We start from the raw sequence: 57671 nt of genomic DNA on the forward strand, positions 1-57671 counted from the left end.
TTCAACAACAGGCGTTTCAACAACAGGCGTTTCAACAACAGGCGTTTCAGCAACAGGTGTTTGAACTACTGGTGCTTCAACTACAGGCGTTTCAGGATATCTTGCTTCAACAGGGTCTTCACTAACTTCAGTTGTTACTGCTGCTGCGTTAACATCAACAGCCTGATTTTCAGCAGGTTGACGACGTCGTTGTCCATTAGAGCGTAAATGTCTAGGTGAACGACGGTTTCTAGGACGTTGTTCATCACTAGTTTTAGTCTCACTAAGCTCTGGCTGTGCAGCGTCGGCTTGTGTAGCTACTGTTTCAACGGTTACCGCTTCATCGATAGTCGCGACTACTTGAGCCTTTTCTTCTGCGGCTATTTTGCTTAACGCAGCGTTATTAACAACCGTTGAGTTTTCATCAACAATACGTACTTTTTTACTGTTGTTACGACGTTGACGACGTACTGTAGTTTTTTCTTCTTTAGGCTTAGTATTACGCTCTACTGGCGCTTTACGAGGCTGTTTATTCGGCTTGTTATCTTTATTTTCATTAATGTTGTCTTTATTGTCATTAATGACTGGCTTGATATCAGCACGATCTTCATTTTGAGTATCATTACGTTTGTCGTTACGATTAGCATTTCTGTTATCGTTGCGGTTTTCGTTACGATTATTATTGTTACGACGTTGACCTTGACGACCACGTTGCGGACGACGTTCACTGTTGTTGCTTTCAGGTTTCTTTGCAGGTTCAACAACTTTAGGTGCAACTTCCTCTTCGGCAGCGAAGAGTGATTTACCCCACTTAATTAAACCATCAAATAAGCCCGCAGATTCTTTAACTGGAGCGACAGGCGCTACAGGTTTTACTGCGGTTAACGGTGCTGATTGCTTAGGTGAAGACATGCCTTGTAATGCTGGCTCGTCACGTTTAGCGGCTTGCTTATCGAATTTAGGCATTACAGCTTCTTCAACTGAAGCTTCAGTAATGGTTCTTTCGTAGCTTGCTTCTTCAACACTTTCGTCAGTTCTTACTCTAATGACTTCATATTGTGGTGTGTCCATATGAGGATTAGGAATAATAAGAATATTAACGCCGTGATGTTTTTCGATATGAAATACTGAACGACGCTTTTCATTCAAAAGGTAAGTCGCTACAGGTACAGGCACTTGAGCTTGTACATGTTGCGTATTTTCTTTAATGGCTTCTTCTTCCATTAAACGCAAAATAGACAAGGCCAATGATTCAACACTACGTACGTGTCCAGTACCATTACAACGAGGACAAACGCCTTGGCTAGTTTCACCGATAGAAGGGCGTAAACGTTGACGCGACATTTCTAATAAACCAAAACGAGAAATTCGACCTAATTGAATACGAGCTCTATCTTGTTTTACAGCATCACGCATGCGATTTTCAACTTCACGTTGATGACGCACAGGTGTCATGTCAATAAAATCAATAACGACTAAACCACCCAAATCACGTAAACGTAATTGACGAGCAACTTCTTCAGCAGCTTCTAAGTTAGTGTTAAATGCTGTCTCTTCTATATCACTACCTTTAGTTGCGCGGGCAGAGTTAACATCGATCGATGTCATCGCTTCAGTTGGGTCAATAACAATTGAGCCACCAGAAGGAAGTCTTACTTCACGCTGAAACGCAGATTCGATTTGTGTTTCAATTTGGTAATGAGTAAATAGGGGAACATCGTTCGTGTAGAGTTTTATTTTACTTAAAAAATCAGGACGAACCACTTCTATATGTTTTTTAACACTTTCGAATGTTTTCGGGCGATCAATTAATACTTCACCGATATCGCGGCGTAAATAGTCACGAATAGCACGAAGGATAACGTTAGTTTCTTGGTGGATCAGAAAGGGAGCAGGTTTAGTTTCTGCCGCTTCTGAAATGGCTTTCCAATGGTGTAAAAGAACGTTTAAATCCCAGTCTAATTCTTCATAGTCTTTACCTACACCAGCAGTGCGAACAATTAAGCCCATGCCTTTAGGTAATTCTAATTTGTTTAAAGAGGTTTTTAAATCTGTGCGTTCATCGCCTTCAATGCGACGAGAAATACCACCAGCACGAGGATTATTTGGCATTAATACCAAGTAACTACCGGCTAAACTGATAAAAGTCGTTAGCGCTGCGCCTTTCTGGCCGCGTTCTTCTTTATCAATTTGAACTATAACTTCTTGGCCTTCGCGCAAGACTTCTTTGATATTAGGACGACCCTGAAAGGTATAACCTTTAGGGAAATATTCGCGTGCGATTTCTTTCATCGGTAGGAAACCATGACGTTCGGCGCCATAGTCAACAAATGCAGCTTCTAGAGACGGCTCTATACGCGTAATTTTTGCTTTATAAATATTTGATTTCTTTTGTTGATGACCAGGACTTTCGATATCTAAATCATAAAGTTGTTGACCATCGACAAGTGCTACACGTAACTCTTCCGATTGTGTAGCGTTAATTAACATACGTTTCATAGTTTTAGTGACTCATTTTAGTCACAACACTATAAGCTTCGAACACAAAGCAATTTATCGCTATGGTAACAGCAATTTGTCAGCCTCTCGGGTGTCATATTACAGCGCCATAGTGCGCTGTAAGCTGTTATTTAATCTGATTGTACCCTCAGGTGATATTCACCCAAGAAAAATTGTTTCTTCATGCGCGCAGCAAATTGTGCTGTGCTCGATATTATCAAATTGATATTTGTTGAGCAGTTTGAAATTCGGCGTTTTGGCTTACTATTCGGTTTGTTGCTCGATGGAAATTTATCTAATTTGGTTTATATCATTACAAAATAGCTTTCGTTGCGCGGGACTAAAATGTTTATGCCGTTTTTTGACTTGTTATTCAGGTCAATTCTTGCAATAGGCCGTTCGGTTAATGTGTCGTCGATAATAATTTATCGTGATAACGCACATTAATGTGGCCGCATTTTGCCTCTTACGTTTCGCTAAAAGCTTCTATTTTTTACCTTATTGTCTTAAATAAACAATAACGCCAAGATTATCCCACTTAATTGAGGCAAAAGGCAATTAAATCGCTGAGTTAATTACGCTAAAATGAAAATATATATGTTAAACTCGCTTTTATGAATGAAAATACAAAACCCCAAGTTCGATTTTATACAATCGATAGCGAAGACGCTGGTCAAAGAATAGATAACTTTTTATTAAAAACCTTAAAAGGTGTGCCGAAAAGCATGATTTATCGCCTATTAAGAAAAGGCGAGATAAGGGCTAATAAAAAACGGACTAAACCAGAATACAAAATACAAGATGAGGATCTGATTCGTGTTGCGCCCATTCGTATTTCTGAAAATACTAATGAAGTGTCTACTAAGTTAAATATTGTCGCTAATTTAGAAAAACAAATATTGTTCGAAGATGACCGTTTAATTGTTATTAACAAACCTTCCGGCATGGCAGTTCATGGTGGTAGTGGTTTAAGTTTTGGTTTAATTGAAGCCATGCGAGCTTTACGCCCCGACGCAAGAATGCTTGAACTTGTTCATCGACTCGATAGAGATACTTCAGGCTGTTTAGTTATTGCTAAAAAACGTTCAGCTTTACGTCACTTACATGAGCAGTTGCGTAATAAAACGGTGCAGAAATTTTATCATGCCTTAGTGAAGGGGCAATGGTCGACTAAATTAACCCGTGTAACGGAAGGCTTGAAAAAGAATGATTTAAAATCGGGTGAACGTGTCGTTGTTGTCGATAACATTAATGGTAAAGAATCAGAAACGCGTTTTAAAGTGTTAAAAAACTTTGAAAATGCCACACTCATTCGCGCCTTTCCTGTTACGGGTCGTACTCACCAAATTCGTGTGCATTGTCAAATTAAAGGTCACCCTATCGCTTGTGATTCAAAATATGGCTATGAAAACTTTGATGAAGACATGAGAAAACTAGGACTTAAGCGCTTATTTTTACATGCGGCTAGTATCGAGTTTACCCATCCAAGTACCGATGAAAGAATTAAAATAGAAGCACCGTTAGAGCATTCGTTACAAAATTTACTAACAAAACTAAAGTAATTCCCCCGGCGTGATACTAAAGTAAATTTAGCTTCACGCCGTTATCTTGGTTATACAAGCTAAACACTTATGAGCAAATAAGACCTCAATTATTAAATGACCAAAAGAGAAAATATGCACAACTATAAATTAGTGATTTTTGACTGGGACGGCACCTTAATGGACTCTGTCGATCGTATTGTTTTCTCAATGCAAGCCACGGCTGTTGCATTATCACTTGCACCACCTGCTTATCATCAAGCGAAACAAATTATTGGTTTAAGTTTACCTAAAGCGATTGCAACATTATTTCCTGAGGCTAATGAAGAGCAGGTACAATTATTAACGGCACAATATAAGCATCAATATGTTGAAGTAAATACTACGCCAACCCCTTTATTTGATCATGCGCTTGAATTATTAGTAAATTTAACAAATGAAGATAAAATTTTAGCGGTTGCGACAGGAAAAGCACGAGCAGGTTTACAACGTGTTTGGTTAGCGAGTGATACCGAGCACTTTTTCCATGCCTCTCGATGTGCCGATGAAAGTATTTCTAAACCTGATCCAGATATGATCAATAGTTTGTTAAAAGAATTAAAGATTGAAAAGCATCAAGCGGTGATGATAGGTGATACTTCTTTTGACCTTGAAATGGCGCAAAGAGCAGGGGTTGATAGTATTGGAGTAACTTATGGTGTCCACGATGAAAAAGTGCTGTCAACGTATCAACCAAAGGCGATTGTTGGCTCATTGGCTGAACTACATCAATTATTGTTAAATAGGGCGGTTAAGGGGTAATACCTGTCGCTATTGTCATTAACTGTTTGTTATTTGATTGCTTAGTCAAATAGCAAACGTTGCTGCCGGCAACTAAGCTAAATTAATTCGGCTATTACACACACCGATTAAACGACGGATGCTATTGCTGTTTTTTGCTCTTGTAACACATCTAACCCCTGGGCTTTAAGTAAACTAATCAGTCTAATTAACGGTAAACCTATTAGAGTATTAGGATCATCCCCCTCAAGCTTTTCAAATAAGCAAATACCTAGTCCTTCACTTTTAAAACTCCCTGCGCAGTTATAAGGCACTTCTGCATGTAAATAGGCAGTAATTTCTTGTGCAGAGAGTTCTTTAAAGTGTACGGTGAATAAATCAACCAACGAGAGGCTTCTTCCTGTTGAACTGTCGAACACACATAAACCCGTATGAAACTCTACCGCTTTGCCACTAAAACTGCTCAGTTGTTTAAAGCCATTTTCAAAATTGTGCGGTTTACCTAATATCTTTCCTGCAGACAAAGCCACTTGATCTGAACCAATAATCAGCGCATTCGGAAATTGACTGGCAACTGCCTTTGCTTTTTCTACGGCTAAACGTTCCACAAGTTCAATGGCTGTTTCGTTAATTAATGGTGTTTCATTGACATTAGGTTTTGCACAATCAAAAGCTAAATTTAACTTTTCTAAAATAATTTTTCGAAAAGGTGATGTAGAAGCTAAAACTAAAGTTTTCACAGGAATTACTCAAAATATAAACAGTTATACAATAATATGTGGGCTTTCTTTAATTTTTAAAGAAAAATTGTTATTTTTCTTTTGACAGCAGGGGGCAAGCACATTAATATGCGCGCCTTATGCAAAATCTTAAACTCCCGATAATGATAAACCCCCGAAAGAGCGCCCAACGCAGGTTGGTGTGTGACGGCTTCTTTGAAGTGTCGGGGATGAATAGATTGCTTGAAGTGTGTACTCCATGCAATGAGCAGATGCAGGTTAATGTTAATTTTGATGTGGACGATCTCGGCTTGAATGTCATATCAGGAACAGGATCCGTATCAGTAGCATTAATTTGTCAGCGTTGTACTGAACCATTGATAATAGATTTGGATGTAGAGTTTACTCTAAGTCCTGCTAAAGATGATGAAGCCGCTGAAGCATTGCCGTCATATTATGACGCAATAGAATTAGATGAAAATGGTGAAGTTAACCTGCTAGAATTAGTGGAAGAAGAGTTATTACTCGCAATTCCGTTAATTGCAATGCATGAGCCCAGTCAGTGTCAGGCATCAGTTGACAGTGTATGGGGCGAATTGCCTGAAGAGCTTGAGAAACCAAACCCATTTGATATATTACAGAAATTTAAATAAACAACTTATTTAATTAATAACGATTAACCGATTTTTAGGAGTAGCTAATGGCAGTTCAAAAGAGCAAAAAGTCTCGTTCAAGACGTGGCATGCGCCGTTCACATGACGCAGTAACAACAGAAAACTTATCAGTAGATCCAGTATCTGGTGAAACACACCGTCGTCATCATGTAACAGCTGATGGCTTTTACAAAGGTGTTCAAGTAATCAACAAGTAAGCTGATTGCTTTGAAAAATCTAACCATAGCGTTAGATGTTATGGGGGGCGATAAAGGCCCCCTTATAACAATTCCTGCTGCCATCTTAGCAGTGAAAAACATTCCAGAACTTCATCTTATTCTTTGCGGTGATGTCGATATTATTAACGCTGAATTATCCAAATGCCAGTGTGCTAACCATCCCCAATTGACCATCTTTCCAACCACTGAAATAGTGGCAATGGACGATAAACCTATTGTTGCTTTGCGTAACAAAAAAAATTCTTCAATGCGAAAGTCTCTTGATCTTGTTCATGAAAAAAAAGCACAAGCCTGTGTAAGTGCTGGCAATACCGGTGCACTTTTTTCAATGGCCCATTTCGTTTTGAAAACACTCGTTGGTGTTGAACGTCCAGCATTAATTTCTTCTCTTCCTACCCATGATGAAAACAAACATGTTTTTATGCTCGACTTAGGTGCAAATGTTTTTTGTGACTCTAATGTTTTGTACCAGTTTGCTGTTATGGGCTCTGTTATGGCAGAGCAGGTCGATGGCATTAAGTCGCCACGTATAGCCTTGTTGAATATGGGTGAAGAAGAAATGAAGGGCAGTGACCATATAAAACAAACCGCAGCAAAATTAGCGCAAAACAGTGATATTAATTATATCGGCTTTGTCGAAGGTAATGATATTTTCACGAACAAAGCAGATGTGATTGTTTGTGATGGGTTTGTCGGTAATGTTGCGCTGAAAACCTGTGAAGGTGTTGCTCGTTTAGTCTACCAAAAAATGAATACTGTGTTGTCTCGCAACATTTTTACCCGAATTGTTGGACGTTTATTGTCCTCAACGTTAAAAAAACTCTTTAAACCCCTGAACCCCGACCAGTATAACGGCGCAAGTCTGATAGGATTACGCGGTATTGTGGTCAAGAGTCACGGTGATGCCAGTTCAAAAGCTTTTTATATGGCGATATTAGAGGCGATAAAAGAAATTGAACGTCAAGTGCCAGAAAAAATAAAAGACAAACTTGAAAATGGTTTTGCTTGTGGTCGCAAATAAATTATTAGTATTGAGTTAACATAAAGCGTATTTAAAGCATTATCTTTTTATCAAGAAAATAATCCATTAAGTATCATCAATACACCTTTAATTAAAACACAAATAAACATTAGGTAATAAAATGCAAAATAATTTAGCGTTTGTTTTTCCCGGTCAAGGTTCACAAACTGTCGGTATGTTAGCTGATTTTGCTGACAATGAAGTCGTACAAAATACTTTTTCAGAAGCGTCTGCTGCTTTAGGTTATAACCTTTGGCAATTAGTTGCGCAGGGTCCCGTAGAAAAGCTCAATCAAACAAACTTTACCCAACCGGCACTATTAACCGCCAGTGTTGCATTATGGCGTTTATGGTCATCACAGTCTGATTGTAAACCGGCAATGTTAGCGGGTCACAGTTTAGGGGAATATTCGGCATTAGTTTGTGCGGGTGTTATCTCTTTAACAGAAGGTGTAAAGTTAGTTGAGAAACGTGGCGAATTTATGCAGGCCTCTGTACCTGAGGGCGTTGGCGCTATGGCTGCTATTATTGGTCTAGATGATCAAGCGATTATTGATGCCTGTGAAAAAGCACAAGATAACGAGGTGGTTGCGGCTGTTAATTTTAACTCGCCAGGACAAGTCGTTATTGCCGGTCATAAAGCTGCGGTAGAACGTGCCGGTGTCTTATGTAAAGAAGCGGGCGCAAAACGTGTGCTACCTTTACCGGTAAGCGTGCCATCGCATTGCGCATTGATGAAAGATGCCGCTGACAAGCTCGCGGAAGCATTTAATAATATCACTTTTAATACACCAGAAATTCCCGTGGTAAATAATGTTGATGTTGTTGCAGAAACAGATGTTGAAGCAATAAAATTAGCCTTGATAAAGCAGTTGTACAGTCCTGTACGTTGGACAGAAACGATAGAGCTACTCGCAAAAAACGGTGTTTCATTCGTTGTAGAAGCTGGCCCAGGTAAAGTGTTACTAGGGTTAATTAAACGTATCGACAAAACAATCACCAGTGTTTCAGTTAATGATCAAGCATCATTAACTGAAGCATTAGAAACAATTAGATAGGGTAAATTATGTTTTCTTTTGAAGGAAAAGTCGTCTTAGTTACTGGCGCAAGTCGCGGTATCGGCAAAGCCATTGCAAGCCAATTTAAAGCTTTAGGTGCAACGGTATTAGGTACAGCAACATCTGCACATGGCGCTGATAACATTAGCGAATATCTAGGCGAAGGCCATGGTTTAGTGCTTAACGTTACTGACAATGATTCTATTGCCGCTATGTTTGTAGCGATCAAAGAGAATCATGGTGGCATTGATATATTAGTCAATAATGCGGGTATTACGCGTGACAATTTATTTATGCGAATGAAAGATGATGAATGGCAAGATATTATTGATACTAATCTTTCATCTGTGTTTAAAATCAGTAAAGCGGTTATTCGCGCTATGATGAAAAAACGCAATGGTCGCATTATTAATATTGGCTCAGTAGTAGGCACTATGGGCAATGCAGGGCAAGTAAACTATGCAACCGCAAAAGCTGGATTGATTGGTTTTACAAAATCATTAGCGCGTGAGGTTGCATCTCGTGGCATAACTGTTAATACTGTGTCGCCGGGATTTATCGATACCGATATGACACAAACCTTAACAGATGAGCAAAAAGAAGGTATTTTTTCTCAAGTACCGGCAAATCGCTTAGGTAAGCCAGAAGAAATTGCTAACGCAGTTGTTTTTCTAGCTTCCGATGGTGCAGCATATATTACTGGCGAAACATTGCATGTAAACGGCGGTATGTATATGGTTTAATTAGTTGGCTTAATATTATTGAACCAACAAATTGAACAAATTTAGAGCAGTCAACAGGTTAGACCAGACGAAAATTAAAATTAGAAGCTTGCAAGCTAGGCTGTTGACGAATAAACTACACACAATTACGAAAAATTATATTTTCTAGAAAGGAAAAAAAATGAGTACTATTGAAGAACGCGTAAGAAAAATTACAGTTGAACAATTAGGTGTAAGTGAAGAAGAAGTTAAAATCAGCTCTTCTTTTGTTGACGACCTAGGTGCTGACTCTTTAGACACTGTTGAATTAGTCATGGCGTTAGAAGAAGAATTTGATACTGAAATTCCAGATGAAGAAGCTGAAAAAATCACAACTGTGCAAGCAGCTGTTGATTACGTTACTGCTAACCAATAATTACAACGTTAATTATTAGTTTTTAGTTACTGGTTTCCAAGCCAGGCTTTTAAATGAGAATTTAAAGTACACATTCAGGCGGTTTTTACCGCCTGTTTTTTTATCTCCGATTCATACTCGTACCACTTCAAGATGTAGGTCTCAGCAGTCGATAAAGAGTAAGCAGCACAGGTTATACATTCCGTACATAACCCAAGTACTTATATCTGTATGGGCAAAACATTGATTGAAGAGAATAGTTATTCTATTGTTGAAATCAATAACGTTGCAGATAAGCTATAAAGCGAGCTCAGCGTTGCAATACTTGGTAAGGGAATAACGATTATCCTCGTATCGCGCCTTGAACTGATTTCCTAGCTTAATTCTGAAACTGCATCTTGAAGTGGATCGGGTATATATTGTTACTTTCTCAATATGAGAATATAACGATTTCTTTTTCCTTATAAACTCTTAGCGGAGGCACATAGTCATGAGACGCGTTGTTGTTACCGGTCTTGGTATGTTGAGCCCTTTGGGCAACTGTCCTGAATCTACTTGGCAAAATTTATTGCTGGGTAAAAGTGGCATTAGTAATATTGAACATTTTGATACCTCTGTATACACCACTAAGTTTGCAGGTTTAATTAAAAACTTTAATGCAGAAGATTATATTGCACGAAAAGAAGCCAAGAAAATGGATCTTTTTATTCAATATGGTGTTGCCGCGGGTATGCAGGCTTTTAAAGACTCAGGTCTTGAAGTTGATGATGTAAACACCCATAGAATTGGTGTTGCTGTTGGTGCTGGTATTGGTGGCCTAGGATTAATTGAAGAAAATGTTGAGAAAATGCTTAATGCAGGTCCTCGCAAATTATCACCATTTTTTGTGCCTTCTACTATTATAAATATGATTTCTGGTCACTTGTCGATGATGCACGGCTTAAGAGGTCCTAACATTTCTATTGCAACGGCTTGTACAAGTGGTGTGCATAATATTGGTCATGCGGCTCGTATGATATCCTATGGCGATGCTGACGCTATGTTAGCCGGTGGAGCTGAGAAAGCTTCAACACGAACGGGTATTGGCGGTTTTGGTGCTGCACGAGCGTTATCAACGCGCAATGATTCACCAGAGCAAGCTTCACGTCCTTGGGACAAAGACCGCGACGGTTTTGTACTAGGTGATGGCGCAGGTGTTTTAGTGCTTGAAGAATTTGAACATGCAAAAGCGCGTGGTGCAAAAATTTATGCTGAGCTGGTTGGTTTTGGTATGAGTGCTGATGCTTACCATATGACCTCGCCACCGGCCAATGGCGAAGGTGGTGCGCGCGCGATGATTAATGCGATTAATGATGCAAAAGTTGACCAAAGTAAAATTGGTTATATTAACGCTCATGGTACATCAACACCCGCAGGCGATATTGCCGAAACCAACGCAGTAAAATCGGTATTTGGTGACAATGCTTATAAACTTATGATGGGCTCTACAAAGTCAATGACCGGTCATTTGTTGGGCGCAGCAGGTGCGATTGAAACTATTTTTACGGTGCAAGCCTTAATGAATAATGTGGTACCACCAACAATAAATTTAGATAATCCCAGCGAAGGTTGTGATTTAGATTATATTGCTCATACAGCACGTGATGCCAATTTAGAATATGCTTTATGTAATTCTTTTGGCTTTGGTGGCACGAACGGTTCATTAATCTTTAAAAAAGTTTAAGCGCAATAACCGAGAAATATCATCAACTAAACCTTGCAGTTAATTGTTTAAGCCTGAATACTAGTCATCAGTATTCAGGCTTTTCTATTTCTAATGAAACCCAATATGTATTATCAAAGTGTTAATGGTCAAGTAGAGCAACACCCTTCAATCAATAACCGTGGCTTAGCTTATGGTGACGGCGTTTTTACTACTGCGAAAGTGCTTGATGGTAAAGTTGAACGATTAGCGTCTCACATTGAACGATTAACCATGAGCTGTAAAACGCTCAATATTCCCTTGCCAGATATGAACAAAGTCATTATTGAATTAATGGCTGTAGCAGAGCGTTATACTTTGTCTGTAACAAAAGTGATTATAACGGCAGGTGATGGTGGGCGAGGATATTCTCGACAAGGCTGCCAAACAAGTAACGTTATTATTACTTTTCACCCTTTTCCAGAGCATTATGCAAACATGCAACAACAAGGTCTTCACTTGGGCGTATCTTCATTAAAGTTAGGTATTAGCCCTTTACTCTCAGGGATAAAACACCTTAATCGTCTTGAGCAGGTGCTTGTTCGCCAGGAAGTTGATAACCGAGCAGAAGATGATTTATTAGTACTAAATTATTTTGATGATATTGTTGAAGCAAGTGCGGCGAATGTCTTTTGGCTGAAAAATAATGTTTGGTACACACCAAAATTAAAAGAGTCAGGTGTCGAAGGGTTAATGCGTAATCATATCTTACAGACTACGGGTAATTATTGTAAAATTGAGGTCGTTAACGTAAAACTTGCCGCGCTTATTAATATCCAAGCGATGTTTATTTGCAACAGTGTTATGGGTATTATGCCGGTTAGACAATTTCAACATCAAAAATTAGCATTAATGCCTTGTCGTGATATGGCTAATTTTATTGAGGATATTAGCTAAAAATGAAAAAAATTAAGATAATATTTGCTGTGTCGTTTTTCACCGTGGTGATGTTAAGCGCCTCTTTAGTTGCCTATGCCTTTTATCAAATGAAACAGCCGCTCAATATTTCATCCACCCAACTATTAACCATTAAAGACGGTACCTCGTTTAGTCGCTTTTCAGAACAACTGATCAAAAAGGGCTGGCTCAATACGCGTTTTTGGATACGTAATTATGTTCGGCTTAAGCCCGAGTATGCGAATATAAAAGCGGGCACTTATCAAATTAATAAAGACGTTTCTGTCGAGGATTTGTTGGCGCAATTAGTTGCCGGTAAAGAGCATCAATTTACTGTGACTTTTATTGAAGGAACAACCTTTAAGGAATGGTTAGTGCAGTTGAGTGAAACAGATAACCTAGTGCACACGCTTCAGCAAACTTCGGTGGCTGACATCGCGAGTAAACTCAATATTGAACACGTTAATCCCGAAGGGCTGTTCTACCCAGAAACTTACGCGTTTACTGCCGGTACTACCGATATAGAATTGTTAAAACGTGCTCAACAACAAATGTCCGTTGAATTAAATCTAGCGTGGCAAAATCGCGCCGAACCTTTACCTTATAAAAATAAGTATCAAGCGTTGATCATGGCATCAATAATTGAGAAAGAAAGTGGCAAAAATGCCGAGCATGGCATTATTTCATCGGTATTTTTTAACCGTTTAAACAAAAAGATGCGCCTACAAACTGACCCAACCGTTATTTACGGTTTAGGTGAACGTTACCAAGGAGACATCAAATATCGTCACTTGCGCGAGAAAACACCGTATAATACTTACCGAATTAATGGTTTGCCACCTACACCTATCGCTATGCCTGGTAAAAGTGCCATACATGCCGCGTTAAACCCATTAACAACAGATTATTTATATTTTGTCAGTAATGGCAAAGGTCAGCATATCTTTTCAACTAATTTAAAAGATCATAATGCGGCAGTAAAAAAATATCAGTTGAACTAAAAATTGCATAAGAAGTAAAAAATGAATAAAGGTCAATTTATTGTCATTGAAGGTATTGAAGGAGCAGGAAAATCTTCAGCTATTTCAGTGGTTAAAAAAATACTCACCGAGCATGGTATTGATTTTATTAATACTCGAGAGCCAGGAGGCACTCCTTTAGCGGAGTCATTGCGCGATATCGTGAAATCTGCCGATCACCAAGAAATATTGACACAAGAAACTGAATTATTATTGATGTACGCTAGCCGCAGTCAGCTAATGGCGAATCGAATTCTTCCGGCATTAGAAAAAGGTCAATGGGTCATCGGTGACCGCCATGATTTAAGCTCAAGGGCTTATCAAGGGGGTGGCAGGCAATTTAACGATGAACTTATGGACACAATTGCCCAAGTGACCTTAAAAGGCTTTAAGCCGCAGTTAACACTCTATTTAGATATATCTCCTGAGCTAGGTTTAGCAAGAGCGCAAGCTCGAGGGGCATTGGATCGTATCGAATTAGAAAAAATAGAATTCTTTCATCGTGTCCGTAATAAGTATCTTGAAATTGCGTTAGCCGATGAAACGATTAAAATTATTGATGCCAGTGCGCCTATGCCTGTTGTACATAATAATATTCGATTAGCGGTAAACGAATTTTTAAAAAGCTATTAATGACTATCACCGTTAGCAGGAAACACTAATGCACAGTTGGTTAGAGCAACAGCAACTTTTGTTATCAAAGCAAATAACGCAAATAAAATTACCGCATGCCATCTTGATCAATGGTGTCGAAGGCGCGGGTAAAAGTGATCTTTCGCTGTGGCTTATTCAGGTTTTGTCTTGTACTAAACCCCAAAACTCGCAGGGTATTATCTTACCGTGTAACGTCTGTAAGGCGTGCTTACTGCATAAAAGTCATACTTACCCAGACCATTTGCTTATTGAAAGTGGCGGAAAAAGTATTGGTGTTGATCAAGTGAGACAAGCGAGTCGTTTTTTCGAAAAAACAGCGCAAATAGGTCATTGTAAAACGACATTAATAACCGCAGCACATCATATGACAATCTCTGCGGCCAATGCCTTATTGAAAACTCTTGAAGAACCTAATGCTAATAACTATATTGTTTTATTAACCTCTGAAGTTGAAACGTTATTACCGACCATTATTAGTCGTTGTTATGTGATTGATATTCGGCCGCCGGTTGGTGAAAAATTATTAGCTGAGCTTAAGCAATCTGGTAGCGACCCTTTTGTTAACTTGAGTCACTTAAAAGAACTCTCTGACAGTTTTGTTAATGACCAATACCAACATTTTGAGAGCTGTTTCTTTACTTTTTTGCAAAATAAAACTATTAAACGTAGTGAAATATTAAGTTTACTGGTTGATAACACCAATAGCGTTCGTTGGTTAGAAAAAGTCATGGTTAAGTTGATGCGCCAACAATATAATTGGTTAAAAGGCGACATTATCTTGAATGAGCAGGTAATTTGGTCAATATATCAATTAGTTTTATCTGCTATTAAACAACTTAAATTGTTAATACAAGCAAACAAACAATTCATCTTTGAAAAGCTACTGGTTGACATAACAGCCGTTATAGAAGAAAAATAGAAAAATAAGTGCATGCGAATAGCAAGCAATACTAGCTCAATTCATCTTTGAAAAGCTACTCGTTGACATAACAGCAGTTACCGAAGAAAAATAAGATTATAATAACTAACTCATAAGATAAATTTGAGGAATAACGATGAAACAATTTAGCTTAGAATTTTTATCTGACAGAGAATTATATCAATACTATATGCCCTTTGTTAAAAATGGAGGGCTATTTGTCCGCAGTCAGGAACAGGTTAATCTGGGCGATGAAGTAACACTTGAAGTCACCTTGCCTGACGCCTTAGAGCCATCAAGTGTTGTAGGTAAAGTATGCTGGTTAACGCCAATAGGCGCTCAAAATGGTACACCAGCGGGTATTGGTGTGAGTTTTGAAGAAGATAATGACAATGTGCGTAATCAAATTGAAAAGTTGATAGGGCGCCTATTGAGCTCTTCAGAGCCAACATTGTCAATGTAGAATTTTGTTTTAATTAAAAAATTATTGGAGAAAGTTGTTTGTTTATAGATTCACATTGCCACTTAGATAGGCTGGATTTAACCGAGTTTGATGGCGAGTTAGACAATGTTTTAAAAGCCGCCGCCGCCGCTCAAGTAGACGAGATTTTGTGTGTTAGCGTAACCTTAGCAGAATTTCCTAGCATGGTAGAAAAAACGGCTAAATATGATAATGTTTGGTTGTCGTGTGGCGCTCACCCACTAAATCAAGATGATTTAATCGACCAAGAAGAGCTTGCCCGTTTATCACAAACCGACAAAGTTATTGCGATTGGTGAAACTGGCTTAGACTATTTTTATGCACCTGAAACTAAAGCGGTGCAACTCGATTCTTTTCGCAAACATGTCCGTGTTGCGAATCAATTAAATAAACCGCTAATTATTCATACTCGTGATGCTCAGCAAGATACCTTAGATATTCTTCGTGAAGAAAATGCCGCAAATGTTGGTGGTATTTTACATTGCTTTACCGAAACTTGGGATATGGCAAAGCAAGCGATTGACCTTGGTTTTTATATTTCATTTTCTGGTATCGTTACCTTTAAAAATGCCAGTGAATTACGTGAAGTTGCTAAACTTGTCCCCGATGATCGATTTTTAATTGAAACAGATGCACCTTACTTAGCGCCAGTTCCTCACAGAGGAAAGCAAAATCAACCCGCTTATGTAGTCGATGTTGCTAAATTTTTAGCCAGCGTTCGTGGTCAGTCAGTTGAAACGATAGCCGAGCTTTCAACGGCAAATTTCAAACGACTTTTTAAGCTAAAATAAAGGCAAAAAAGTGCCCGAAACTATTGCTAGCTCGGGCCCAAGGGAATGGCTCGTAAAGCATGAGCCGTGCGCTAATAAACACTATTTACATCGATAAAAATCAGTAAAATAAAAATTAAAAATCGCGAGCAATTGATTGATATTTACACTGTGTGATTAATTGTAGTGTAAACTTTTTTAAAAGCTAATTTAAATTTAATTTATTATAAGTTACTGATAAATAGTATTTGTTTTGTTGTCTTGTATTTTATGGCTAATACCCACACCGCTAGTGTGCCGTTATTTCTCTCCACCTGTCTACAAGCCTATTTGACTGTAATTACTGCGGCTAATATGTCATGATAATTTCATTATCTATGACTAATAAGATTATCTTTGTGTTAAATCGTTTGTGGATCAGTTTCTTTTTTATTGCTTTTGGCTCGGCGCTTTATCAATGGTTTTTTCTTGATAATCTTTTAATCTTTGAAGAACTCGTGCAAGCGATTTTTTCAATGTCAAAAGTAACCGTTGATATTGCGATTGGCTTAATTGGTATTTTAAGCTTTTGGTTGGGCATGATGAAAATTGCTGAAAACGCCGGTTTAATGGATAAGCTTGCGCGCGCTATTTCGCCGTTATTCACCCGTTTAATGCCAGGCGTCCCTAAAGGTCATCCGGCTATTGCTTCAATGACGATGAATTTATCGGCTAACTTTTTGGGTTTAGACAATGCAGCAACGCCGCTTGGTTTAAAGGCCATGCAAGATCTTCAGCAATTAAATCCCCAAAAAGATACCGCGACCAATGCACAAATATTATTCCTGGTTTTAAATACCTCAAGCGTTACACTTTTTCCCGTTGCTGTGTTTGTTTATCGCGCTCAGCAGGGAGCTGCTAGCCCTACCGATGTTTTTGTCCCTATTATACTGGCAACGTTTGCTTCAACTTTCGCTGGTTTATTAGCGGTAGCCACAGTGCAAAAAATTAAGCTGTATAACTCAATTATTTTACTCTATTTATCTGCAGCGATTGCTTTAGTAGGAGGTTTAGTGGTGTATTTCTCGATGCTGACCTCACAAGCACTTGCCGAACAGTCGTCATTTTTAGGCAATTTTTTAATTTTTTCGACCTTAATTATTTTTATCTTGGCAGCAGTTCGAAAAAAGGTCGATGTCTACGACAGCTTTATAGAAGGGGCTAAAGAAGGTTTCGATACCAGTATTAAACTTATTCCTTATTTATTGGCGATGTTGGTCGCTATTGGCGTCTTTCGTGCCAGTGGCGCATTAACACTAATTGTCGACAGTTTTAGGGAGTTAGTGATGATTTTAGGGTTTGACACCCGCTTTGTTGATGCGATGCCTACCGCGTTAATGCAACCGTTAAGTGGCTCTGGTGCCAGAGCTATGATGATTGAAACGATGAAAACCCATGGTGCCGATTCTTTTGCCGGTCGATTAGCATCAATTTTTCAAGGATCAACAGAAACAACTTTTTATGTACTAGCCGTTTATTTTGGCTCTGTGGGTATTCGATATAGTCGACATGCCATTGCCTGTGGCTTACTTGCTGATTTAGCTGGGATTACTGCAGCAATAGCGGTTTGCTATTGGTTTTTTGGTTAATTCCCTCAGCGCCTACACCTAATTCAATAACTAAATTGTCGACAATTATACTTTGGTCTACTTGACTTTTAAGCTGTGTGCTTTAGTATGATTTTTAAAATCGGTAAATGTCGACAATTACCTCGTTAAGACAATTATGGCGCTAGCATACTTATGGCATTAGACAATCCAACCTTACAAGAACCAGTGACCACTGCAGACAAAGTTTTTTATGCCATACTTCATGCGATTGTTGATGGAAAAATAGCAGCAGGCAGCAAAATTAGTGAGCCCGGGTTAGCTAAGCAATATGAAATCAGTCGCTCTACTTTGCGAGAAGCCCTCAATCGTTTAGAAAAATGTCATTTAATTGAGCGTAAAGCCAATGTTGGCTCAAGAGTTGTTGATTGCACCATCGAAGGCTTATTAGAAATATACGTGGTTCGTGAAGCGCTTGAAGGCATGGCTTGTCGAGAAGCGGCAATTAATATGAGCGATGATGAAATAGCCGAAATGCAAGATATGCTCGCTCAACACGCCAACTCACAAGACCTTATCGATGGTGTTGCTTATTATCAAGAAGAGGGCGACTTAGACTTTCACTATAAAGTGATTTTAGGTAGCCATAATCAACAATTAATCAATATTCTTTGCGGGCAGCTTTACCACTTAGTGCGTATGTACCGTATTCAATTTGGCATGCATAGCCCACGCGCAACCCGTGCCTTTGAAGAACATTCACATATTATCCAAGCGATTTGTGACCGAGATGGCGAACTTGCTGAAATTTTGATGAGACGTCATATTGCCGCATCAAGAAAAAATATCGAAAAGAAAATAGCGCTACAAAATAGCGCAACACAATAAATAAAAGTAAAGCTGACAAGTGGCTTTAACAAATAGCACAACAATTATTTAACAAAACTAAGAGGAAACCCTATGTCTACGCAACTTTCACCTGGCGCTAAATTCCGTCAAGCACTAGTAAACAATAAACCTTTACAAGTAGTGGGTACTATCAACGCTTATTGCGCGATGATGGCTGAGCAATTAGGTCACCAAGCGATTTACCTTTCAGGTGGTGGTGTTGCCAATGCTTCATATGGTTTACCAGATTTAGGTATGACCTCTTTAAATGATGTTATTGCTGACGTTCAACGTATTACTGCTGCTTCAAGTTTACCTTTGTTGGTTGATATAGATACCGGTTGGGGTGGTGCATTTAACATCGCTAAAACTATTCGCGATATGGAAAAAGCAGGGGCAGCCGCGGTTCATCTTGAAGACCAAGTGGCGCAGAAACGTTGTGGACATCGTCCAAATAAAGAAATTGTTTCAACTCAAGAAATGGTTGACCGTATTAAAGCCGCTGTAGATGCGCGTATTGATAAAGACTTCTTTATCATGGCTCGTACTGATGCTTTTGCTCAAGAAGGCTTAGCAGCAGCACTTGAAAGAGCTAAAGCTTATGTTGCCGCGGGGGCTGATGGTATTTTTGCCGAAGCAGTTAAAACAGAAGAACATTATCGCGCTTTTACCGAAGCGTTAGATGTGCCAGTGCTCGCTAATATTACCGAATTTGGCCAAACTGAATTATGGAACAAAGCGCAACTAGGTGAGTGGGGTTGTGCGATGGTACTTTACCCATTATCAGCATTTCGTGCGATGAATAAAGCGGCTGAGTCGGTTTACAAAACCTTACTTGATGATGGTGACCAAAAAGCTGAAATAGACAATATGCAAACGCGTATGGATTTATACGATTACTTGGGGTACCACGACTACGAGCAAAAGCTTGATGCTTTGTTCACAGAAGGCAAAAATAAGTAACAGATATTATAATAAAATAAAACTAAGTTAGCAGCGATACAAGCGACTAACCCAACAAAAGAATATGAGGAAAATAGTATGTCAGATGTAAAAGTAGCAGATAAAAAAATTGGTGGTGCAGGCTTACGTGGTCAAAGTGCGGGTGAAACTTCGCTTTGTACCGTTGGTGAGTCAGGCTCAGGTTTAACCTATTGTGGTTATGATATTGCTGATTTAGCTGAAAACAGTACCTTTGAAGAAGTTGCTTATTTACTCTTCCATGGCGAACTCCCTAATGAAAAAGAACTCGCCACTTATAAAGCTGAGTTGTTTGCCATGCGCGACTTACCGCAAGCATTAAAAGCGGTATTAAAACTTATTCCAAAAGAAACTCATCCAATGGATGTTATGCGCACCGGTTGTTCATTCTTAGGTAATTTAGAGCCAGAAAATGATTTTAGCGAGCAAAACCAAGCCGCCAATCGCTTATTAGCCGCATTTCCTGCCATTATGTGTTACTGGTATAAATTCTCTCATGACGGTGTAGAAATTGACTGTACCTCAACCGAAGACTCTTTAGGCGGACATTTCTTGCGCTTACTCAATGGTGAAAGCCCATCAGCACAGCATCAACGTGTTATGGACGTATCATTAATTTTATATGCAGAACATGAGTTTAATGCTTCAACCTTCACGGCGCGTGTATGTGCTTCAACTTTGTCTGATATGTTTTCATGTGTTACCGGCGCTATTGGCACATTACGTGGTCCACTTCATGGTGGTGCTAACGAAGCCGCAATGGATATGATTGAATCATTCTCATCGCCAAGCGACGCTAAAGAAAAAATGGCGGGTATGCTTGAACGTAAAGAAAAAATTATGGGCTTTGGTCACGCAATTTACCGTACTTCAGACCCACGTAATGTCATTATTAAAGCATGGTCTGAAAAGTTAGCGGCTGAAAATGGTGATACCTCACTTTACGATATTTCAGTGGCCTGTGAAGAATTCATGTGGGATACCAAAAAATTATTCTGTAACGCTGATTTTTTCCATGCTTCAACGTACAGCTACATGGGTATTCCCACTAAATTGTTTACCCCTATTTTTGTCTGTTCACGCGTAACAGGTTGGTCTGCTCACATTATGGAGCAACGTTCAAATAACCGTATTATTCGTCCAAGTGCTGACTACAAAGGCGCTAAGCCGAGAACGGTTCCACCTATCAGCGAAAGGTAATGACTATGAATTATGAACATCGCAAACCGTTGCCCGGTTATAAAATTGGCGGCATCAATATAGATTATTTTGATACTCGAGGGGCGGTTGAAGCAATAAGCGCCGGTAGTTACGCAAAACTACCTTATACCTCACGCGTATTAGCGGAACAATTGGTACGCCGTTGTTCACCTGAAACTTTAATAGATTCACTTAAGCAATTAATTGAGCGTAAGCAAGATCTTGATTTTCCATGGTATCCGGCACGTGTTGTTTGTCATGATATTTTAGGTCAAACGGCTTTGGTTGATTTAGCGGGACTGCGTGATGCGATTGCTGAGCAAGGTGGTGATCCTTCAAAAGTAAACCCGGTTGTGCCAACGCAATTAATTGTTGATCATTCTGTTGCTGTTGAACATGCTGGTTTTGAAAGTGATGCGTTTGAGAAAAATCGTGCCATTGAAGACCGCCGCAACGAAGACCGTTTCCATTTTATTGAATGGACCAAAACAGCGTTTAAAAATGTTGATGTTATTCCTGCGGGTAATGGCATTATGCACCAAATCAATTTGGAAAAAATGTCACCGGTTATTCAACTACGTGACGGTGTTGCTTTTCCTGATACTTGTGTTGGCACCGACAGCCATACCCCGCATATCGATTGCTTGGGTGTTATAGCTATTGGTGTCGGTGGTTTAGAAGCAGAAACCGTCATGTTAGGTCGCCCGTCGATGATGCGCTTACCTGATATTATTGGCGTAAAACTGGTAGGTAAACGCCAACCGGGTATTACGGCTACTGATTTGGTTTTAGCCATTACTGAATTTTTGCGTAATCAAAAAGTGGTATCAAGTTACTTAGAATTCTTTGGTGAAGGCACCAAAGGCTTAACTATAGGCGACCGCGCTACTATTTCGAACATGACACCTGAATATGGCGCTTCAGCAGGAATGTTTTATATTGATCAACAAACCATTGATTATTTAAAACTGACCGGCCGTGAGCCAGAGCAAGTTGAACTGGTAGAAACCTATGCTAAACATACCGGTTTATGGGCTGATGACTTAGCTGACGTTGAATATGACCGCGTTATCGAGTTTGATTTATCATCAGTTGGTCGTAATATGGCTGGCCCGTCTAATCCGCACAGTCGTTTACCGACCAGCGAATTGTCGTCAAAAGGCATAGCGAAAGACCTTGATGCCTGTAAAGCACAAGAAAAAGCCGGAGAGATGCCAGATGGTGCGGTTATTATTGCCGCTATAACCAGTTGTACTAATACCTCGAACCCTCGCAACGTTGTGGCGGCAGGCTTAGTGGCTAAACGCGCTAACGAGCTTGGCTTATTGCGCAAACCTTGGGTTAAATCATCTTTTGCACCAGGTTCAAAAGTCGCGAAACTTTATTTAGAAGAAGCCGGTTTATTATCTGAAATGGAAAAAATGGGTTTTGGTATTGTCGGTTACGCTTGTACAACTTGTAACGGCATGTCGGGCGCGTTAGATCCAAAAATTCAACAAGAAATTATCGACCGTGATCTTTATTCAACGGCGGTTTTATCGGGTAATCGTAACTTTGACGGACGTATTCATCCGTATGCTAAACAAGCCTTTTTAGCTTCACCACCGTTAGTCGTTGCTTATGCTATTGCCGGTACGATGCGTTTCGATATTGAAAAAGATGTACTCGGACAAGATCAACAAGGTAATGATATTACCTTAAAAGATATTTGGCCAACTGACGAAGCCATAGATGCTATAGTTGCCAGCTGTGTTAAGCCAGAGCAGTTCAAGAAAATTTATACGCCGATGTTTGATTTAGGCGCTTTTGAGCCGGCTGAATCTCCGCTTTATGATTGGCGAGAAATGAGCACTTACATTCGTCGTCCACCTTATTGGGAAGGCGCCTTAGCGGGTGAACGTACCATGAAAGGTATGCGTCCGTTAGCGGTTTTAGGTGACAACATCACCACAGATCATTTATCACCCTCAAATGCTATTCAACTCGATAGTGCTGCAGGTGCTTATTTAGATAAAATGGGCTTACCCGAAGTCGACTTTAACTCTTATGCAACGCATCGCGGCGATCATTTAACCGCGCAACGAGCAACTTTTGCTAACCCTAAATTGTTAAATGAAATGTGTCGTGATGACAAGGGTGACATTAAACAAGGTTCACTGGCGCGTATAGAGCCAGAGGGCACTGAGTCGCGTATGTGGGAAGCGATTGAAACCTACATGGAGCGCAAACAACCGTTAATTATCATTGCTGGCGCTGACTATGGTCAAGGTTCATCACGTGATTGGGCGGCTAAAGGTGTTCGTTTAGCTGGGGTTGAGGTGATCGTTGCCGAAGGTTTTGAGCGTATTCATCGTACTAACTTAGTAGGCATGGGCGTTTTACCTTTGCAATTTGTTAATAACGAAACACGTCATACCTACAATATTGATGGTACCGAAACGTTTGATGTTGCAGGTAACGGTGAAATGTCACCGGGCGCTGAAATGAACGTGTTAATGACCCGTACCAACGGCGAATTATTAACGATACCAGTTAAGTGTCGTTTAGATACCGCCGAAGAAGTGTCAGTTTACAATGCGGGTGGCGTATTGCAAAAGTTTGCGAATGACTTCTTGGCGTCTAATAAATAATTGATTTTTAATGTTTTATCTTGGTTTGAAATGCTCATTGACCTTAGTCAACTGCGCGTTGGCCTTGATAAAACACGTCTTATAAAAATCAACTCGGTGTAATTTTAATTAAAGCAGCAATTTAGGTAACTAATTTGCTGCTTTTTATTAGTAAAAAAATCGCAAAGCAAAAAGCTTTTTAGTAAGGATAATGGCAGCAGCATAGTCTGCTATGTGAGACCATTCAACCTAGCTAAAGCGTCTTGTGAGAAGCGAAAAATATTGAAGGAAAACTGATGATTCATACTCCCCAAATACACATACCTCAAGTAAAAATTCCTGCTACTTATATGCGTGGCGGTACTTCAAAAGGTGTGTTTTTTAATTTAACTGATTTACCAGAACGTTGTCAGGTTGCCGGCGAAGCACGCGATAATATGCTGCTACGCGTTATTGGTAGTCCAGATCCTTACGGCAAACAGACCGATGGTATGGGCGGCGCAACCTCAAGCACCAGCAAAACCGTTATCTTAGCAAAATCAAACCAAGCCGATCACGATGTAGATTATTTATTTGGCCAAGTGGCTATCGATAAAGCGTTTGTTGATTGGAGTGGTAACTGCGGTAACTTAACCGCTGCAGTTGGCTCATTTGCGATTAATTCTGGCCTTGTTGATGCAACCCGTATTCCTGAAAACGGAATTTGTACCGTACGTATTTGGCAAAAAAACATCTCAAAAACGATTATTGCTCAAGTACCTATCACCAACGGTGAAGTACAAGAAACCGGTGATTTCGAGCTCGACGGAGTTACTTTCCCTGCGGCAGAAGTACCAGTTGAATTTATCGCGCCGGTTGATCCATCAGAGGCGATGTTTCCAACGGGGAATATTGTTGATGACTTAGAGGTACCTGGTGTTGGCGTTTTTAAAGCAACGATGATCACCGCAGGTATTCCAACCATCTTTTTAAATGCAGATGAAATTGGTTATACCGGCACCGAGTTACAAGAAGCCATTAATGGCGAAACTGCAGCATTAGAACGCTTTGAAACGATTCGTGCTTATGGCGCGATTAAAATGGGCTTAATTACTGAAATTTCAGAAGCAGAGGCTCGCCAACATACCCCCAAAGTTGCTTTTGTTACACCAGCTAAAGATTATGTTACCTCAAGTGGTAAAGCTGTTTTAGCAAGCGATATTGACTTACACGTGCGCGCATTGTCTATGGGTAAATTACACCATGCGATGATGGGCACAGCGGCAGTTGCTATTGGCGCAGCAGCCGCTATTCCGGGCACATTAGTTGCTCTTGCTACGGGTAATGCTGCAGGTGAAGGCTCAGAATCTGTGACTTTTGGTCATCCATCAGGCACGCTTAAAGTGGGCGCACAAGCCAGTGAAGTTAATGGTGCCTGGATTGTTGATAAAGCCGTAATGAGCCGAAGTGCTCGGGTATTAATGGAAGGTTGGGTACGTATTCCTGGCGATTCATTTTAGCTAAGCGCCTTTCATGCTATCAATAAAAATGGAGCGATTAGGCTCCATTTTTATTAAGTAATTACCTCATATGAAATACAACATAAATAACAAGGTAACCTTAAGACTGTAAGTATTGATAAAGTGCTTTAAGCACCTTCATTTTCCCTGCATCGCTCTCATGCTCATGCGCTAAATTCTCTAACGTGATCATAAACTCATCAGCACTTAATAAGCCTTTACCACCAAACTGAATTTTGTCTTGGCAACGTTGCTGCCACTTTTGTTGTTCAGCACTGCTTAAGGTTAATGGATAATTTCTGGCTCGATATAAAAATAATAAAGGCATTAATCGTTCATCTTGAAAAATAAACGGGTGAGTCGCTAATTGTTCAGGTGAAAGCTCACGTAGAATATCCATTTGTGCTTTGTCACCGTGCGAAAAGAAGTTACCACCATACAGAGAGTGCTCAGCGTCTGGCTTTGCTTGGTCGCTATAGTCTTCGGCAGCAAATACTTCCGCTAATTTATCTCTAACTTCTAAATGTTGTTTTAACTTAGCCAAATTTGCTAAACAAAGCTCGCGAGGGATCTTCAAACGTTCGGCATTTTCAGGTAATAATGTTTTTGCTGGCGCAACAATAGGGCACTTGTTGAGATGAATAAGTTTTATGGGAATGGGTAATTCGTCATCGGCTAATTCATCGTGTCGAGTATACAATCGCGCTTTGATTTCATCGCTACTTAACTCAAATAATGGTTGTGGGTCTAACGCTAAGTCTACGGCGATAATGGCATTTTTATTAACCGGATGATAAGCAAAAGGGGCGAACCAACTGGTACAACCGTGCTCCGATGAAATTTTACTTGAGGTATGCACAATCGGCGTCATATTATAAACGTCAATTAATTCAGCAACCTGCTTTTTATTTCTCAAATTAAAAATAAAGTCATAAAGCTTAGGTTGTTTTTCCTTGATCAACTTTGCCATCGCAATAGTGGCATAAACATCACTCATCGCATCATGCGCGGCTTCATGAGCAATGTCATTGGCTTTAGTTAATAACTCAAGACGAAAACTAACCACTTGTTCACCATCTCGCTCAACAGTTGGCCAGTTGATACCTTCAGGGCGAAGGGCATAACAAGCTCGTACCATATCAATAATATCCCAACGAGAATTACCATTTTGCCATTCCCGTGCATAAGGGTCGTAAAAATTACGATAAAGCAGGTAACGGGTAAATTCATCATCAAAACGAATACTGTTATAGCCAGCAACGCAGGTATCAGGTTGGGTAAATAAGGTATGAATACGTTCAGCGAACTCAACCTCAGATAAACCTTCTTGCTGAGCTTTCTGCGGAGTAATACCCGTAACTAAACAAGCTTCCGGCTGCGGAAGATAATCTTGTGGCGGCCGACAATAAAACATTTCTGGTTTGCCAATAATGTTTAAATCATGATCGGTTCGTATACCGGCGAACTGAGACGGTTTATCAAACTTCGGCGATATGCCGAAAGTTTCATAATCGTGCCAGAGAATCGTTGCCTGTTCTTTAGGGTAACTTGCTATTTTGTTTTGTGTCATAATTTCTTTATTATATAATGATATAGCTCTATTTTTGTTCTTTTATGTAACATTAAAAAACATCTCGTATTGCCTTTAACCGCAACCCATAAGTACCCTTAATGGTACCCTCTATTATTGTCACTCAGTATTTGCTATATTTTATGTACCCCTAATAAATATGGATGCTTAAAATGCCTAAATTAAAGAGTGAAGAGTTGTATGATACAACGTTAAAGAGTTATCAAAAAGGGGGACATGCAAAACGATTCGATAAGTGTGATGGTAAAGGGCTATGGATTCGAGTTTATGAATCTGGTGCTATTAGTTTCTATTTCCGATTTAAATCTAATTTAGAAAAGCATACTAAAGGAAAGCAAGAGGGGCAATTAAAAATAAAAAGACTGATTATGGGGCAATATCCAGCTCTTTCATTAAAGGATGCCAGAAAACAGATTTTACCCTTCAAAGAGATGCTTCAAAACGGTTTGGATCCCGATATTGAATTAAAAAAAGACAATAATAAATCAAAGTTAACTTTCGATGACTGTATTGAGCTTTTTATGAGAAAGCATGTAAGTGAGCTAAGAGATAGCTCTGAAAAAAATTATAAGTCTACTCTAGTAAAATATTGTGTAGGGGTCTTTAGCCAACCTGTAGAAGAAATAACAAAGCAAGAATGGTATGCATTGTTAGATAAAGTAAAATCTGAACAGTCACCTATAACAGCTAACACCCTCGTAAAAAAAATAAAAACGTGCTTAAGATGTATAGTTGAGTGGGGGGATATTCCTTATATTGAAAAGATAGATGCATTTTCAGTTTTTTCAATAACAACTAAAAAAGTAGGAAAGGAAAGTAAGCCAGTAGATAGATATCCTGAATTGCATGAATTAAAAATAATTCTAAATGGGATCGATAAATCGGGTTGTTATCCTTCTACTCGGAATACAATTAAAGTAGCAATGTTGACGGCTGCTAGATGTCAGGAAGTAAGACATATGGAAGTTAATGATTTAGATTTAGAAAATAATATTTGGTATATTTCGGAGAGTAAAAGTAAAACTGGTGAGGCGTTTAAACGGCCACTAGTAGGTAAAGTATTAGAAATTATAAAATGGCAAATTGAAACATTTGGTCATTTAACATCATTTGTATTTCCAAGTGGATCTTATAAACAGGCAATATCCTCTCAGACAGTAAATAAACTATGCAGAGGAATTAGAGACAAAGAAAACATGAGGGTTTGGACTTTACACGATTTTAGGCGTTCTTTATCAACAATTCTGTCCTCTAAAGGTACCCAACTCCACGTAACTGAAAGCATGTTAGGTCATAAGTTAGGTGGGATTTTATCTATATATAACAAATACGATTGGTTAGAAGATCAAAAAATTGCATATGAAAAATGGGAGAATATGATTTTATCAAGAGATGATTTACAGCTAAAAGAGATATAATTAATTCATGGAATGAAAATGATTTTAAAAACTAAAACTAAAACTAAAAAATGGATAATTCCAATAGTTCTTTTACTACTTTCAATATTATTTTATTTATTTGTTATTGATGATGGACTTAATCCCGATATTCAGCCCATATTAGATCAATATAATACCCAACATACCACTGATGAAAACGGCAGTGTTTATCAGTTAGGCATGTGGTCAGCATTAGATACTTCGCCCTATGACGTTGGTCTGTGGCGACTTAAGCAGTATAACGAATCTCTATCAAATAATGGTTATACTGTGGTGGATGTTGAGTTTGAGGATTATCCCGAAGATGATTGGATTGAATCACTTTACACTGAAGATAAAATGCCTGAATTATTATGCGATTTTAATAAATTAGAGTGCTTAGAACTTATCTATGAAGACCCTTCAAATATTTCAAATCTAATTGCAGAAAATTCCGAGTATATAAGGCGTTATGATGGTCTCATGAAGTTCGATAAATTCGCCCTTTATGAAGCACCATCCTATATGTTACCAATGATGAAGTTCGGTCCAAGTCTGGATATATTAAAACTTAAACTTATAGATATCATTAAAGATGCAAAGCAACGAAAGGTAGGTTTGGCTAGTACTAAGTTGATTGGACTTATTGAGCATAATAGAAAGGTTTTAGAGCAAACACCTTATGTTATTCCCAAGGTAATCAGTATTGTTGAATCAGAGATTATTATAGACGTTTTTGCATTTATCTTATCTAAAAATGATGATATCCCCTCATCGCTTTGGAATGATGTTATTTCATCCTTAAAACCGCTAACGAATAACCAACTAAAGCTAAATAATGTTTTTTTAAATGAATTCGTAGCGCAAGCTAAAATGTTTGAAGTTTTAAAGCCTGAAGACTACAGACGAGACTTACCAAGTATAGTTAAATATATTCCTCTGAGCTTAATGTTTAAAAAAAATCGAAGTATGAATATGTTGTACGAAGCAACAACTAGGTATTTTGACAGGTTAGAATTTGTTGGTGAAAAAATTAAAGTTACTGAAGGTAAAGAGCTAAAAGACGTAGTTTATTTTGATTACAGGAATGCGTTAGGTTCACTTTTATTAATGACAGCATTACCCAAGTTTATTGAATTAGAAAACCAAGTTTATAATATAGAAATTAAACAACGTATGCTAAAACACTTATTTGAACTAAAAATACAAAATAGTGATACCAATAATCAAAGGTCATATAAAAGCCCTTACACAGGGCAAACAGCGCACGTTATAGGTAATAATTTTTGTATTGTTGTTGATGATGATAGTAAAAACGATATTTGTATATCGAATTTTTAAAATGATATTAAACAAGGATGTTATGAAACATTTAAAACTTTTATTTTGTATTTTTATTATTAGCACAAATTTGGGGGCTGAGGAGATTCCAGAAGTTACGACATTAACCTTGGATATGCCAATATGGGCTGTTGGCTTTAATGATGCAAAATGGTTAATAAACTCTTCAAAAAGCAACACTAATAAAATTGGTTTTTTTAATTTATCAGCAAAAAAATCGAATATGCCAAAGGAGCCTATCACTCAAAAAGAAGATGATTTAGGGAGGACATCACGTTCATTACCATTGTATCTTGCAGAAAGGATTAATATTGAAACGCAATGTGCAGCTATAAATTATGTGTTTGTTGCTCAAGGAAAAGGCCCTATAGTTTCTGGCGAAAGGTGGAACTTTGAGTCTTTTAAAAAATTGGCAAACGATGAACAATTAGATTTTATTGTTTTCGGACATTATGAAAAGGACTATTTGGATCTAAGATCTTCTTTGAAATTAGAGGTATGGGACGTTAAAAAAGAAATTGAGGTGTTTTCTATAGTAGAGAAAAGTCTATTTAAAGAAGCTTCAAGCGTAGCTGCCAAATTACCATCTTCTTTTCAAAATAAGATAGAAACCAAAAATATTTGTCACTATGTCGATTCAAAAATATATCCAAGACCAAGACCAGATATTTTAGCACCATACCTAGATGGGTTAGGCCAAATGCTTGCACAAACTTTGGCTGATAACGAAGTTATTTCTGGAAGTAGTATTTGGGGCGAAGTTCAAATGATTGAATGGTACAGAAGCCTTTGGCAATATATGCCTGAGTCAGATGCTAATAAGCTAATGTTTACTAAAGGTATCATGACAAGCAAAAGGTATGGCGGTGTTGCTCATAAAGATTATTCAAAAAACTTTCGTGATTTTTTAAAATCAAATTTTAATAAAAATGATACGTTAAGTAAGATGTCTCCATTATTTTATTCTGAGTTTGGTTTTGTGAAAGACTGTATAGCTGCTAAAAATGATTTGTCTGGTAGTTCTACTGAATATAAAAATTGGTTATCAAAAATTGATTGCCAAAAAATTGATAATATAAATAAATTATAATAAAAAAAGGATTTAAATAAATAAATGGATAATCAAATACCTAAGCCTTTAATTATCACCATATCCCTGATACAAGGGATCTTATTAACGCTGTTATACCAAAGTGTCGAACATAAAGTGTGGCCTGGCACAGAGCCATTGTGGTTAATACCGTTAGTTACTTTTTCAATTACCTTACCATTACTTACTTTATTATCAATCACAAAAACTAATGGTAAAGCAACACTAAAATACTTATTACCTTTTACTTTATTATTATCTGTTTTAGGTGCCTATGTTGGATACCAACAAGAACCAATAGAGTTTGTGAACAATGGTAGTGTTATCGCTATATTTTGTTTTACTGCACTTATCGCGGCTTTTAAAGTGTTAATGTATATTCAACAATATCTAAGTAATGAAGAAATTAGTTACAGTTCACTTTTTAAATTATCGTGGCGAAATTTTATTATATTCGGTGAATGTTGGTTATTCGTTTTAATTTTTTGGGGAATCTTACATTTAGGAGCTGGATTATTTTCTGTTTTAGAAATTGAATTTTTTACTGAGTTATTAAGAAAAGATTGGTTTGTTATACCCGTATTAAATCTTGCTTTTGGCTTTGCTATTATCGTTTTTAGAAATATTATTTTCACAGTCGATAATATTTCTACAATACTTCAAACATTAATTAAATTTCTTTTACCTGCATTAACGGTTATTTCTTTGGGATTTCTAGCTACATTGCCTTTTACTGGATTAGATACACTTTGGAAAACAGGTACTGGCAGTTTATTAGTCATGTGGTTACAAGCATTAACATTGTTCTTTGTGAATGCCGTTTATCAAGATGCGTCACATGAACGTCCCTATCATAGTATTTTACATAGATTAATTTTTATTGGAGTCGCTGTATTACCCATTTATAGCCTTATTTCTTTTTATGGGCTTTGGCTACGCATTGATCAATATGGCTTAACTGTTGATCGTTGTTGGGCTGTTCTTATTTGTATTTTACTTTCATGTTTTTCTTTTGGATATTTAATTGGAATTATTAAAAAACGGGACGCATGGTTAGAAACTCTCAGCAAAGTTAATATATCTATGGGAATTGTTGTGCTCGTATTTATGTTACTTGTTAATTCACCACTGTTAAACTTTCAGAGTATTTCCGCTTCAAGTCAGTTATCACGATTACATGATGGTGAAATAACATATGAAGAATTTGATTATCAATATTTTGATAGATCCTTAGGACGACAAGGTTATCTAGAGTTGCAAGCACTTAAGACCGAATTAAAAGGTTCTGCTCCTGAAAAGGTAGCTATTATTGATAGAATGTATGTAAATCATCAGAATATTGAAAAAGAACAGTTAAGTATTGACGACTTCAATCAATTTGTTAATTACTGGCCTAATAAAAATGAATTTCCAGCAAGTTTAATTAAAGCAGTTTACAGTGAAGAAACTAAGAATGAGTGGACTACATATCGTGACAATAACTATTATTTCATTGCTAAAGATTTAAATGGTGATAGTGAATTAGATTATATTGTTATTGAAGAAAATAATAATTCTACTTCCGCTGACCTCTGGTTTTTGAAAGATGAACAGTGGAAATCTAAATATATGCAAACGAGTAATCCTAACGAAAACAGATTTATAAAAGATTATCTTTTAAATAATAAAGTTGAAGTTGTCCAACCAAAATGGAAAAACTTAAAAGTTGGCGACTTAACGTTTAGAGCATCATTAGATTGAAAATGAATAGCCGTCTTTTGACGGCTTTTTATTATGCTGCATTTAAACTTTCCCACGTTTCTATATCTGATATACGCCAGAAAGGCCGTGCATGACTAGGACTTATTGGATTTGGGAAGTTTCTATTTTTTCTCCATCTCCAAAGTGATTGTCTGCCAATTTGATAACGTTCCAATACTTCAGGAATAGTGATAACTATTTTCATATTTTATCCCCCTTTACGAAATACTTATAGCTATATATTGAAAACAAACTATCGAGGATCTCTCGGTTCTTTGATATATCTGAATGATAAATAAGGGGAGTTGCTCCTGTGCATTCATGATAAAGAGTAATACTTAATTCACTATAATGAATTAGTTTGATAAGAATTATTGAACAAGAATCAAATACTAGGCATATAGTAAGTTCATCAGTTGTACTATCGTAAGTTTTCTTTGCAAGGTTAGCCTGTATTATTTTTTCAATTTTTTGTGCTCTATTTTCTTCAAAAAGACTATAGAAGGAATGGAATTCTTTAGTGATTTTTTCATTTATATTTGTCATAAAATCTCCTGGTTTTTATATTTTTGGTCATAGGAGTGCCTGACCATCTAAGTCATAGAAACCCTCCTACGTGTTTTTCTATGTGAAATATTTTCACGTTACACCTTTCAACTGTTATAAAAAATTCATCAAAATAAGTTTGGTGTGTTCTTATTGGTATGTTGTAAGAACGATACGAATATTACCGATTCACACTTTAAAAGTCAAGTCAAGAATAAAATAAGTTTAAAATAAACAGTGAGTTACGTATTTTAAACTTTTTTTATTCTTGTTTTTTTTACTTAAGTATATGATTTTTTGTTGTGTTTTTTGTTTTGTAGTTTGTATTATGTTAAATGTTTTAATTCTCTTTTCAGTCTCCTGAAAACCCACACCTATGCATTTTCTTTGGCATAGGTTTTAGTGGGTTAAAACTTTCTATAAAAAAGTCATTATCTATTGGCTATATTCTGGTGGTTTAAAATATCTTATTTATTTTCTTTATTGTTGTGTTAAAAATTAGATATAACTAATCAAATATATAATGATAAAAAATTTCGTAGCTGTTCGAACAGCTTATTACAAAAATAATTCCTTAAAAAAGAGAATTAAGACCAGCCATCAATATCAATCTAAGAAAAGTAGTGGTGATGTAAAAACTACTGTTAATAGTGAATTTACTGAAAAAACTTACAAAAGTGCGCTTGCTGAGTTTGATCATGTATTAAGGTTAGGTAAAACAAACTCTGTAAACGTTCATGACGAATTTTCTCACCATAACGTGACGGTTGCACCTGCCAACTGCGACTCCCCTCTGGATGCTTATTACAAGTGTAGAGACAAGTATAAAGAGATTAATGGTCGTAGTTGCCGCAAAGACATGAATAGCCTCTTCGAGCACGTTGTCATTTTTTCGGAGGAAAGAGTCTTAGAATTAGAAAAAACATTAGGGCGTGATAAAGCAACGAAAGCTATCGTTACATGCTTAAAGAATTACTCTAAACAATATGCTGAGAAGTATGGGTTCACTTCGCTAGGCTTTAGTTATCATGGTTTTGATGAAGGTCATTATGATGATGACGGCAAGTTTGTTCGAAACGTTCATGCTCATATCATGTTTTTTAATTATGACTTTAAAAATAAAAAATCGAATTTAAAGTTTTTAATGAACAAAGGAAAAGATCCAAAAACAGGTAAAACCAATGAGTTAAACGAAAACTTTGTTGCTATCCAAGATTTAGCATATGAGTCCTTTAAAGTGCTTAAATTTAATAGGGGTAAGTCGAAATTATTAACGTTGGCTAAATATCTTCCCAAGCACCAATTTCTTAAAAATAAAATTTCTAATAAAAAATCAGAATTAAAAAAATTATTAAAAGATATTAATCAACATCGAACTAAATTTGAAAATCAATTTTCTCTTTGGCTACAAAATATCAGGCATAAGTTTTTACGAGAAGAGCATGAGCAAGCTCTCAATGAATCTATTACTAATGTATCGGATCAAAAAGTTAAAAGCGTAATGAAAAAATCTGTCGAAGAAACAAAAGAAAAATTAAATAATAAAAATAATAAATTAAGGAATTAACATGAGTGAAATGTCATATGCACAGCTAAAAGAAGAAAAATTTAGAGAAATTTTCAAAGAAAAGTACCCAACGTTGTCTTCATTTTCATATCCCAATCAGTTTATGATTGAACAGATAGAATCGATATTAGAATCGTTTCCGTTATTGAAAACCCTTAATTTTAATGAATTGAGCATTAAGAGTTTACTCAGTTTAATTGAAACACTTATTGATGATGTGAAAGTATTTACTAACGAAGATAATACGGTACTAATTGTAGAAGCTAATGTCACAAAGCCTTTCATTACAATGAAAGAGTTTATTGTAATGTTTTTGTTTAGTGCGCTAACTGGATTTTCACTTTTTCATTTCATTTTTACTAAAAAGAAATTGGAAACGATTGATTTCAAAGATGTTGAAGCATTTCCATATATTTATAATAATAGTGTGGTGCTAACAAATCACAAAAAACAGCAATATCACTTCTTTATGTCTCTGTCGTCTTTCATAACTGATATTTACACCTCAATAGAAGCTTTTTTAAATACAAAAGAATTAACAGTAAAATCAACTCAGAAATGTGGTGATACTAGTATCGCAAATTATATTGATAGTGGAGAAGCAAATAAAGATATAGATGATTCGGTATTGACAGATTATTTACAGAATAATCCTCAAGATTTTGATACATCTAGTCTTTACGCAAACAGAAACGTTATAAAAAACAAAAATCTGTAATTATATTATTAACGATCAAGTTAGTTTCATAGTTGACCAAATCATAAGTAAAGCTTAATGTCTTAGAGCGAAAAAGCTCAATTGATTCAAAAGTAAATATATGAATATATACCCAAAAGTAGGCATAGATAATATCCAATTAGGAATGAATAGACGACAGGTGACTGATATCTTGGGTGAACCTTTAGAAATAAATACAGAAAAAGGTGATGTAGAATGGGTCTATACCCAAAATTTAGAGCTTTCATTTCAAAGAGAAGATTTATATTTGTTAGGTGTAATAACTATTGGTTGTAAGTCTGCAAGACTTTATTCTAAAAGAATCATTGGTTGTAACGAAGGTGAACTTACTAATATATTTCCATTCTTATCCCTTGAGGATGACTTTGAAGAGTTTGGAAAAGACTACGTATCCCAAGAAAAAGAACTTTCAGTATGGGTAACTGATGGTAACGTTACTAATGTGAGTATATTTCCTGAATATGACAGTACTGGCGAAATTCCTATATGGCCTAAACTTTCAACAGTACAAATATAATAATTTTTAAATAAAAACATACTGTTTGCACATGATTTACGTAACACTTTGAAAATATTAAGGTCAGTTAAGAACGAACAGCGGAAATGAAATAAATTTATATTTCTTAAAACTCTAATCAACTAATTAACGAATGGACTCCTGTTTTGAATTACTGGAATAAAGACAACTTTGACGGCTTAAGGGATATTGGAAGTAAATATTCTGCAATTGAAAATTACGAGTTATTTGGTGATTATTGCCTCAAAAAAGAACAAGGGTTAAAAAAACTCGCTGTTAAGTCATTAAATGAATTCATTGTCGAAGCCAAAAAACTTTCAATATCTAATCAGAGAGATATTGCTTTAGACCTTTCTACTCTCGCTTTTTGGAATGGACAGGTTCATCAATTACTTTCTTTTCCTCTAGTTAAATATTTAAAGGAAGTGTTGCAGGATTGGTCAGAAGAAGACTCTGATAATTATCTACCGTTCAAATGGTTAGGCTATATTGATGGTGATATTTCTTGGTACGAGAGGGCATTAAAGCTTAAACCTGATGATCAAGTATGTATATATCGCATAGCAACTCGGCATATTCAAAACATTGATTTTCAAACTCACCATCTAGATGAATCTCATTTAATTGGAGAAGATAAAGAGGCGATAAGCACTCTTATAAAAATTAAGGAATTAAGTGACATCTTAGTCGATTCGAAAATGAAGGCCGCTGTTATCGAAGAGTATAGCTATTATAAAAAGCTTCTAGAATGTTGGCTTGAATACTCTAGTTCTAACTCAGAATTTAGCTTTCCAGAATGGGCTGAAAGCAAAGGAGAAGAGTTCAGTTTTTCTATTAAAGTTTATTACAATAAATAATATTGCACCTCTGCAAATAGCACTGACTTGACCTTAATTCACTGAAAAGGTTAAGGCCTTTATAGATCGAGCAGCAGACATTTCCAAAGGAATGAATACTTGAACACAATAGATAAAATTAAAAATGCCTTCCACCCTGACATCTACACAAAAGTCATTCCAACTACTGATGAGCTAAAGCTTTGTTTATTACAAAAGAAAGGGCTTGCTCGCTACTGTTTAGTTGTTGTTGATTTTGATTCAGACAAGGCCATAACCGAGCAGGTTAATAACACCAGAAAACTAATTCGGAAACATACATCTGCACTGTGGATGTTTCGTGAAGTAGGTATATATATTGTTTTCCTATGCGAGGAAATGCCAACTTTAACCCAACAAGATTTAGAGATAGATAAAACGGGTTTTCATGCAGTAATAGTACAAGGGATTCACCTTTTATCTGGTGGTAGTGAGCACTTGTATAACCATTCAAAATGGTTGAATCATTACTTTGGAGGAACAGTTTCAATAGCAAATCAATTAAAAGCTATCACGATATAATGTTTTAGGACGCAGTTTTAAAACATACCAACTTGACCTTAAACTATTGAAAAGGTTAATGTCAGGTTAGAGCGAACAGCAGACTTTGCTAATGGGCATAAGGATGAAATAACCTTGAAAGAAGAGCAATATTTAGTAGCACTATATTACATTGGAGTATGTGCATGGCTTGTCGGATTTATTTACTTATCTCACTCGGCATTTAATTTTTGTTACGACCAGATAAAGTTATCTAAAAGTAATAATTTAAATCAAGTAAAGATTGGTGATTTCCCATTAAGAAAGTCATTAAGTTACCTAGTATCAATAATATTAATGCTAACAGTAATTCCCTCGTATTTGCTTAGTATCAACATATAACAGTGATAGATTTTCAGACAGTAAGGCTAATGGTTATTTTTGATTTCTTAGGTGAGTTAGGTAGTTCCACCCCATATATATCGAGTGCAATATTAGGTAGTTATGTTTCTTATTAGGTATTCAGTGGTTATGCTGTATTGTATTTGTGTATATAACTTTTCAAGAAGTAATAGAAGCTTTAATAATTGGTTATTCGATTATATTTCCTCTAGGCAACAAGCCAGCATAATTAAAAACTGTGGAATACAATGGTTGCTACTGGACTTCGAAGATTCCAAAAATACAGAATCTTTAAAAACTTGTCTGGAAGAGTTTAACCAAGAAATTTTTAATAGCCGTAGACTTTCCAAAATATGCCTACGTATACGTAATAGTATGAAAGAATAAAAAGGATTTGAGCAGTTTAAAATCACAACAGTGACCGTCTCCTGATAGTACTGACTTGAACTTAACTCACTGAAAAAGTTAAGGTCTGTTAGAGATAACAGCCGTTACTCAGCTATTTAATCATTGAGACTACTTAATCTGTAAATAATGAAAGTGATACCTGAGGGATAAGTTGAAAAATTTTTATCAAAAATACAAAGAATTAGTTTTCTGCATTCTTTTACCACTGTTAATTATTACCATCAGATATGATGACATTAAAGGCAGTTTCTTCCTAAATGCAATTGAACTCATTCAAACTGCAGGGATTATCACGCACTCAGATATAACCCAAGGTTCTAAGCCTAGGCACAGGTTTGATATAAGGTATCAATATGAAGTTAAAGGTAAACTATACGAATCGGATAGGGTTGGTTTTGGTTTTAAAGGTAGTGATAATAGAAAAAGTGTCGAATCAATAGTCACTAAATATACTAAAGAAAAAAAGATAACTGTTTACTTCGATAGGTTAAACCCTGAATTCTCTGTTTTAGAGCCAGAGCGAAATGACAGATTTGGTTTTATTTTAGTGGTTATCATTATTTTTTGTTGTTTTATTTCTTCAATATACTTAATTAAAAAGAAAAATAAATGACTGATTTTGTTGCTGTTTTGACAATCTGATATTGTTATGGTCAACTTGAGCAAAAGCAGATGGTCACAAGTATATTTTAAAAAAGGGAAGAAATGAGTACGTATAGATGGAGTTGTGGTGCATGTGGGTTAGGTAATGAAGCACAAAGCTCTGTGTGTAGTGCGTGTGGTTGCCCTTCAAATGCAAGTACCGAAGGAATAGAAAGACACAATGACCCTAAAGGTTTTGAAAAAAAGAAAGCTAAAGAGGGGTATTCTCAAAAATTATTTTATTTGTTTGTTATTCCTATCTATATAGTGTTATTTGCTTTTAATGGTAAACAAGAGTCTTTGATTTTCTTGATTATATTTGTATCGATCTTGGTGTATAAAAACTTGAGCTTATTTAAGTTTATCTGGAGTAATAAATGGGCTAGAAATACAACAATCGGTATTTGTTTTTCAAATGCTGCCGTATTTTTGGTTAGACTTTTTTTAATTCCAAATAACAGTGATTATGTTTGGTGGTTCACTTTATTCTTTATGACCTTTTTAGCTACTCAGTATTTTTATTTTTTCAAAAGTAAAAAAGGAATTAACTTTTTTAGTCGTTTCTATAATAATACAACCAACAAATGTTAACTTCCGCTTCTGGCACTGACTTGACCATAAGCTACTGATAAGGATATGGTCAGTTACGAGAAAAAGCGGAATTGGAATTAACTTAACGGAGAAGATAATTCAAATGGGTTTGGTGTTGCATTTGATATTAATTTTTCACCCTTCTTAATTTCCTACTTATCATGAATTAATATTAAGCACTTGCTTAACGGACTTAGGTTTAAATACCTCAAAAATTATGGACAATAATAAATTAGCAAAACCACCAATGGAGCAATTCCTTGAGTGGAGAACACCTCGATATGGTACACAAAATCCAACCAAAATAAATTCTGAACTATTACCATGGATAGTTGAAAATAAACTATCTGCGTATACAGTTAATCAAGAATTTGGTTATAGCAACAATCCTGAAGATGATCCTACTTGGTCATTTGGACGAAATGGACAAACTACTACGCTATTGGAAGATGGTAGAACTATATATATTGGTGGCGAGTATGAAGACTCATATGATCCAGATTTCAAAATATACAATGATATAATTGTGAAGCATCCTAGTGGAGATATATCCATATATAACTACCCTAGAGAAATATTTCCTCCTACCGATTTTCACACCGCCACATTAGTTAATGGAAGTATCATTATTATAGGTAGCCTTGGGTATCATGAACTGAGGAGAATAGGACATACTCAGGTTTTTTCTTTAAATATAAATACTTATGAAATAACGAAACTTGATATATCTGGAACTTGCCCTGGTTGGATTCATGAGCATTGTGCAGAGCTATCTGATGATAAAACATTTATAACCATTATTGGTGGGGAAGTTGCTTGTGACGGTGAAAGGGTTTTTATAAAAGAGAATATTGAGGACTGGCGTTTAAACTTAAACAATTTAAATTGGGAAAAGCTAACTAATCGAAACTGGAAGCGTATTCAAATTAAGCGTAAGGATTGCGGTTGGAACCATCTGTGGGAATACAGGCAATTAAAGTTTAGTAGAAGTAATGACTGGAAAAACGATCATGACAAAGAATATAAAGAGCTAGGTTGTGAACTAGGAATGGAGCCAAATTTAGATTTACTTGAAAAACTATATCGCCCACCAATAAAGTTTGAAGTCCTACCTGAAAGAGAAGATGAACATAAAGTGCATCGAATAATAGTTGAAAATGTAGTGGTGCGTTTTGTTGAAGATGATGAGTTTATTCAAGTCACAATTGAAGGGGACATCTCTGTTAACTCCCAAAATACTATTGAAAATTATATTCTAAAAACGCTGTCAGTCTTGGAAAATTGTGAATCAATACTTGAGAGGTATTAACAATAGTATTAAATTAATTTTCTATTTAATAAATGGGAACGGTGACATGAGAGTATTATTATGTGTCATTAACCTAACCCGTACAGCGTAAAGTTGACGTAAGACACTGAAAACATTAAAGTCAGTTAATAGCGAGCAACGGACGGTCAAAGGTAATTAAGAGGTAAGGAATTAATGACAGAATTTATCATTGTAGCTTTAGTTTTAACTTACCTTGTATGGTCTATTTATCTGGAAGATACCCTTCCTAAAAGATACCGCCAACGTAATTGTATGGGTAAAAATTGGAAAGCCGTATTCCCCAAAAATTCTAAAAATGAGATTCGTACATTTTTAATATTTTTTATTGATGCTTTTGCTTTCGATGAAAAAGATAAATTGAAGTTTGAACCAAGTGATAAGTTACTGACTATTTATCGGGAGTTATACCCCAAAAAATGGCAAGCGGATAACATGGAATTTGAAACTTTAGCTGAGGATTTACAAAAGCACCATGATATTGACTTTGAGAGCCTGTGGCATGATGATTTAACTTTAGGTGAGTTATATCATGCTTTTAATAAAGCTCAATAACCGCTCAGAGCGAAGTAGAATACGTTCAATTAAAGTTACCTTTTCTTATAGTTAAAAACATACCAATTTAAGGATTCTGGTTTATCAACAACGGAACTGTCATGAATATGCAAACTCATAATGTTGAGAAAAAATTCAAGTATTTAACTTATGGAGCATTTGCTTTCTTTTTAGCTGTTTTCATTCTTACTGTTTATATTCTTATGTTTCCTGATTCTGAGAAGAACAGTGTACAAATTATTGCAACAATAATAATTTCCTCAACATTTGGTCTTCTGACTTATTTTTCTTTGAAAACTATTTTATCATTTAAAAAGTATGATATCAGTCTTGATGGTGTTGGAATTTGGCGTAGCTATCAAAGTAAAGGTATTGGCTTAATTAAATGGTCTGAAATAAAAATATTCAGAGAATATCAATACCTTCAAAAAATTCAGTTGTTAAATATCAAGAATGAAAAGTTGATAGATATTCATTATCAGTTAAGTAACTTTTCTGATTTAAGAGATAAATTGGTTGAGAATATTGAGCCTAACTTCAATCATACAGAGCCATTCACACTTTATGCACCATTAACTTTTCATCTGTTTTGGTTAGGTGGGAGTATTGCGTGGCCTTATCTTTTTTACCAAACTTTTGTTTTAGAAATGAATGTACTGTATGCAATACCTCCATTTTTTTGTACTTTAGTTTTCATTTTTGTTTATACAAGATCAATAATAAAAATCACCTTTGATGAAAGTAAGGCTAGATCATTTACATTCTTCAAAAAAGAATATTACCCTTACGACAAAATCCAAGAAGTAAAAATTCAAGATGATTCAGAAGATGGTAGTCGATTCTTGATGCTTTTAGTTATTATGAATAATGGAGATGCTTTTAAATTACCAAAGCTTAGTTCTAATGTATTAGAAACTTACTTTAAGCTAACTGCACTAATCAATAAAAATAAAGCATATACCAATACAATAGAAGATGATTGACTGCAATCGGCACATTTGAGTCCACTAATCATTTTACGCAATGTTATTAATAGGTCACAGCCACTGTAGAGCGACAAGTGGACGTTAATTTTTATTTTTAATTAATAAAAATTACAAGCCTGTCACCTCATACAAAATCATAAAAAGTATAAATAAAAACTTACTATGTCATCAAAACTAAAAGCATTAATTAAACAGCTTGAAAAAGACCCTCGAAATTTAGATCTTATCAATGAAGTAGCTATGGGGTATTACCAAACCCCTGATATGATTACCAATGACGAAGATCTAAAGTTATTTAGGAAAGCTTACTTAATTAAAAAAACAGTAAAAACGACTAATAACTTAGCTTGGCTGCTTTATATCGAATATGGCAACACAGACCAAGCCATAACAATAATTGAAGAGTGTATTGCATTAAAACCCAATTCATACTTTCCTTACAACTTACTTGGTTATATTTTGTTAGATGAAGAAAGGTTTGATGAGGCACTTTATTATCTATCGATCGCAGAAAATAAGTCTGAAGCAAGAGATGTCGTCAATAATATAGGTGTCGCATACTTTAAGCTTGGTAACTATGAACAAGCCCATAAGTATTTTAAGAAAGGCTCACTTCTACAAGATGTTGAAAATAGATCTTTATACAATTTAGCAGTTACGGCACTTGCGCTTCAAAATATTGAGGAGACAGAAGAACTGCTAGTGACCCTTAAGGGCAACCTACAAAACGAATTTATAGATCCTGTTTGTAATTATGAAATCGCCTCTATTTATGTAGCTTTAAATCAATATGAAGAAGCAAGCAACTTAACAATTGAATTAGGTCTTAATGGCATAGACTTAGCTGATTGGCCTGAGTTAGCTTATTCACTGTTTAGATCTCACCAGTCACTATTTGATAAAACAATTTCTGAATCAATTGCTGAAAGAGAAGAGTGGATCGTAGAGCTAGAATCTGAACATGATGATTGGGAGGATTATTCTTCTTCTGAGAAGCTAGAAAGAATTGAAGAATTTCGTACAGAGATATTGATTAGGCGAAACTTAAAGTCTAGTTTTGATAAAATAAAACCAGATAGCAAATTGGAAATTATAAACGAATATTGTGGTTGTTTGTTATTCGATTGCAAACAACACAACAATCCTTTAAACGATCTTTAAGTGAATAATAATTAGTTGTCGAACGGCTGTTAATGGCAAAATGAGTAAATCAAAAGGAGGGAGGTTTGTTAGAGTTCATGCCTATTGAAAATTGGATAATAATGTTGGTCGTGATATTAATCTCGCTTTATCCAACGATCTTTAAAGGGAAAGTAGAAGTTGGAAAACTAAAGCCTAGAAAGCTCTTAGCTTTATTTGGAGTTCTGACTGCTGGCTTTGCTTTTCTCATTTTGTATGGTTATTTTACAGGAGGCTTTGATGGTGAAGAAAGTGTTGCTTGGCTAATCATATTAGAAGTCTGCTTAGTTGGAGGAGCTATTGCTCTTTTCGGAGAGGGGTATTTGGTCAAAGGTAAGTATAATGACCAATACATCGAGTTCTATACACCTTGGTCTGGTCTCAAAAAAGAAAAATGGAGCAACTTAACCAAAGTAAATCACCGTGTATTAAATGCTTACTACGCACTGCGTTTTGATAATGGAACAACGATAAGAGTGAGTGATACCTTAGTAGGTGCTCCAGAATTAGTAGAGCACATAGATGCTCTAAGAATTAACATTGATTAAAATGAAATTTAGTCCGATTTTGGCACATTAGTTGACGTAATCTCTTGAAAAAATTAAGATTAGTTAAGAGAGAACAGCAGCCGTTAGCAAATTAAACTTTCCCACTTAATGAAGCCTGTAGAATCTTGGAGGTACTATGAACATTGACGTTATTGAAAATTGCTTTCCAAGTTATCTGAAAGATGATATCAACATAGTATTTAGAGCTTTAGATTTCTGTTCAAAACACGAACCATACATGCCCTTCGAAGTGCAAATAGACCAAGAAAAGTTGGTAATTCCACAACGAATATATTGCGATGAACATCAGCTTAAGAAATTAATTGAATTAACACCCATTCAACAAACTATCGGGTTTTGTTTCTTTTCTAGGCATCATGATGGTTATGTACGTGAGCGTTGTATAAGGCAAGTATTTAACGTTAATGAAAAATTTGTTATTCCGTTTATTGTTCAATTATTGGGTGAATACGTAATCGAAATTATTGAGAGTATCTACCAAGCAAAAGATAATATCGATAAGTCACATATACAAAGTTTTATTGAAGAAAATCCTGAACATTATTACCGCATACACCAAAGGGTATACAGCTATTGGGATTGCTTTTATCGTCATGCATACCCTAAATATAGAAAGCATGTAAAACCTAGTGGCGACACTGTTTTAGATTATCCTGCTATTAAATTTTTAAAGTTTATCAATAGTAATGTCGCGTAAAAGCGATTCTTAAAGCTAATTTTTAGGGTCTTAGCGACAGTATCTGATTGGCCTTAGTTGACGAACCTTTGAAAATATTAAGGTTAATTACGAGCGATAAGCGGAAGTAAAATTTCGAATCAAATCAGTACAAATCAAAAAACAATTGAAGTAAATCAATTCAAGGAAGGTTTAAAATAAACATGTTTCTTAAATATCTAACAACTGTAATTCTACTGCTTATTACAAGCTTTCATCTTAGTGCGGCAGAGCGCATAAAAGGAACATCAATTAGTATTGATGCTCCGTCCTTTTTACAACCCGCGATTCAGTTTCCTGGCTATTTAGACGAGGAGTATGGAACTTCATTAATGGTAACTGAAATGCCAGAAGCTCCACTTGCTGAAGTTTTAGACGGGATGACAAAAGATGAGTTTTCAAAAAAGGGAATTAAATTAATTAGCTCTGAAGATATTATGTTAGGGGATAACCAAGGAAAGTTATTACATTTAGAGCAAAGGGCATATGAAATTGATTTTTTAAAATGGATGGTTATTTTAGGAGACGAATCTAAAACAATTTTAATTGTGGCTTCTTACCAAAAAGCAATAGATGAAGTTTATGCGAGTGAACTAAAAGCATCAGTTTTATCAGCAAGATGGAATAAAAAATCAACTGTAGACTTCTTTGAAGGTATAACTTTTAGAGTTAATGAAACAAATAGTCTGAAAATTGCAAATAAGATGGGAAATAACCTAATACTCACTTTGAATGGTGTATTCCCTTCACTTGATAAAGAGGCACCTTCTTCTATTGTCGCAGCAAGTTACTTTACGACTGATGACATTAGTGATTTCACAAAATTTACAAAAGAAAGGCTTTTTAAAAGTGGCCACTTGAAAGGGGTTAGGATCATTGACCAGAAAAAACTAGAAATTAATGGTATTGCTTCTGTGAATTTAATCGCTTCTGCTACTGATATTAAATCGAAGGAAGGTCGCTTCTTACATTTTACGATGATTTATACTGAAGATAGCTACTATATAATTCAATCCGAGTGTTCTTTGAGTGACCGAAAGCTATATCAAATTGAATTCGAGCAGCTAATGAATAGCTTCAGGATACACCCCACAATTTAGGTCATTAAAGGTGGTAGTTTCTTTCAAACAATAATTATAAAATAGTAATAAATAAAATCTGCATGAACCAATGAAATTTAAGTATAAACAAAGTCGTCCCTTTAGCAGCTTATTCTGTATAGGTGTGAGTATGTGGTTATTTTACATAGTCGTAATACCTTTTATTTATCTTGATAAGGCCTACTTTCTGTCCCTATTAGTTTCCCCTATATTAGTCATTATTTTATGGGTTTCGTATTATCATTTAAAAACTTATTTCAAATTACGAGGTGTTGATAGGTTTATAATACTTAACGATAAATCTATTGTTTTCCCTGAACTAGGTGATTCCTTAAAAATAATAGAAGTTTATTATAATCAAATAACTGATATTTATTATGGTACTGGCCGTCATAATGCAGTTATCAGTTTGATAATCAAATACGACACTGTTGGTCATGCTTATATTGATAATACGCAATTAAGATATGAAGATTTTGAATCCATTTGTGATATTTTAAAAACCAAGCTGTCTAAACAAAAAATATTAATTAAATAATAAAGCAAAGTCATCAAGGCACATAACTATTGGCATAAAGTTAACATAAACTACTTACAACCTTCATGTCCGTTAAGAGCCTTGTGTTCAAATGGTCTATGCATAGCATTTCCAATCATCCAAATATAGTTCTGAGAGCCATAAATGATTATTCGTATATTTGTTCAATTATCGTTTTATGTTCGTAATTCATGTGTGGGGGGCTGTCGCACTCTCTCGTCAATGATCAAAAATGTTTGTATGCAGCATAAGCCAGTTGCTACTGCTGAAGTCATTACGCATGAACAGTATCTTAGGTAGTCGAAGTTAACGATTGCAGATAGGTTTATTTTTAATCATACAAAATAAGTTTAGTGATAAATAATTTATTAGCTGCTCATATAAATCTGAATATCGTTGTTTGAAAATGAATTCTTTACTTCCAAAACTAAAGCCTACGACCTTATCTTTTTGATAACTATTTTTATTAATGATTTTAGATAGATTATCTTTTAATGGTGTTGATAAAAATTTATGAAATTCATTTTTTCTGGCAAAATTGAGCAACGTTTTTAGATGTTTTGGAGTTCGAATATTAACTTTTGAGTTTACAAACTGTTTTAATAATCGCCAATTGCCAAGGCTATTCTGTAAGCCAATAAAACCAAACCTTCTGTAGTTATATTTATTAGCGTGAGCTGCTATTTTTTCAGCTTCTTTAGAAGTTATTTTCGTGCTTTTCGAATTAAAAGTTTTAAATAAATAATTAGTTTCTTTTGATAATTCAGTACTGTTGGTACTGGAGCTGTTTTTTATCTTAATAGAGTTTTTATTGAAACTCGCTTTCAATTTTTTAAAAGCAGATTTCGTATAATGAGTTAACCATTTATTAGTTATTTCAAGTTCTTCTTCTGATGCATAAATTAGTAAATGCCTATGAATTGCTCCACTTTTGTTCGCTTCTTTAACCCAAAAACCATATGGAGCGATATTTAATTTAGACAGCTTTCTCAACGTATTTTCCCAAACTGTATTTTGAAAGTCGTTTGCATCTAATGGCGTAGACTTTTTATCCCACGAATTAGCTTTATTAATAGGATTGATATGGAAGATGGAAGGGCATGTAATTGTTGCTGATAACCAATGTTTTCCTGTCTTTCTGGATAATATTTCAAGCTCTTTAATTGTATTTTTAAACTCTAAATGTTGAGCTTTTTTTGAATGAACATGGTTTTTAAGTGACGATAGAGAACCTGAACTTGAGAGTAATACATTGTTTTTAATTGCATTATCATATAACTTATTTTTTATCTGGAACTTACTTAAAGTAATATCTGTAACATACTCAGAATTTGATCTTACGAAGAAATAGACTTCTTTATATACATCTCTTAATGCATTTAATTTTTTGCATAAATGATTCTTATTTAAAAGTGTTTTTAATTTTGCTGTGATTTTACGACCAGAAATCCTACTCAGTTGTAAGCCAAATGCTACTGGAAGATTAAGTGTTATTTTTAGGTTATCGTCAGTAGGGGATAATAGAAGTAATTCATCGTCTTCTGATTTACTAATGTTCTCATTGAAATATTGAATAATCGTTTCACTAATAGGCATTAGATCATTGAAATGCACTAGTTCTATCGGTGAAAGCTTTGATATAGCTTCATATGATAAGTATGAGTCGTAATATTTCGTTTTATTTAATATTCTAGACATCTCTACATCCTTGCCAATCAATTTTAAGGCAATGAAAATTTATCCAATAACTGAACGCATAATATAGGTAAATTGCTTCAATGTCTTTATTTATTAAGGGGGGAGTTATACTTATAACTACCAAGTGTCCATTAACCTCTAATCAATGACACTTATTTCTGAAGGTAATTATGTGTCTCTTTAGTCTTGTTAAATCAAAAATATATGTATTAATGAAATAAACATAACTTAAGGAACACAGATGATAAAAATAGGCTACGTTAGAGTATCTAGTGATCAACAATCATTAGAATCACAAATTGAATTTTTAAATAAAATCGGTTGTGAAAAAATTTATATGGATAAGGTGAGTGGAAAGTCTTCGTCAAACAGAATTCAATTAAACGAAATGATCAATTATGTAAGAGAGGGCGATGTTGTTCATGTTACTAAAGTTGATCGGATAGCTAGAAATACAGTAGATGCATTAAAAATAGCCGATCAGCTTCAAGCTAAAGGTGTAGGCATCATTTTTCATGATCTAGGTGAGATCGATATTAACTCAGATGTTGGACGTGTAATTTACACAACGATTAGTGCTTTTGCCGAGATGGAACGGAAACGAATATTAGATCGTTGTAATGAAGGGCGCGCGCGCGCAAAAGCTGCTGGCAAAAATTTAGGTAGAGTCAAAGACGTAATACTACACAAAAAAATTAATGAACTATTTAATGAGGGAATGAATAAAAATTTGATAGCCAAATCCCTTAAATGCTCAAGAAGTACTGTGTACAGAGCATTAGCAAATTAAATGTATATTATTGATCTCATATAGTTTTAATAACTGATAGGATTAATTAATATTTCATTACTCTCATCACCTTTTTAATGTATTTATGGAAGAGAATCCTTTTATTCAAGGATAATTTCATTATGGAGCTTCTTGTTTATGATAAAAATAGAATTAAATAGCATCGGAATTAAAGGGGAAAGTAAGCAAGACTCTTTTGAAGATCTTTGCATGCACCTATGCTGTCGAAAACTAAAAATCACATCTATTGACTCATACAAAAACCAGCCTGGTATAGAAGCAGAACCATTTGATATTAATGGAGTGAAACATGGTTTTCAGGTTAAGTATTTTGAAAATAAGTTTGACTGGTCTCAGATATCACATTCAATTCTTGGAAATAAAAACACAATAACAACAAGTAAAAATATTAAATTAATTTATCCTGAAAATGTGTTTAAAACGTATTCACTGAATAAGCTCTATATTTATTCAAATAAAGAAAAAACACTAAGTGGAAGGAATAAAACTAAACCTGAAAAATTACTAATTGATTTAGCCAATAAGTATAAGTGCGAAATTCAATTTATATGCGAAAAACCATTATCTTTTGAATTATCTAAGCCTGAAAATCTAGATTTAGCCCATTTATACTTTGGAGTTAGTGATCAGTTAGGGTTTGTGAAAAACTCATTAGACTCAGAAAAAATTACCTTTTTGAATTCAGATCAATATTTAAGTTTACCTTTTTATGACAAAAAAATGAGGATGTTCAATGACCTCGATAAAGTTTTATTGAATACAAGTAACCCCGTTAGATTGATAGTAGGAAACCCTGGTTCAGGAAAGAGTATTTTTATACAAAAGTTACTTCTTAAATTAGGTGGTTTAGATAAGACTAATGAAAAAGATATGCTTCAAGTTATAGATGTTCAGGGAGCTATTCCTGTATTAATTAACTTAAGAGATTGTGTTTTTGAAGGTCTAGAATCAATTATTCGAAATAGAAAGTCAGATTATAAACTTCATGGTAAACCAATAAAGTATACATACCTATTTGATGGTCTTGATGAAATTGATGAAATTAATTCTGATCAAATACTTTCTTTCATGTTTTCTTTAAGTAGAAAAAAATCAACAAAAGAAATAATTGTTACATGTAGAAAGGGAAACATTAACAAATTAAAGTTCAATAGTTATTTTGATAAAGTTGATGAATATTTAATTGCTGATTTAGACTCAAATTACATATTAAAGTTTTTTCAAAGTAAAGGTGATAAGGAAAAGGTATCAAAACTTCAGTTACTAACTAAGTCAAACATTAGCTTAATTGATGAAATTAAAGATGTTTTGTTGGCAGATATTTTATGGCAAATAATTGAAAGTGTAGATGGTAGTACTGGTGTTCTAGATTTATTTAGTCAGAAAATAGATTTCTTGTTAGATAGCCCTATACATCAAAATCATTTGGGAAGGTTAAATTTACTTGAACCAAAAAAAACTAATATATTAGAAATAGCTCAAGATATTTCATTTGAATTTCAAGACAAACGTAAAGGTAAATTTCAATTTAGGTTTTCTTTACAAGATTTACAAAAAATTGTTCTAGAAAAATACCAAAGGTTAGATTATAACTCGGTCAACTTAATCATTAGTTACATATCAGACTTGTTTTTTGATTTTTCATCAACAGCACATTCTAATTCTTATATGTTCAAACATAGAAGATATCAGGAATTTTTTTTTACGAAGCGTTTAAAGCGTGAATTTGAGGTTGATCCGTCAATTATTAGAGACTTAAATTTATTATCTAATAGGGAGTATTTTGAAAATATATTCTTGAAATATCTACGTAAAGAATACAAATTATCTTTAAACCTAGTTGGCTTTGTAGAGCTAAATTTAATTGATGTTTATTTAGGAAAGCATTCAGGTTTCGGTGTTGATGAAGCATATTATATGAACTCTAATGAATTCATCCCTTCATTATTATCTCAAGATATAGCTATATATAATGAAATTATGGAAGATGAAGCTTTGCATGTTGAAGAAAAATTAACCATTAATATTCCTAAAGTGGACTATCATTTTGAAGTATGGGCTAAGGACCCTAGTTCATTCCAAAGCAGTGACTACCTTAGATCTATTTATGAACAAGGTATACCTAAATTAATCAGATCTACAGTGGAGTTTTGGAAGGCAGATAAAAAAGAGATAGCATTATCAAATTTAATTAAGTTAAATAATCTGCAAGAGCAATTTAATAAATTTCAATTTATAGAGAAGTTTGATCAGGATATGAACGATCCATACTGGTCTTGTATTGAAGATTGGATATTCATAAGAATAGTCATTAAGGAAGATGAAATATCATCGGTATTAAATATCCTCCGAAAAAATTATGAAGATGATTCAGAAGGTAATAATTATTCATATAAAGAAACTGACAATCAAAGATTATTCAGAGCTTTTGTCAATGTTTGTATATTAGGAAATACGAGTGAATTATTTGATTTAATTGATGACTTTAGTGACTTCGAAAAGTACGAGGTAGCAGCAGTATTTATCAAACTTGAACACTTACCTATTTTATTTAAAACACATTCAATTCAAGAAAAAATTAAATCTATCGTTACAAACTTTACAAGTGATATTGATAAAAATAATTTATTTATATTATTTTATAAAAAAATATTTGATATTGAAATTACCGCAGTAGAGCGTGAATTTGCATATTTAAAGCTCAAAGAGTTTTTAAATGAAAGGCCTGTTGATAGAAGATTTTCTAACTCACACTATGCATATGCAATGTTAGCGTATGCATTAAATGAAATAACGTTTGAGAAGTATTTAATTGCCCAGAGTGGGCATCGTTTCAGATACTTTAACGAGTTAGGTGTGTTTTCTGCCGTTTTTGATGGCTATTTAAATTTGCTACAAGGTAATACATCATTAGAAAAGGTAGGTGAACAATATATTCGATATGTAGATTTTTATTACGAAGGAAGAGAAAGAAATCAATATTTATCTTGGGATATGGCTTCTTTGTGGGCAATTATGTTTTCTTTCTCTAAAGATAAAACTAATTCTAAGAAACTAGTGATAGACAGAATAAAGCTGAAAGACGATTCGTTTAAAATGTTTAAATTTTATTCTGATTTAAACTCGCTTGATCCTAGTTTATTCAATCTTTTAGTAAAAGAAGACGATATTCGTGATTTTGAGAATGAATTGAAAGAGTGGGATGATGATTATCAAAGTTACGTAGATAGGTGTTTTAGTTTAAGTAAGTTTTATGTTCACATAAATAAATATAAAGCTAAATTATATTTTCAAAAAGGTATCGATGAGGGAATACTTAGGCATGGCTGGAGGAAAGATACGATTATAAGTGTCTTATTAGTTGAGGCACTTGAAATACTATGGATAAATAATTACGCGAACAAAGACGTTTTGAACCAATACTCTCAAAAGGTTTTTGATATGACATTACGTGTGACAGCTATAACTGATGGTAAAGGCACATGGCATGGACCATACAATTTAATAGAGTGTATAGCTAAATTTGATATTGAATTAGCAGAAAACTTTAAAAATAGCTTAATTGAAAATGTAGGACGTAGAAATGCATCAAATTCAGCTCTAGAGACAGTTATATTAGGTAAAATAAAAAGTGGATATCCACTAGAGGAAATTCATAACGATATCTCCGAACTATATAAAGAATATACCTATGAAGGAAATGTTCATACCCCTTATTATGAGCAAAAGTTTGGTATGTACGTTGAGATAGCTGATAGTTGCTTATACACACCTGAAGAAAACAGAGAGTCATTTCAAAATGCTTGCGGTATTATTGAGTTAGTTAAAGATCAAAAAGTAAAAAGCTTTTTACAGGATAAATACGACTATCAAATTAAATTAATATTTCAGAAACTTTGTAGCAAGTATTCATTTCCGTTTGATTTAGAATTAAATGTAGATCCTGCTCCAGAAGTTAACGATAATGAAAGAGCATTTATTACAAAGTTAGAATCTATAAAAGAAAAGAATGGATTAGAAGAATTATTTAATAATTTAAATAATTATGAATCTAAAGTCACTTTAACCAAGCTCGAATCTTGGACTCTTCTCATAGAAAAAACTTTAACAATATTTGGTGATATAGGTCTATTCACTAAACTACTTAAAGATAATAGTTATCCGCATACCAATTGGTATAGTAATAATTCAAAGTATTTCCATATGGGGCTGTCAGTTGCGATATCAAATATTGAAAGTAAGAACGAGATATTTGAATATTTGGCTACCGAAACAGGCCATGGTGGATTTTATAACTTAATAGAAACTTATTCTGTTTTAAACGACAAAGAAATGTGCATTCAACTTTTTAAACGTTATGTGAAATTTTGTGAGTTTCTAATTAAGTAAAATAACCAACTTTATTTAACTAATAAGAAAAAATATACATCGTTGAGAGGAAGAACCATGGATAAGTTAGTCGAAGTCGAGTCTTTGAATAAATAAGATGCTGAAGAGCTTGTTTAAGTTATGACATAACTACAAATACAGAATGTTATTTTAAAAACAAATGGATATTTTAAAATGAATACAGATGAAGTAATAAGAAAATATTTAAAGAGATACTCAGCAGTTGAAGCTGCCGCTGTATTTTCCGCATTATCCTTGAAACCAGCATACCAATCAAATTTATGCCGATTAGAAAAAGCGGTTCATTATTGTTTATCTTATTGCAAAGGAAAGCTTAGACCAGATCCTAAGTTTATAAATAAACTGTTCTTACTTATGGAGGAGCAGGGTATAGCTTCAATGGAAGATCCTGCGGAGAACGTATTTACTTCAAATTTATGGCTAAACGATAAACCATATCAAGTACCATTAGGGCTTTGGGAAGGAGGAATATATCAAACACAGCTATTTTTAAATGTACTAGATAATATGCCAAAAGTTGATGCGTTTTTAACTTTATATGAAACCATCAGTCAAATATTGAAAGCCAGTGATAATATTCTAAAACGTAATAGAGTGCCATTGAATAAGGTTGGTGGCGACACACCGTTAGATACTCTTAAAAAAAGCGACACTTCAAATATTACAAATTTAATTTTGTCAGCATTGGTAAAAATTGAAAATAAGGATTTACTACCAACTTTACAGCCAAATGAATGGACTGAATTATACAAGCAAGACTTTGGAAATACAGGCCTTGAAGAAAAGCCATTTATTAATTTCAAGAATCAAGTTTATCTTATTCTCCCTTCCGCAATAACAACATCAATAAGAAGGTTGATCTATGTATTTTGTAAGGACAATAATGTTTTCAGCCAATTTATTGATTCTTTGGCTGTTGAGCTTGAAAAGAAGCAGTTTGAAACAAGATTACTAGGGAAGTATGATCACGCCCCCATCAGATATCGCGAAGTCCCTAACGTTAAAGGCTGGTCATCTAGTGAAGTTCTTTTAAATTTTGATGAAGGGTATTATTTTCATTTTGTTTTTCTAATGGATAAATTAGATAGCTTTGATGAAGATTGGTTTAGTGGTTTTACTTCTGATGATGAACAACTATATGACTATATTGATAATAGAATTAATCAAACAAAAAGTGTGATAATTCAAAAAGATAAAAAAGCGAAAGGCTGCTCGATAGTTGTTCCTTGCTCATTCGGTAGAGGAGTAATGATAAAATCTGACTTTAAAAATGATGAGTCTTGGATTTCTCAAATGATACCACCAGATGATCTGGATGTTTTAAGCCATGATAAAGACTGCTCTCCACATAAAATTTGGAGAATTTTAGAGTCTGAATACAAGATTAAGAAAATGGGAGCTAAACTTTTTAACTTTAATGGTTTTTTAAATCTTTATGCTTATTCAAAAGAGCAGAATTATAACCTTATTCCTCATGAACAATTTCAAGAAGCTGGTCAATCACCAGAATCCATATTTATTGCCATCCCTACAAACAGTCAAGTTGGCCTTAGAGAACAAGTTTTAAATGATTGCGATATTAAAAATGCATTTCATAAAGAGCATGGGTTCATAAAGGTTAGAAGGGGGTTTGTAGATAGTATTTTCATTGAAAACGATAGGTATGATTTATATTGTCCAATAGTAGTTGATCGAAATACACTTCAAGTTTTATATCAAAAAGACGGTATATCGTTATGGATTGAGATGGAAATTGTTGAAGGTGTAGAATTTTCTCTACAGTTTCAAATTTTTGAGGCGACAGTAAGTTGGGTTCCTCAATTAGTAAAAGCTTTGAATGCTGAAAAAATATCTATTTCAGAGATTAAAATTTGGAAAATTAATTTTTCATTTCCTAATAATATTCGATTAAAGAAAGATATAAATATTGAAAAAGTTGTCCAATCGGAATCATCACTCTTTAAAGATAATGTCCTAACTTCCTACTTTAATGAAGATCTGATTAATGGTCTTAATCTACCGATAAATACAGCAGAAAAAGCAATAATATTTTCTTTTTTAAAACACATAAAAGCGAATGAAAATATAATAAATGATATTTTCTTAGATGATTTTGCAAGACATACCCATTCTTTTCAAGCAAATGGGTATCGTGAACATTTAGACATTCAAATTGATAGGAAAGAACCTATAGTTGTTGAGGGCACGGATGATAAAAATATAAAGTTAGGTATGGGCTGGAAGGATAACAAACCAAATGAAAATAACCTTATTAAAGGAAAAGAGTCCTGTAAAAAGTATCTTAGTGAAATTGTTGGTTCTACTTGGGAAAAAATCAAAAGTAGATTGAAAAATCTTGATAGAAAATCGTTGATTAGAAAGCTATTAAATAATTTAGAATTAAGTGAGCATCAGAAAAATAGATGGCATAGAACCTATAAAGCTAATTTATCCTTACATGTAAATAAAGAAGATCTTTCTAGGGTTGCCTCAGAAAAAATAAGTCAATTTAATGGTTCATCATTAGGCTCAAGATTGTTAATAGAAATGGCTGTTTGCGAAGCTGCTTTAGATGGAGGAAAAAAAGCTGGTATTTTAGATATTCAGGAACTTTTATGTTTAACGATGACAATGCATGTTCTAGGTGGTGTTTCTGAAGCTATAAATTGTGATGTGATTGAACCAAGATTGGTAATCTCAACTTTTGGAGATATTTTATATGATCATAATTTTTACGATACCATTGTCTCGCGATACCACAGTTCAAATCAGCAGAGTGACTTTCAACACTCAGTTGAAAGCTATATAACTCATTTTGACGAGAATAAACCAATTGCTAGTGTCAAAGATCATTTTGAGGATGAATTTCTTGATGCATGGTTTAATGAATTTCAATTTGATATTGATGAGGCTAGAAAGTTTATTGATTTTATTGAAGATTATGGGCTTAAGTTAAATAAACTTGTTTTTGAAGTGTCTTATTCCACTTTAACTAAAGCTTTCCCTACAAGCGAATTGGAAGCATATATTAAAGTCTTATCTGTTTTGACTATTTATCCTAGAAAAAACTGGACTGATATTCCAAAGCCGTTCAAAAAAACTGATTGGCAACCTTGGAAGTTTAGAAGACGATTTTCTAATGCATTCAAGCCTATTGTAGAAATAAATGAGCAAAAAGACTTATTTATTTCCCCTGAGCATATAAGGAGAGGTTTTTTTCATCTATTGAAAAGTACCTATCAAGCTCATTTGGATGAAGATCATTTTACATCAAAAGAAATGCGTAAGTGGATTGGTAAGGCTAGATCAAAAGCAGGGTTGGCTTTCAACACTAAAGTAGCAAAAAAATTAAATTCTCTTGGTTGGAATGTAAGAGAAGAAATTAAAATAACTGAAATATTAAATAAGAAGTTGATCGACCTAGGTGACATTGATGTTTTAGCTTGGAATGATAATCTTAATGTAGTTTTAGTTATTGAATGTAAAGATCTTGAGTTTGCAAAAACTCAGGGAGAAATAGCACGACAGCTTAGTGAGTTTAAAGGGGTAATTAATCATAAAGGAAAGAATGACAGACTATATAAACATATATTAAGAATGCGTGAGCTTGGATCTGATCTTGATAGGGTTTCAAAGTTTACTAACTCTAAGGAATTAGTCGTATTAAAACCTTGTGTTTTGTTTTCTAGAATTGCACCAATGAACTTTACAAACTCATCGGAGTTTAATAAGGATATTAATTTTTTATGTTTTGAAGAAATAGAAGTATTTTTACAGAAGTATGAGATTAATGATGAGCCTCTTTTGCATAATAAAAATAACACTTATGTTTGATTATGTATTTTCATAAAATGTATAGGCTTTTATAGCGGTATTAAAATGTTTTGGATCGGTATTGGGTCTTTTTAGTACCTAATATATTAGCTGAAATTAAATGGATATTGTTTTCTAGTTCACTTTTAAGACAATATGTTTATCAAACACGATACATAATATATTTAAAAAAATAAGGATATTTTGATGGAACAATATGGTGCAGGGAATACAACAACTTTAATAATTACTCTTATAATATTTATTACTCCTCTTTTATTTGCATGGTTATCAAAACGAAAGCGTAAAAAAATCGAAGCTGAATTTGAAATAACTAAAGAAAGGCTAAGTGTTGCTCAGAATCAAGTGGAAGAATTAACTGAAAAATATAGTTCAATCATTGATATAGAATTACATACTCAACAGCTACTTGGTGAAGCAGAAGAAGCTTCCGCATCTAATATCTCGCAATCAGAAATTATTCTCGCTAAAGCAGAGGCTAAAGCGAAAGACCTTTCAATTACAAGTCATTCGAAAGCAGAAGCACTGGTAACTGATGCCGAACTAGAAGTAGTTAACATTAAAGCAGAATCTAAAGAATTAAATGCTATTGCGAATCAAAAATTAAAGGATACGAAGGAAAAAGTAGTAGTTCTAACTAACGAAGCTTATGAAGAAGCAAATCGAATTGTTGAGTTAGCTAAAGTTCAGGCACAAGAAATTGCTGGCGATGCATATGATGCGAAGCTAAAGGCAGACTCATATGAGACTGCAATTAGAGCGATGAGAAATACTATTGAAGGATATAAAGATGATTACATCATCCCAAATCACTCTGTATTAGATGATTTAGCGGAAGAGTTCAGCTTTAAAGATGCAGGTGAACAATTAAAGCAAGCCCGTAAGCGGGTGAAGGATATGGTTAAGCAAGGTCATGCTGGTGATTGTGATTATGTTGAAGCTCATAGGAAGACTTACGCAATTCACTTTGCTGTAGATGCATTTAATGGAAAAGTAGACTCGGCATTAGCAAAAGTTAAACATGATAACTTTGGAAAAATTAAACAAGAGATTATTGATGCTTTCGCATTGGTTAATCACAACGGAGCACCTTTTAGAAGTGCGAGAATTAATCAAACATTTTTAGATGCTCGCCAAGACGAGTTAAAATGGGC

50 protein-coding genes (1 of these 50 running past the window's edge) are annotated in these 57671 nt (G+C 35.0%); 44 read left to right on the forward strand and 6 right to left on the reverse strand.

What is annotated here, in order from left to right; all coding sequences use genetic code 11:
* On the reverse strand, positions 1-2478 hold a 2478-nt coding region (gene rne / locus H4J66_RS01955; protein ID WP_182169886.1), incomplete at its 3' end, for a ribonuclease E.
* A gap of 614 nt (positions 2479-3092) precedes the next feature.
* Between rne and rluC the strand changes: the two genes are divergently transcribed.
* Entirely contained in the window at positions 3093-4040 is a 948-nt protein-coding gene (gene rluC, locus H4J66_RS01960; protein ID WP_070376494.1) for a 23S rRNA pseudouridine(955/2504/2580) synthase RluC, read from the forward strand.
* A gap of 114 nt (positions 4041-4154) precedes the next feature.
* Positions 4155-4820, forward strand: a complete 666-nt coding sequence (locus tag H4J66_RS01965; protein ID WP_182169888.1) for an HAD-IA family hydrolase — start codon at positions 4155-4157, stop codon at positions 4818-4820.
* A 107-nt stretch (positions 4821-4927) separates the two neighbouring features.
* Here H4J66_RS01965 and H4J66_RS01970 read toward each other — a convergent pair whose 3' ends face one another.
* Positions 4928-5539: a nucleoside triphosphate pyrophosphatase gene (locus tag H4J66_RS01970; protein WP_182169890.1), complete on the reverse strand. Its 612-nt coding sequence runs from the start codon at positions 5537-5539 to the stop codon at positions 4928-4930.
* A 119-nt stretch (positions 5540-5658) separates the two neighbouring features.
* On the opposite strand from H4J66_RS01970, the gene yceD reads away from it, so the two are divergent.
* The 19 genes from yceD (at position 5659) to prpF (ending at position 24848) form a co-directional block, all read left to right on the forward strand.
* A complete protein-coding gene (yceD, locus tag H4J66_RS01975) occupies positions 5659-6171 on the forward strand; it encodes a 23S rRNA accumulation protein YceD (protein ID WP_182169892.1) in 513 nt (170 codons plus the stop codon).
* A 47-nt stretch (positions 6172-6218) separates the two neighbouring features.
* Complete coding sequence (gene rpmF, locus H4J66_RS01980; protein WP_070376498.1) at positions 6219-6389, forward strand: 50S ribosomal protein L32; 171 nt, start codon at positions 6219-6221, stop codon at positions 6387-6389.
* A gap of 40 nt (positions 6390-6429) precedes the next feature.
* A complete protein-coding gene (gene plsX / locus H4J66_RS01985; RefSeq protein ID WP_404842806.1) occupies positions 6430-7431 on the forward strand; it encodes a phosphate acyltransferase PlsX in 1002 nt (333 codons plus the stop codon).
* Between the two features lie 121 nt (positions 7432-7552).
* Positions 7553-8488 (forward strand): ACP S-malonyltransferase, encoded by a 936-nt coding sequence (gene fabD / locus H4J66_RS01990; protein WP_182169894.1) that lies wholly within the window; start codon positions 7553-7555, stop codon positions 8486-8488.
* A gap of 8 nt (positions 8489-8496) precedes the next feature.
* A complete protein-coding gene (fabG, locus tag H4J66_RS01995) occupies positions 8497-9231 on the forward strand; it encodes a 3-oxoacyl-ACP reductase FabG (RefSeq protein ID WP_070376500.1) in 735 nt (244 codons plus the stop codon).
* 160 nt (positions 9232-9391) lie between these two features.
* On the forward strand, positions 9392-9625 hold the full coding sequence (gene acpP, locus H4J66_RS02000) for an acyl carrier protein (RefSeq protein ID WP_070376501.1): 234 nt from the start codon (positions 9392-9394) through the stop codon (positions 9623-9625).
* 463 nt (positions 9626-10088) lie between these two features.
* Positions 10089-11327, forward strand: a complete 1239-nt coding sequence (gene fabF, locus H4J66_RS02005; protein ID WP_182170302.1) for a beta-ketoacyl-ACP synthase II — start codon at positions 10089-10091, stop codon at positions 11325-11327.
* 93 nt (positions 11328-11420) lie between these two features.
* On the forward strand, positions 11421-12242 hold the full coding sequence (gene pabC, locus H4J66_RS02010) for an aminodeoxychorismate lyase (protein WP_182169895.1): 822 nt from the start codon (positions 11421-11423) through the stop codon (positions 12240-12242).
* Positions 12243-12244: 2 nt separating this feature from the next.
* Positions 12245-13243: an endolytic transglycosylase MltG gene (gene mltG / locus H4J66_RS02015; RefSeq protein ID WP_182169896.1), complete on the forward strand. Its 999-nt coding sequence runs from the start codon at positions 12245-12247 to the stop codon at positions 13241-13243.
* A gap of 21 nt (positions 13244-13264) precedes the next feature.
* A complete protein-coding gene (gene tmk / locus H4J66_RS02020; protein ID WP_182169898.1) occupies positions 13265-13894 on the forward strand; it encodes a dTMP kinase in 630 nt (209 codons plus the stop codon).
* Between the two features lie 28 nt (positions 13895-13922).
* A complete protein-coding gene (locus tag H4J66_RS02025; RefSeq protein WP_182169900.1) occupies positions 13923-14834 on the forward strand; it encodes a DNA polymerase III subunit delta' in 912 nt (303 codons plus the stop codon).
* Positions 14835-14970: 136 nt separating this feature from the next.
* Positions 14971-15297 carry a PilZ domain-containing protein gene (locus tag H4J66_RS02030; RefSeq protein WP_182169902.1) on the forward strand — a complete coding sequence of 109 codons (327 nt, stop codon included), beginning with the start codon at positions 14971-14973 and terminating at the stop codon, positions 15295-15297.
* A 38-nt stretch (positions 15298-15335) separates the two neighbouring features.
* A complete protein-coding gene (locus H4J66_RS02035; protein ID WP_182169905.1) occupies positions 15336-16106 on the forward strand; it encodes a TatD family hydrolase in 771 nt (256 codons plus the stop codon).
* 377 nt (positions 16107-16483) lie between these two features.
* On the forward strand, positions 16484-17713 hold the full coding sequence (locus tag H4J66_RS02040) for a nucleoside recognition domain-containing protein (RefSeq protein WP_182170305.1): 1230 nt from the start codon (positions 16484-16486) through the stop codon (positions 17711-17713).
* Positions 17714-17866: 153 nt separating this feature from the next.
* Positions 17867-18559 carry a GntR family transcriptional regulator gene (locus H4J66_RS02045; protein ID WP_182169907.1) on the forward strand — a complete coding sequence of 231 codons (693 nt, stop codon included), beginning with the start codon at positions 17867-17869 and terminating at the stop codon, positions 18557-18559.
* 72 nt (positions 18560-18631) lie between these two features.
* Positions 18632-19522 carry a methylisocitrate lyase gene (gene prpB, locus H4J66_RS02050; protein ID WP_182169910.1) on the forward strand — a complete coding sequence of 297 codons (891 nt, stop codon included), beginning with the start codon at positions 18632-18634 and terminating at the stop codon, positions 19520-19522.
* Positions 19523-19600: 78 nt separating this feature from the next.
* Entirely contained in the window at positions 19601-20740 is a 1140-nt protein-coding gene (gene prpC, locus H4J66_RS02055) for a 2-methylcitrate synthase (protein ID WP_182169913.1), read from the forward strand.
* A gap of 5 nt (positions 20741-20745) precedes the next feature.
* Complete coding sequence (gene acnD / locus H4J66_RS02060) at positions 20746-23370, forward strand: Fe/S-dependent 2-methylisocitrate dehydratase AcnD (RefSeq protein ID WP_182169916.1); 2625 nt, start codon at positions 20746-20748, stop codon at positions 23368-23370.
* 275 nt (positions 23371-23645) lie between these two features.
* The gene (gene prpF, locus H4J66_RS02065) at positions 23646-24848 is read left to right on the forward strand and encodes a 2-methylaconitate cis-trans isomerase PrpF (protein ID WP_182169919.1); all 1203 of its coding nucleotides are present in this window, start codon (positions 23646-23648) and stop codon (positions 24846-24848) included.
* Positions 24849-24948: 100 nt separating this feature from the next.
* Here prpF and sbcB read toward each other — a convergent pair whose 3' ends face one another.
* Positions 24949-26418, reverse strand: coding sequence for an exodeoxyribonuclease I (gene sbcB, locus H4J66_RS02070; protein ID WP_182169922.1), 1470 nt, complete (start codon positions 26416-26418; stop codon positions 24949-24951).
* A 173-nt stretch (positions 26419-26591) separates the two neighbouring features.
* On the opposite strand from sbcB, the gene H4J66_RS02075 reads away from it, so the two are divergent.
* The 4 genes from H4J66_RS02075 to H4J66_RS02090 are packed head-to-tail and all read left to right on the forward strand — an operon-like array spanning position 26592 to position 32028.
* Positions 26592-27857: a site-specific integrase gene (locus H4J66_RS02075; protein ID WP_182169926.1), complete on the forward strand. Its 1266-nt coding sequence runs from the start codon at positions 26592-26594 to the stop codon at positions 27855-27857.
* Between the two features lie 18 nt (positions 27858-27875).
* Complete coding sequence (locus tag H4J66_RS02080; RefSeq protein WP_182169929.1) at positions 27876-29198, forward strand: hypothetical protein; 1323 nt, start codon at positions 27876-27878, stop codon at positions 29196-29198.
* 22 nt (positions 29199-29220) lie between these two features.
* Complete coding sequence (locus H4J66_RS02085) at positions 29221-30288, forward strand: hypothetical protein (RefSeq protein ID WP_182169932.1); 1068 nt, start codon at positions 29221-29223, stop codon at positions 30286-30288.
* Between the two features lie 24 nt (positions 30289-30312).
* The gene (locus tag H4J66_RS02090) at positions 30313-32028 is read left to right on the forward strand and encodes a DUF4153 domain-containing protein (RefSeq protein ID WP_182169935.1); all 1716 of its coding nucleotides are present in this window, start codon (positions 30313-30315) and stop codon (positions 32026-32028) included.
* A 31-nt stretch (positions 32029-32059) separates the two neighbouring features.
* Here H4J66_RS02090 and H4J66_RS02095 read toward each other — a convergent pair whose 3' ends face one another.
* Together H4J66_RS02095 and H4J66_RS02100 are read right to left on the reverse strand one after the other, a co-directional pair.
* A complete protein-coding gene (locus H4J66_RS02095) occupies positions 32060-32233 on the reverse strand; it encodes an AlpA family transcriptional regulator (RefSeq protein WP_182169938.1) in 174 nt (57 codons plus the stop codon).
* Entirely contained in the window at positions 32230-32574 is a 345-nt protein-coding gene (locus H4J66_RS02100; RefSeq protein ID WP_182169942.1) for a hypothetical protein, read from the reverse strand. The genes H4J66_RS02095 and H4J66_RS02100 overlap by 4 nt, the downstream gene beginning before the upstream one ends.
* A gap of 523 nt (positions 32575-33097) precedes the next feature.
* Here H4J66_RS02100 and H4J66_RS02105 point away from each other — a divergent pair.
* From H4J66_RS02105 to H4J66_RS02175, 15 genes are all read left to right on the forward strand, one after another.
* Positions 33098-34141, forward strand: a complete 1044-nt coding sequence (locus tag H4J66_RS02105) for a hypothetical protein (RefSeq protein ID WP_182169945.1) — start codon at positions 33098-33100, stop codon at positions 34139-34141.
* Between the two features lies 1 nt (position 34142).
* Entirely contained in the window at positions 34143-34859 is a 717-nt protein-coding gene (locus H4J66_RS02110; RefSeq protein WP_182169948.1) for a hypothetical protein, read from the forward strand.
* A gap of 100 nt (positions 34860-34959) precedes the next feature.
* On the forward strand, positions 34960-35397 hold the full coding sequence (gene bamE, locus H4J66_RS02115; protein WP_182169951.1) for an outer membrane protein assembly factor BamE: 438 nt from the start codon (positions 34960-34962) through the stop codon (positions 35395-35397).
* A gap of 146 nt (positions 35398-35543) precedes the next feature.
* On the forward strand, positions 35544-36254 hold the full coding sequence (locus H4J66_RS02120; RefSeq protein ID WP_182169954.1) for a hypothetical protein: 711 nt from the start codon (positions 35544-35546) through the stop codon (positions 36252-36254).
* Positions 36255-36353: 99 nt separating this feature from the next.
* Positions 36354-36794: a hypothetical protein gene (locus tag H4J66_RS02125; protein ID WP_182169957.1), complete on the forward strand. Its 441-nt coding sequence runs from the start codon at positions 36354-36356 to the stop codon at positions 36792-36794.
* 919 nt (positions 36795-37713) lie between these two features.
* The gene (locus H4J66_RS02130; RefSeq protein ID WP_182169959.1) at positions 37714-38175 is read left to right on the forward strand and encodes a DUF3592 domain-containing protein; all 462 of its coding nucleotides are present in this window, start codon (positions 37714-37716) and stop codon (positions 38173-38175) included.
* A gap of 92 nt (positions 38176-38267) precedes the next feature.
* Positions 38268-38795 carry a hypothetical protein gene (locus H4J66_RS02135; RefSeq protein ID WP_182169961.1) on the forward strand — a complete coding sequence of 176 codons (528 nt, stop codon included), beginning with the start codon at positions 38268-38270 and terminating at the stop codon, positions 38793-38795.
* A 217-nt stretch (positions 38796-39012) separates the two neighbouring features.
* Positions 39013-40104, forward strand: coding sequence for a hypothetical protein (locus H4J66_RS02140; RefSeq protein ID WP_182169963.1), 1092 nt, complete (start codon positions 39013-39015; stop codon positions 40102-40104).
* A gap of 174 nt (positions 40105-40278) precedes the next feature.
* A complete protein-coding gene (locus H4J66_RS02145) occupies positions 40279-40677 on the forward strand; it encodes a hypothetical protein (RefSeq protein ID WP_182169965.1) in 399 nt (132 codons plus the stop codon).
* 101 nt (positions 40678-40778) lie between these two features.
* Positions 40779-41660 (forward strand): hypothetical protein, encoded by an 882-nt coding sequence (locus tag H4J66_RS02150; protein ID WP_182169967.1) that lies wholly within the window; start codon positions 40779-40781, stop codon positions 41658-41660.
* Positions 41661-41825: 165 nt separating this feature from the next.
* The gene (locus H4J66_RS02155) at positions 41826-42824 is read left to right on the forward strand and encodes a tetratricopeptide repeat protein (protein ID WP_182169969.1); all 999 of its coding nucleotides are present in this window, start codon (positions 41826-41828) and stop codon (positions 42822-42824) included.
* Positions 42825-42889: 65 nt separating this feature from the next.
* Positions 42890-43390: a hypothetical protein gene (locus H4J66_RS02160; protein ID WP_182169971.1), complete on the forward strand. Its 501-nt coding sequence runs from the start codon at positions 42890-42892 to the stop codon at positions 43388-43390.
* Between the two features lie 136 nt (positions 43391-43526).
* The gene (locus tag H4J66_RS02165) at positions 43527-44108 is read left to right on the forward strand and encodes a hypothetical protein (RefSeq protein ID WP_182169974.1); all 582 of its coding nucleotides are present in this window, start codon (positions 43527-43529) and stop codon (positions 44106-44108) included.
* Positions 44109-44290: 182 nt separating this feature from the next.
* Positions 44291-45226: a hypothetical protein gene (locus H4J66_RS02170; RefSeq protein ID WP_182169977.1), complete on the forward strand. Its 936-nt coding sequence runs from the start codon at positions 44291-44293 to the stop codon at positions 45224-45226.
* A 130-nt stretch (positions 45227-45356) separates the two neighbouring features.
* Positions 45357-45764 (forward strand): hypothetical protein, encoded by a 408-nt coding sequence (locus H4J66_RS02175; protein WP_182169980.1) that lies wholly within the window; start codon positions 45357-45359, stop codon positions 45762-45764.
* 306 nt (positions 45765-46070) lie between these two features.
* Here the strand turns inward: H4J66_RS02175 and H4J66_RS02180 are convergent, their stop codons facing one another.
* Entirely contained in the window at positions 46071-47462 is a 1392-nt protein-coding gene (locus tag H4J66_RS02180; RefSeq protein ID WP_182169983.1) for a replication endonuclease, read from the reverse strand.
* Positions 47463-47703: 241 nt separating this feature from the next.
* Between H4J66_RS02180 and H4J66_RS02185 the strand changes: the two genes are divergently transcribed.
* From H4J66_RS02185 to H4J66_RS02200, 4 genes are all read left to right on the forward strand, one after another.
* Positions 47704-48252: a recombinase family protein gene (locus tag H4J66_RS02185; protein WP_220463173.1), complete on the forward strand. Its 549-nt coding sequence runs from the start codon at positions 47704-47706 to the stop codon at positions 48250-48252.
* Positions 48253-48390: 138 nt separating this feature from the next.
* Positions 48391-52662, forward strand: coding sequence for an NACHT domain-containing NTPase (locus tag H4J66_RS02190; protein WP_182169986.1), 4272 nt, complete (start codon positions 48391-48393; stop codon positions 52660-52662).
* A gap of 174 nt (positions 52663-52836) precedes the next feature.
* A complete protein-coding gene (locus H4J66_RS02195; protein ID WP_182169989.1) occupies positions 52837-56517 on the forward strand; it encodes a hypothetical protein in 3681 nt (1226 codons plus the stop codon).
* Positions 56518-56703: 186 nt separating this feature from the next.
* Positions 56704-57671 carry the 5' portion of a DUF4041 domain-containing protein gene (locus H4J66_RS02200; protein WP_182169992.1) on the forward strand. Its footprint extends 673 nt past the window's final position, so only the first 968 of its 1641 coding nucleotides appear in the window; it begins with the start codon at positions 56704-56706; its stop codon lies off the right edge, out of view.

Source organism: Colwellia sp. MB3u-55, assembly GCF_014076785.1.
In the GTDB taxonomy this organism is placed as follows: domain Bacteria; phylum Pseudomonadota; class Gammaproteobacteria; order Enterobacterales; family Alteromonadaceae; genus Colwellia_A.

Coding starts and splice junctions, on each gene's coding strand:
- rluC (WP_070376494.1), top strand. CDS start 3,093: ATGAATGAAAATACAAAACCCCAAGTTCGATTTTATACAATCGATAGC.
- H4J66_RS01965 (WP_182169888.1), top strand. CDS start 4,155: ATGCACAACTATAAATTAGTGATTTTTGACTGGGACGGCACCTTAATG.
- yceD (WP_182169892.1), top strand. CDS start 5,659: ATGCAAAATCTTAAACTCCCGATAATGATAAACCCCCGAAAGAGCGCC.
- rpmF (WP_070376498.1), top strand. CDS start 6,219: ATGGCAGTTCAAAAGAGCAAAAAGTCTCGTTCAAGACGTGGCATGCGC.
- plsX (WP_404842806.1), top strand. CDS start 6,430: ATGGGGGGCGATAAAGGCCCCCTTATAACAATTCCTGCTGCCATCTTA.
- fabD (WP_182169894.1), top strand. CDS start 7,553: ATGCAAAATAATTTAGCGTTTGTTTTTCCCGGTCAAGGTTCACAAACT.
- fabG (WP_070376500.1), top strand. CDS start 8,497: ATGTTTTCTTTTGAAGGAAAAGTCGTCTTAGTTACTGGCGCAAGTCGC.
- acpP (WP_070376501.1), top strand. CDS start 9,392: ATGAGTACTATTGAAGAACGCGTAAGAAAAATTACAGTTGAACAATTA.
- pabC (WP_182169895.1), top strand. CDS start 11,421: ATGAAACCCAATATGTATTATCAAAGTGTTAATGGTCAAGTAGAGCAA.
- mltG (WP_182169896.1), top strand. CDS start 12,245: ATGAAAAAAATTAAGATAATATTTGCTGTGTCGTTTTTCACCGTGGTG.
- tmk (WP_182169898.1), top strand. CDS start 13,265: ATGAATAAAGGTCAATTTATTGTCATTGAAGGTATTGAAGGAGCAGGA.
- H4J66_RS02025 (WP_182169900.1), top strand. CDS start 13,923: ATGCACAGTTGGTTAGAGCAACAGCAACTTTTGTTATCAAAGCAAATA.
- H4J66_RS02030 (WP_182169902.1), top strand. CDS start 14,971: ATGAAACAATTTAGCTTAGAATTTTTATCTGACAGAGAATTATATCAA.
- H4J66_RS02045 (WP_182169907.1), top strand. CDS start 17,867: ATGGCATTAGACAATCCAACCTTACAAGAACCAGTGACCACTGCAGAC.
- prpB (WP_182169910.1), top strand. CDS start 18,632: ATGTCTACGCAACTTTCACCTGGCGCTAAATTCCGTCAAGCACTAGTA.
- prpC (WP_182169913.1), top strand. CDS start 19,601: ATGTCAGATGTAAAAGTAGCAGATAAAAAAATTGGTGGTGCAGGCTTA.
- acnD (WP_182169916.1), top strand. CDS start 20,746: ATGAATTATGAACATCGCAAACCGTTGCCCGGTTATAAAATTGGCGGC.
- prpF (WP_182169919.1), top strand. CDS start 23,646: ATGATTCATACTCCCCAAATACACATACCTCAAGTAAAAATTCCTGCT.
- sbcB (WP_182169922.1), bottom strand. CDS start 26,418: ATGACACAAAACAAAATAGCAAGTTACCCTAAAGAACAGGCAACGATT.
- H4J66_RS02075 (WP_182169926.1), top strand. CDS start 26,592: ATGCCTAAATTAAAGAGTGAAGAGTTGTATGATACAACGTTAAAGAGT.
- H4J66_RS02080 (WP_182169929.1), top strand. CDS start 27,876: ATGATTTTAAAAACTAAAACTAAAACTAAAAAATGGATAATTCCAATA.
- H4J66_RS02085 (WP_182169932.1), top strand. CDS start 29,221: ATGAAACATTTAAAACTTTTATTTTGTATTTTTATTATTAGCACAAAT.
- H4J66_RS02090 (WP_182169935.1), top strand. CDS start 30,313: ATGGATAATCAAATACCTAAGCCTTTAATTATCACCATATCCCTGATA.
- H4J66_RS02095 (WP_182169938.1), bottom strand. CDS start 32,233: ATGAAAATAGTTATCACTATTCCTGAAGTATTGGAACGTTATCAAATT.
- H4J66_RS02100 (WP_182169942.1), bottom strand. CDS start 32,574: ATGACAAATATAAATGAAAAAATCACTAAAGAATTCCATTCCTTCTAT.
- H4J66_RS02105 (WP_182169945.1), top strand. CDS start 33,098: ATGATAAAAAATTTCGTAGCTGTTCGAACAGCTTATTACAAAAATAAT.
- H4J66_RS02110 (WP_182169948.1), top strand. CDS start 34,143: ATGAGTGAAATGTCATATGCACAGCTAAAAGAAGAAAAATTTAGAGAA.
- bamE (WP_182169951.1), top strand. CDS start 34,960: ATGAATATATACCCAAAAGTAGGCATAGATAATATCCAATTAGGAATG.
- H4J66_RS02135 (WP_182169961.1), top strand. CDS start 38,268: ATGAGTACGTATAGATGGAGTTGTGGTGCATGTGGGTTAGGTAATGAA.
- H4J66_RS02140 (WP_182169963.1), top strand. CDS start 39,013: ATGGACAATAATAAATTAGCAAAACCACCAATGGAGCAATTCCTTGAG.
- H4J66_RS02145 (WP_182169965.1), top strand. CDS start 40,279: ATGACAGAATTTATCATTGTAGCTTTAGTTTTAACTTACCTTGTATGG.
- H4J66_RS02150 (WP_182169967.1), top strand. CDS start 40,779: ATGAATATGCAAACTCATAATGTTGAGAAAAAATTCAAGTATTTAACT.
- H4J66_RS02155 (WP_182169969.1), top strand. CDS start 41,826: ATGTCATCAAAACTAAAAGCATTAATTAAACAGCTTGAAAAAGACCCT.
- H4J66_RS02165 (WP_182169974.1), top strand. CDS start 43,527: ATGAACATTGACGTTATTGAAAATTGCTTTCCAAGTTATCTGAAAGAT.
- H4J66_RS02170 (WP_182169977.1), top strand. CDS start 44,291: ATGTTTCTTAAATATCTAACAACTGTAATTCTACTGCTTATTACAAGC.
- H4J66_RS02175 (WP_182169980.1), top strand. CDS start 45,357: ATGTGGTTATTTTACATAGTCGTAATACCTTTTATTTATCTTGATAAG.
- H4J66_RS02180 (WP_182169983.1), bottom strand. CDS start 47,462: ATGTCTAGAATATTAAATAAAACGAAATATTACGACTCATACTTATCA.
- H4J66_RS02185 (WP_220463173.1), top strand. CDS start 47,704: ATGATAAAAATAGGCTACGTTAGAGTATCTAGTGATCAACAATCATTA.
- H4J66_RS02190 (WP_182169986.1), top strand. CDS start 48,391: ATGATAAAAATAGAATTAAATAGCATCGGAATTAAAGGGGAAAGTAAG.
- H4J66_RS02195 (WP_182169989.1), top strand. CDS start 52,837: ATGAATACAGATGAAGTAATAAGAAAATATTTAAAGAGATACTCAGCA.